The following is a 57,293-nucleotide window of genomic DNA, read 5'->3' as shown; positions in this document are numbered from 1 at the left end:
GCCTCGATGAGGTCGGCCGCCCGCGCGGCCCCGCCCTCCGCCGCCATCTCCCGCCGGGCCCGCTCGCACCGCTCGGCCGTGCGCGGGTCGCCGAGCAGTTCCAGCACCGCCCCGCGCAACGCCTCCGCGTCCGCCGCATCCTTGTCCAGGCGCCGGGCCACCCCCAGCTCCTGAAGCATCCTGGCGTTGGTGAACTGGTCGGCGGCCTGCGGCACCGCAACCATCGGCACTCCGCACGCCAGCCCGTCGTGCGCGCTCGAAGCCCCCGCGTGGGTGATGAACGCGTCGGTCTGTTCCAGCACCCTCAACTGCGGGAACCAGGTGAGCAGTTCGACATTGTCCGGCACCGGGCCGAGCGATTCGGCAGCCACGCTCCTGCCCACCTGGAGCACCACGTGCCACCCCGGCAGATCCCCGAACGCCGCCATGCACTCCCGGTAGAACTCCGGCGCATGGGTGTAGATCGTGCCGAGCGAGATGAGCACCACCCGCTCCGCCCCGGCCGGCCGCTGCCAGTCCCCGTCATGTGAACTCGCCGGGCGGCAGGGCCCGGTGAAGGAGTAGACGGACGGATCCACCAGGTCCGCGTTCGGCTGGAGCGCCCGCGAGATCAGCGCGATGCAGCGCCGGGGCCGCCGCTTGTCCCGCTGCCCGCCGAGCCCCAGCTGGTTGACGGCCAGCCACCGGTCCGCACTGTCCACGCCGCCGACGCCGTTCACGCCGTCCGCGCCCGCCGCCTCGCCGCCGAACCCCTCCCAGGCGACCGCCGTGGGGCTGAGCTGGACGTCCGGCACCTGCCACCGGTCGGCCAGGACCCGTGCCGCATAGGCCACCGGGTCGTACAGGATCAGATCGGGCCGGTCATCCGCATAGGCGCGCTGCAATTGCGGCAGCACCCGCCCGGAATCCGCCAGGAACTGCCGCAGGTGGTCGAGCATTTCCGTCCCCCAGGCGCCGGGTTCGTCACGGGGCGGGAGGGACGATTCGTAAATCCTGGGTTCGGCACCGGTCGCGGCGACGAGTTCGGCGAATTGTTCGGTGATGGAATACGTCACGCGATGGCCCCGGCGGACCAGTTCGCGGATCACCTCGATGTTCGGCTGCACATGGCCGTGGGTTCCCACGCTGAACATCGCTATGTGGGCGGGCCGTCCGGTGGAGAGCGAGGAAGTCATGCGCCGAACAATAGGGATTCCGTACGGCCGCCGCACAGCCGGAAGAAAGGAGAAAGAACCCGGAAATGACGGATGCGTGCCCACCGGAACACCGTGTGATTTCGCACGGGTCCGGGAGCACGCACCACGCCCGGTTCAGATCCCCGCGGCCGCCATCCGGTCGCGCAGGCTCAGCGGACGCATGTCGGTCCACACCTCGTCGATGTGGGCCAGGCACTCCTCGCGGCTGCCCCGCACGCCCTCGGCGTGCCAGCCGTCCGGAAGGGCGCGGTCCGCCCACCAGATCGAGTACTGCTGCTCGTCGTTGACGACCACGGCGTACGCGGCGTCCGTTGCCTCCGCGCCGTCCGTGGCGGTGCTGTCCGTGGCGGTGCTGTCGGTCATGCGTGGGCTCCCGACTCCTCCGCGACGCGCGCCCGGACGGCGTCGACGAGCGCGGAGTGGGTGTCCGCCGTGTGCGCGAGCTCCTCGACGAGTTCGGCGAGCTCACGGAACGTACGCCCGTCGAAGCCCTCCAGCTCTTCGAGCACCTTGATGCCGAGCGCGTTCTCCAGATCGAGCACCACCTGGACCATGGAGAAGGAATCCAGGTCGCGCAGTTCCTCCGGCTCCGGAATGTCGGGCTGTTCCGCACAGATGGTCGCGGCCGTCCGGCGGATGAGCCCGGTGAATTCCTCGATGAATGCAGAGTCGCTGACCGTTTGGGTCTCGTTGTCCGACATTGGTTCTCCGGTCTCCTGATTGGCCGATGCGGTCCGACCGTAACCGCCGCCTCATGGCGGGGGCAACGGAATGGAGACGCCCCGCACGCCCCGGGCAATTCCCTTTCGGGAACGCCGCGAGGGGCCTGCGGGGCGGCGCAAGGAGAAGCGGGGACATCGCGCAGGGAACCCGTCGGCTATGCCGCCCCGTCCGACCGCAGAATGCTCGCCGCCGCGTCGTCGAGCATCGACATCGCCCAGGTCTGCAGGTCCTGTTCGGCGGCCGAGGCGGCCTGGCTCCACCGCACCCGGCGCTCCTGCGGCAGGTTCAGCTGGATGTCCACCCGGGACTCGACCGCGCTGGGCTCCTCGCCCTGGCGCGCCGCCCTGACCCGGGTGCGCAGGAAGCTCTTGGACCAGTTCAGCCGCTCCGCCCGGTCCATCCAGTACTCCTGCTCGTCCTCCGGCAGCCCCGCCAGCTCCGCGTGGTGCTGGAAGCTCAGCGCGGCCCTGCGCCGGCGCGGCGCGTAACGCCGGGCCACCCAGGCGTAGTTGCGCAGCGTCTGGTAGTCGAGCTGGGTCTCCTCCACCGCGCGGCGGTAGCGGTCCGGATAGGTGGAACGGCCGTACGCCAGCCAGTCGCCCAGCCACCAGGAGGTCGAGTCTGCGGCCTGGAAGATCTTGCGGCCGATCTCCTGCCACTCCTCCAGGGGCAGGGCGGGCGGCAACTGGAGGGCGGTGCTCTCCGCGACGGGCTGGTCAGGGCCCTCGGCCGCGGGTAACGCCCGTGCGGCCGGTGCTGCTTCGGTACTCCTCGAAGTGCTGTGCACGTGTCGTGAATCCGACATGCGGTTTCCCCTGTGTATGGAGTGCGGTGTTTCCGGTCTTGCGTCAATGGCCCTGGCGCCGCGTCGGTGGACGGGGCCGGTGGACGGGCCGGTCAAGGAGTGGGTGGTGGCGGGCACCCGGTCAACGGTCCGCCGTTACGGATGATTCCCGTTGTCGAGCCCCCCGGTCCATGCCTTTCGGCGCCCCGCCGTCCCGCCGGCGGGACAGCCGCGGACCGGAACGGGACGCTCCCCCGGCCCCGCCAACTCCGGTTCGGCACACCTCGGTTCACAACCGGGAATCAGTGATCCCGGCCTGCCGGTCCGCCGTGTTAGCTTCCCCGTGATTCGTAATTCGGGGGAGGCGTGAATCGGGACGGGGGTGTGTCATGGAATTCCGAATTCTTGGCAGGGTCGAGGTGCGCCACGAAGGACGGCGCATTCCGCTGTCCGGAGTGAAACAGCGGACCGTACTGGCGGCGCTGCTGCTCGCGCGCGGCGACATGGTTTCCGACCAGAAACTCAGCACGCTGCTCTGGGGCTGGGATCCGCCCGCCACGGTCAACGCCCAGCTCTATTCCCATGTTTCCCGGCTCCGCCGCCTGCTCGGCGACCACGTCTCGATCAGCCGGGTCTCGCCCGGCTACTGCCTCGACGTGGGGGAGGGCACCCTCGACGTCGACGCGTACGAGCGGGTGAACGCGTCGGGCCGCGAAGCCCTCGCCGCGGGTGACGCCGACACCGCGAGCCTGCTGCTGCGCGAGGCCCTCTCCCTCTGGCAGGGCCCGCCGCTCGCCGACGTGACGGAAGAACTCGCCGACGCCGAGGGCCCCCGCCTCACCGAAAGCCGGCTCTCGACATTGGAGAGCCGCATCGACGCCGACCTGGCACGCGGCATGCACCAGCAACTCGTCGCCGAACTCACCGGCCTGGTAAGGGAGTTCCCGCTGCGCGAGCGCATGCGCGGCCAGCTGATGACCGCACTCGCCGGCACCGGCCGCAAGGCCGAGTCGCTGCGCCTCTACCAGCAGGGCCGCAAGATCCTCGTCGAGGAACTCGGCGTCGACCCGGGCGAGGCCCTCAACGCCGTCTACCAGTCCGTGCTCGACGACAGTTTCCGCGCCGCCGAACCCGCGCCCACCGCCCCGGCGCATCCCCAGAGCACCCCCAACACCCCCCTCATGCTGCCCCCGGACATCGCGGACTTCACCGGCATGGAGGAACAACAGGCCCTGATCTACGATGACTTGACCTGGTCCGCCCCCCAGGGAGCGGCCGCCTGGCGGCCCCGGCGCACCGTCATCCTCGGCATGCCCGGCGTCGGCAAGACCGCCCTCGCCGTACGGGTGGCCCACGCCGCCCGCCCGCACTTCCCCGACGGCCAGCTCTACGTACGGCTGAGGGCCCTGGACGGCAGCGTCCGACCGTACGCCGACGTACTCAAGGTGCTGCTGCGCGCGCTCGGCCACACCGAGCGCGAGTTCGCCGACCTCAGCCCCGGCAGGCTGGCCGGTCTGTACCGCGAGTCGATCGCGGGCCGCCGCCTGCTGGTCCTCCTGGACGACGCGGCGGGCGACGCCCAGCTCGCCCCGCTGCTGCCCAACACCCCCCAGTCCGCAGTCCTGGTGACCTCACGGGCGCCCCTGCCCACCCTCGACGGGGCCAGGATCACCGTGCTGGACCCGCTCGGCGACACCGCGTCCATGGAGATGCTCGCGGCCACCGCGGGCCCCTCCCGGATCGCGGGCGCCGAGGAGGCCGCCCGCGCCCTGCTCGGCCACTGCGCCGGACTGCCCCTGGCGATCAGGGTGGTGGGCTCCCGGCTCGCCTGCCGCCCCGACCTGGAACCCGAACTGCTCGCCGAACGCCTCGCGGACGCCTCCCGGCGGCTGGAGGTGCTGCGCTTCGGTGGACTCGACGTCGGCGCCCTGCTGATGTCCGCCCGCCGGGCACTGGGCGGCGAAACGGCCGCCGCACTGGACCGGCTCGCCCTCGTCGACTGCACCGAGATCGACGCGGACAGCGCCGCCGCCGCACTCGTCGTCCCCCGGGCCGAAGCCGAACGGTTGCTGGAATTACTGGTCGACGCCGGAATGCTCCGCATCCGCAAGGGCCGCCGCCGCACCGAACCGGTCTACGCCCTGCACCCCCTGGTCCGGCTCTCCGTCCTGGCCGCCACCGGCATGCCACTGACCTGAGACACCGAATTTCCCACCCCCCACCCACCGAACTCCTGGCAGGGAAAAGGAACATGAAGGTTCTGATCTCCGGCGGCGCCGGCTACATCGGCAGCAGCATCGCCTCGTACTGTCTCGATTCCTCGATCACCCCGGTAATCCTCGACAACCTGGTCACCGGACGGCGCGAATTCACCGAGGGCCGCATCTTCTACCAGGGCGACATCACGGACGGCGCACTCGTCGACCGCATATACCGCGAACACCCCGATATTTCGGCGGTCATCCACTGCGCGGCACTCATCGTCGTCCCCGACTCCGTGAACGACCCGGTCGGCTATTACCGCGCCAATGTCAGCGACACCCTCGCCTTCCTCTCCCACCTCCTGCGCAACGGCTGCGAGCGGCTCGTCTTCAGCTCCTCGGCCTCCGTCTACCGCGCGGGCGACGACTTCACCGTCGACGAGGACTCACCGCTCGACCCGCGCAGCCCCTACGCGCGCTCCAAGGCCATCTGCGAGGACATGCTCCGCGACATCACCGCCGCCACCCCCCTGCGCACCCTGTCCCTGCGCTACTTCAACCCCCTGGGCGCCGACCCGAAGCTGCGCACCGGCACCCAGCGCCCGCGCGCCAGCCAGGTCGTCGGCAAGCTGATCGACGCCCACGAGAGCGGCGAGCCCTTCCGGATCGCGGGCGACGGCTTCCCCACCCGCGACGGCTCCGGCATCCGCGACTACCTCCACGTCTGGGACCTGGCGGCGGCCCACGTCGCGGCCCTGCACCGCTTCGACGACGCACTGGGACCCGAAGGACGCTCGGCCGTCATCAACCTGGGCACCGGCACCGGCACCACCGTCCGCGAACTCCTCGACGCCTTCAACCGGGTCGCCGGCACCCCCGTCGCCGCCGTCGTGGCCGCCCCCCGCCCCGGCGACTCCCCGGGCGCCTTCACCCGTACCGACCGGGCGGCCGAGCTGCTCGGCTGGCGTGCGGAACGCAGCCTCGAAGACGGTCTGCGCGACGCCCTCGCCTGGTCCCGCACCTGGACCGGGCAGCCCGCCAACAGCCCCACCGGCAGCCCGGAAAGCAGCCAGGGAAGCAGCCCGGACAGGCCGGTCGTCAGCCGCCCGACGCCACGATCGTGAAGACCGCCCCCTCCGGGTCCGAGACCACCGCCTGACGCCCGTTGGCCCCCTCGCGCGGCGCCTGCACCACCTGGCCGCCCAGCTCGGTCACCAGCCGGGCCGCCCCGTCGGTGTCCGAGACCTCGAAGTACGTCATCCAGCGGGCGCCCCGGTCACGGGGGAGCGCGTGCCCCACGCCGTGCAGCGAGGCGACCGGCTTCCCGTCGAGCAGCAGGGTGGTGAAGTCGAAGTCGGCGGAGACCACCGCCTCCGCGTCGTAACCGAAGACCGACTGGTAGAACTTGACGATCTCGGACGTCTCCCGGGTCACCAGCTCGTTCCACACCGGAGTGCCCGGCGCCCCTGCACCGGCCGCACCCTGGTGGGCCGCCGCCTGCCAGAGACCGAAGACCGCGCCCGAGGGGTCGGAGACGATCGCCATCCGGCCCGCCTCGCCCGCGTCCAGCGGCCCGACCGCGACCGTGCCGCCGTGACTGAGGACGGCCTGGGCGGTGGCCCCCGCGTCGTCCGTCGCCAGGTACGGCGTCCAGGCGGTGGACAGATGGCGGTCGGGCGGCAGCTGCCCGATCCCGGCCACCTCCGCCCCGTCGAGCAGGGCCCTTACGTACGGGCCGAGTTGTTCCGGCCCGGGACGGAACTCCCAGCCGAACAACGCACCGTAGAACTCCTGGGCGGCGGGCAGCTGATGCACCATCAGGCTCACCCAGCAAGGGGTGCCGGGCATGTGCCGAGCGGCATCCTCGGTCATCGTCGTCTTCTCCTCGGACCATTCGTGGTGGCCGTACAGGATTACGGGGCGTGCACGCCGTTGTGCGGTACGGATTCGTGCCCCGTGCAGATGCTTGCACTCCCCGGCGCGCCGCGCGCCCCGGCCGCGCCGAGCGTCCCGTTTCGACCTCGTTACGAGACGGTCCGCGGTCGGTGGCGACAGGGGCGGGCCGGGCGCTGCGCGAGGATGGCACGCATGGATCCCATCATCTCCGCGAGTGAACTCGCCTGCGAGTCGGCAGGTCCCCGGCCGCCCGTCCTCCTCGACGTCCGCTGGCAGCTCGGCGGCCCGGACCTCCGTCCCGAGTACGAGGCCGGGCACCTGCCCGGCGCGGTCTTCGTCGACCTCGACGCGGAACTCGCAGGTCCGCCGGGTGCGGGCGGCCGGCACCCGCTGCCGGACCCGGCGGCCTTCGGCGCCGTGATGCGCCGCGCCGGAGTCTCGGCGGACACCCCCGTGGTCGTGTACGACGGCGGGCTCGGCTGGGCCGCGGCCCGCGCCTGGTGGCTGCTGCGCTGGACCGGACACGGCGACGTCCGCGTCCTCGACGGCGGCCTCGCCGCCTGGGAGGGCGACCTGACGAGCGACGTACCGTCTCCGAAGGAAGGCGATTTCCGGCCAGTTCCCGGCGGTACGGGACTGCTGGACGCGGACGGGGCCGCCGCACTCGCGCGCGAGGGCCTGCTGCTGGACGCCCGCGCCGCCGAACGCTACCGGGGCGACGTCGAGCCCATCGACCGGGTCGGCGGCCACATCCCCGGCGCCGTATCCGCCCCGACCAGCGAGAACGCCGCCGCCGACGGCCGCTTCAGGTCCGCCCCGGAGCTGGCCGCCCGGTTCGCCGCCCTGGGCGCGGCGGACGCCCCCGCCGTCGGCGTGTACTGCGGCTCCGGCGTCTCCGGCGCCCACCAGGTGCTCGCCCTGGAGATCGCGGGGATCCCGGCAGCGCTGTACGCGGGCTCGTGGTCCCAGTGGTCCTCGGACGAGTCCCGCCCGGTGGCCACCGGACCCGACCCGCAGTAGCCATGGTGACGACGAGGGGCCCGTACGCCAGGCGTACGGGCCCCTCATCACATGTCGCGGGAGCGTCTACTCCTGCTTCTTCCTGCGCGTACCGAAGACGATCTCGTCCCAGCTGGGCACGGCGGCCCGGCGGCCCGGACGCACTCCGTCCGCCTCCGCCTGCCGGTCCGTCGTACCGACCAGCCGGTCCCGGTGACCGGCCACGGCGCGCGGCATCAGTACGTCCGCGTAGGCCGACCCCGCACCGGCCGCCGCGGGCGGCTCCTCGGGCACGGAGTTCTGCTCGTCCACGTCGATCGCCGCAGGGGGCTCCGGCGGTGCGGGCGGAGCAGGACGCTCCGGCACCACCATGTCGCCCCGGAAACTGGGCACCGCCTCCAGCAGGCTGGTCAGCGAATCGCGCTCGCCGCCACCGTCGTCCGCCTCCATCGCGGGCGGCGGCGCGGGCCGCTCGACCGGCCGCTCCAGCTGCCGGTCGAGGGCGCGGTCCAGTGGCCGCTCCAGCGAACGGTCCAGGGCCCGGTCCAGCGGCCGGTCACGCGGCAGCCGCGCGATCCGGGGCACGAACGGGAAGCTGGGCTCCGGCGCCGCGGGGAGGTCGTCGCTCTCGCCGATCAGCGAGCGCGCCTCGTCGTCCACGGCCGCGACCAGCCGGCGCGGCGGGTCGTACGTCCAGCTCGCCGAGTGCGGCTCACCCGCGACCCGGTAGACGAGGAGGACCTCCCAGGTGCCGTCGTCGCGGCGCCAGGAGTCCCAGAGAACGGTCTCCTTGTCGGCGCCGCGCAGCAGCAGCCGCTCCTGCACCGCCTCGCCCAGCTGGGGTCCGGCGTTCTCGCCGGGGCGGCGGACGGGGGTCTTCCGGGCGCGCTCGGCCATGAAGGCGCGCTCGGCGAGCACGGGGCCCTCGAAGCGGCGCACCCGGTCGACCGGGATCCCGGCCATCTGGGCGACCTCTTCGGCCGAGGCTCCTGCTCGTATCCGCGCCTGGATGTCGCGAGGGCGGAGGTGGCTCTCCACCTCGATCTCGATCTGGCCGAGTCTGGCGCGGTCGTTGCGGACGGCGGCACGCAGTCGCTCGTCGATCGGAAGCGTGTACTCCGTGCTGTCCGCAGCCTTCAAAACCAGCCGTGTGCCGTCGTTGCTGACGGCCACGACACGCAGTTCGGGCATGGGGACCTCCCGGGTGGTGCCTGCCGACGTCACGTGCGTCGCTGCTTCCGCTAGTCGAGTGTGGCCTGCCCGGGTGCAGCCTGCCACTACCTTGCCGTGTTGCCCGGCGTGTCGGGCGTTGCGCCCTGGTTCGCCGTTATGGCACGGTGACCTGTTGTCGACGCAAAGTGACCAGTGGTCACCCTGTGTAGCAGGTACCCGTTAATGCCACGGCGCCGCCGGTGCGAGTGCCGTTCGGCCCCCTCCCGAAGGGTCCGGACGCCCATGGGGGAGACCGGATCCAGGGCTCGCCACAGTACTCCATTCGGGCCACATGGGTGGACCGGCGCGCCATCGAAGTTCTCCCCGGGAACGGGAGTTGTCGCGTCTCCGGGGAGTCAACTTCATGAGGCCCCTCCTGCCCCGCCGGGTGGCCCGCGACGCCGCCGGGTGTCCTGATTCACAGAAAGATCAGAAGCGGAACTTTTCGCTCCTCCCAAATGTCTCTTCTGTAGCAAGCGGGAACAGATAGGCAATCAGGGGCTGGAGATGGACAAGAAGCTGGATACCGGTGAAGAAACGACGAAGCGCCGCATCGATCTGAGCGTGGCCCAGGTCGCGGGCAGCGCCGTGGCCGCCGTGATCGCGGCCGTCCTGGCCTCCCAGCTGGGCGTGTACGGAACGGTCATCGGCGCCGGCGTCGTGAGCGTGGTCGCCACCAGCGGCGGAACGATTTTCCAGCACTTCTTCAAGCGCACCGGCGAACAGCTCCGCGAAGTCACGGTCCACGCCAGGCCGAAGGGGAACCAGCCCCACGTCGACAACGAGACGCGGGTGCTGCGGACCGTCGACGTGCCCACCGACCTGGCGGCCGGGCAGCTGCCGGGGGAGGGCGAGTTCACCGAGGCGACCGTGCACGGCAGCCGGATGCGCGGCTGGAAGCGCTCCGCGATCGGCGCCGCGGTGGTGTTCGCGGTGGCGATGGGCGGGATCACCACGTACGAACTGGTCTCGCAGTCGGACCTCAGCGGCGGCCAGGGCACCAGCATCGGCAACTTCGTGCGCGGCGGCGACAAGAAGAAGGACCCGCCCGCCGACGAGCAGCCGGCCGGCACGCCCAGCGGCGACACCTCCGGCAACAGCCGCACCCCCGGCCCCGGCACCGGCAAGCAGAGCCCCGACCCGGGGACCGGCACGGGCGGCGGCAAGCAGACACCGGACCCCGGCCCCACCCGCACCCCCGACCCGGGCAAGTCCGACGGCGGTACGACGGAGGGCGACACGGGCGCCGACCAGGGCGGCGGAACCGGCGACAGCGGCAAGCCCACCCCGCCCCCGACCCCGCAGCCCACACGGGACGGCGGCGCCCAGGGCGGCGACGACGGCAGGACCGCCGAGGGACTCCAGCAGGCCCCGCCGCCGAACGCGGGCACGACTGCCCCGTAACGCCTCGTCACGCACGAGGGGCCCCGCGGCCGCCCAGGACTCCCCGTACCCGGGGAAAGCCCGCCGGACGGCCCGCAGGGCCCCTCGTCGCACGTCCGGGCGGCGAGCGGCCGGTCGCGGGTCCGGCCGGTGCGCGGTCAGTCGCCCAGCACCCTGCGCAGGTAGTCGTTGCCGAACAGCCGGTCCGGGTCGAGCCGGTCGCGCAGCGCCGTGAACTCCCCGAAGCGGGGGTAGGCGGCCGCCAGGTACTCCGCGTCGCGGGTGTGCATCTTGCCCCAGTGCGGACGGCCCCCGTGCGCGGTCATGATGCGCTCGACGGCGGTGAAGTACCCCTGGAACGGCGTGCCCTTGTACATGTGGACCGCGATGTACGTGACGTCCCGGCCCGACGCGGTGGAGAGCGGGATGTCGTCCGCCGGGGCGGTCCGCACCTCCACCGGGAAGCTGATCTTCAGCGGCGAGGCCTCGATCATCGCGCGGACCTCGCGCAGCGCGTCGACGGTGGCCTCGCGCGGGATCGCGTACTCCATCTCCACGAAGCGCACCCGGCGCGGGCTCGTGTAGACCTTGTACGGAATGTCGGTGTAGGTGCGGGCCGACAGGGCGCGGCTGGCCACCTGGGCGATGGCGGGGATGGTGCGCGGCACGGCCCGGCCCAGTGAATTGACCACCTGGAAGAGCCCGTTGGACATCAGCTCGTCCTCGACCCAGCCGGCGATCCTGCCGGGCGGGGCGGCGGGGCCCAGGCTGCGGTTGTTGCGCTTGGTGTTGCAGTTGTCGGTGTGCGGGAACCAGTAGAACTCGAAGTGCTCGTTCTCGGCGACGAGTTCCCGGAAGTCCGTCATGACCCTGCCGAAGGCCATCGGCTCCTCGCGGGCGGTCAGGAAGAAGATCGGCTCCACCGCGAAGGTGATCGCGGTGATGATGCCGAGCGCGCCGAGGCCGATCCGGGCGGCGGCGAAGACCTCCGGGTTCTCCTTCTCCGAGCAGGTGAGGATCCGGCCGTCCGCGGTGATCAGCTCAAGTGCCTTGATCTGCGCGGCGAGCGAGGCCGAGGTGCGGCCGGTGCCGTGCGTGCCGGTGCTGGTGGCGCCGGCCACCGTCTGCTCCATGATGTCGCCCATGTTGGTCAGTGACAGGCCCTCGCGGGCCAGGGCGACGTTGAGGCGCTTGAGCGGAGTGCCCGCCTCCACGGTGACCGTGCCCGCCTCGCGGTCGATCCCGCGGATGCCGGTGAGGAGGTCGGGGCGGATGTGCGTGCCGTCGGTGGCGGCGATGGCGGTGAAGGAGTGGCCGGTGCCGACGGGCTTGAGCTTCAGGCCGTCGGCCGCGGCGGTCCGTACGGTCTCGGCCAGTTCCTCGACGGACGAGGGGCTCACCGCCCGGGCGGGGCGGGCGGTGACGTTGCCGGCCCAGTTATGCCATTTTGGTTGGGTGATGCCCGTTTTCGTGCTGTCGCTCATCGGCGTCGTGCCCTCCCCGAGTCGGTGCCGGCCTGCCCAGCCGGCGGTACCCCAGGAACGCCACCGCGACCGCGACGGCTCCCGACAGGACGGGCACCACGTACGCCGCGTCGGCCCCCATCCCGTCGACCGCCCAGCCTGCGGCGGAGGAGCCGATCGAGATGCCGACGGCGAGCCCGGTGCTGGTCCAGGTCATGCCCTCGGTCAGTTTGGCGCGGGGTACGTGCTGTTCGACGAGAGCCATCGTGGTCACCATCGTCGGTGCGACGGAGAGGCCCGCGACAAAGAGCGCCACGGCCAGAAACGGAAGGTTCCCGGCCAGTTGGAGGGGGATCATACTCACGGCCATCGCACAGACGCCCAGCAGCCACCGCTTCGTGGGCGCCCCCTTGAGGTGCAGCAGTCCGAACACCGCTCCCGCCAGGCAGGAGCCCAGCGCGTACGCCGCCAGCACCAGGCTCGCCATCGCCTTGTGGCCCTGCTCCTCGGCGAAGGCCACGGTCACCACGTCGACCGAGCCGAAGATGGCGCCGGTGGCGACGAAGGTGGCCACCAGCACCTGGAGCCCGCCGGACCTCAGCGCCGAGCTGCCGCCGCCCTCCTGACGCGGGTGCGGGACCGGTTCGGTGGCCTTCTGAGTGGTCAGCCAGAAGACGCCGACGAGCAGGAAGCCGCCCGCGATCAGCGGGCCCGCCTCGGGGAACCAGGCGGTGGACAGACCGATGGAGACGATCGGGCCGAAGATGAAGCACACCTCGTCGGCGATCGACTCCCACGAGTACGCCGTGTGCAGTTCGCGGGGGGATCCCCGGTAGATCGCGGCCCAGCGGGCCCGGACCATCGACCCGACGCTGGGCACCGTGCCCGCGCCCGCCGCGAACACGAAGAGCGTCCAGTCGGGGGCGCCCTGCTGGGCACAGACCAGCAGACCCGCGACGGCGACGGCGGAGACGAGGGTGGCCGGGCGCAGCACCCGGCTCTGCCCGTGCCGGTCGACCAGCCGGGATATCTGGGGGCCGAAGACCGCCGCCGACATCGCGAGGGTCGCGGAGAGCGCGCCCGCCAGCCCGTACCGGCCGGTGAGCTGGGAGATCATGGTGACGATGCCGATGCCCATCATCGACAGGGGCATCCGGCCGAGCAGGCCGGCCGCGGAGAACGCCTTGGTGCCGGGGGCGGCGAATATGGCGCGGTAGGGACTGGACAACTGTGGTTCCGCCGATCAGGCGCGCACATGGGGGTCCGGCGCCAATAACACGTGTAAATGGTTCGTACATGTTACGTGCGGAACCGGCGGGCCGGGAGTGTGATTTCCGCCGGGCCCGGGCGGGGGTGCCGGGGGCCGGTTCGCCGGGGGCGGGTGGCAGGATCGAGTACATGCCTGATCAGCTCGATGCAGTCCCCGACCACGCGCCCGACGCGGCTCCGTACGACGCCCTGCTGCTGCTGTCCTTCGGCGGCCCAGAGGGTCCCGACGACGTGGTTCCGTTCCTGCGGAACGTGACGCACGGCCGGGGCATCCCCGAGGAGCGGCTGAAGGAGGTGGGGCAGCACTACTTCCTGTTCGACGGGATCAGTCCCATCAACGAGCAGAACCGCCGGCTCCTGGACGCCCTGCGCGAGGACTTCGCCGCGCACGGCCTCGGCGGCCTCCCGGTCTACTGGGGCAACCGCAACTGGGCCCCGTACCTGACCGACACCCTGCGGGAGATCACCCGCGACGGCCACCGCCGTATCGCGGTCCTGGCGACCAGCGCGTACGCCTCGTACTCGGGCTGCCGGCAGTACCGGGAGAACCTCGCCGAGTCGATCGCCGCCCTGGAGGCGGAGGGACTGCGTCCGCCGAGGGTCGACAAGCTGAGGCACTACTTCAACCATCCCGGCTTCGTACGCCCGATGGCGGAGGGCGTCCTGAAGTCCCTGGCGCAACTCCCCGAGGCGGTCCGTGCGGGCGCGCACCTCGCCTTCACCACCCACTCCATCCCGACCGCCGCCGCCGACACCTCGGGCCCCGTCGAGAGCCACGGCGAGGGCGGGGCGTACGTCGCCCAGCACCTGGAGGTCGCCCGGCTGATCGCCGACGAGGTGCGCAAGGAGACCGGCGTCGACGACCGCCCCTGGGAGCTGGTCTACCAGTCGCGCTCCGGCGCCCCGCACATCCCGTGGCTGGAGCCGGACATCTGCGACCACCTGGAGTCGCTGCACGGGGCGGGCGCCCCGGCCGTCGTCATGGTCCCGATCGGCTTCGTCTCCGACCACATGGAGGTGCTGTACGACCTGGACACCGAGGCCACCGCCAAGGCCGCCGAGCTGGGGCTGCCGGTCGCCAGGTCGGCGACCGTGGGCGCGGACCCGAGGTTCGCCGCCGCGGTACGGGACCTGCTGGTGGAGCGGGCCGGACGGGAGCGCGGCCGCACCGTGTTCCCCTGCGCGCTGGGCGCACTGGGACCCGGCCACGACGTCTGCCCGGTCGGCTGCTGCCCCTCCCGGACCCCGAAGCCCGCCGCCGCGGGCGCCGACAGCCCGTACGCCTAGGAGAGCAGTGAGCGACGCCCTGGAAGACCTGAAGTCCGAGCTCCTCGCGGTCGCGCTGGAGGCCGCCCGCCGGGCCGGTGAGCTGCTGCGGGACGGGCGGCCCGACGACCTCGGGGTGGCCGCCACCAAGTCCAGCTCCGTCGACGTCGTCACCGAGATGGACATCGCCGCCGAGAAGCTGATCACCGGGCTCCTCGCCGAGCGGCGCCCCGACGACGGCGTCCTGGGCGAGGAGGGCGCCGACACCGAGGGGTCCAGCGGCGTCCGCTGGGTCGTCGACCCGCTCGACGGCACCGTGAACTACCTCTACGGACTGCCCTCCTGGGCGGTCTCCGTCGCCGCCGAGTACCGGGGCGAGACCCTGGTCGGCGTCGTCGAGGCGCCGCTCCGGCGGGAGACGTACCGGGCGGTGCTGGGGCGCGGCGCCTTCTGCGACGGCCCCGAAGGCACCGCACGCAGGCTGGCGGTCCGGCAGCCCGCACCACCGCTGGAGCAGGCACTGATCGGCACCGGCTTCGGCTACCTCGCCGAGCGGCGGGCCCGGCAGGCGGCCATCGCCGGACAGCTCATCCCCGGCTTCCGGGACATCCGGCGCGGCGGCTCAGCGGCCATCGACCTCTGCGACGTGGCCTGCGGCCGGCTGGACGGCTACTACGAGCGGGGCCTCAACCCCTGGGACTACGCGGCGGGCGACCTCATCGCCCGCGAAGCGGGCGCCCTGACGGGCGGCCGCCCGGGCCACCAGCTCTCCACCGACCTGACGATCGCCGCACCCCCCGGCATCTTCGCCCCCCTCCAATCCCTCCTGGAATCCCTGGGCGCCTGGCACGACTGACCCCTCCGGGCCGCCGAATCCACCTGCACGCCCCGCCCCCTTGTACGCCCCCGCTCCCTTGGGCGGCGGGGCCGCCCCGGGGGCGGGACGGGCGGGCAAGGGGGCGGCCCCCGGCGGAGCCGAACCCTTTGGGCCGTGCCACCTCCGCCCCGGTGGGCAGGACGAAGGCCCGCTCCGGCAAGGGGGCGGGCCTTCGGTCGGGCTGGGTGGTCAGGCGGCGGCCACGTCGATCTGTACGCCGTGTTCCGCGGCCAGCCGGTGCAAGTCGTTGAGTTCTTCCTGTTCGACGTCCACAAGGAAGTCGTCGCCTGCCTCACGGGCCCTGGACAGGTCCGACTGGGCATCCTTTATGCGGCTCAGGAGACTGGTGGTGAAAGCGTCCATGTGCGCCCCCTCGTCATGGGTCGGTGGCACGGGGGTGTGCCGAGGGTGTTTCGATCACGCGCACCTTCCCTCTGGGGGACAGAGCGGGCTGTGGCGTGCCACATACAGGGCGTGATCGCGGGTGTTCTGTCGTCCTCCCCATGCCGCACCTCAGGGAAACCTCAACTGCCCCGAGAATCATGGAAGTCCGGCCTCCACAGGGCCGCCCGGGCCGGGCCCGCAGGGCTCCCACAGGCCGTCTTACAGCCGGTTTACGGCTGAAACGGGCAGGATGGTGCACGCAGGAAACCCCTGCGCCGACAACTTCGCACCATCACTGCCCCACGGCAGCCAGAGGAAGGAACCGACGTGCGCGTACTCGTCGTCGAGGACGAGCAGCTGCTCGCCGATGCGGTGGCCACCGGACTGCGCCGGGAGGCCATGGCCGTCGACGTCGTGTACGACGGCGCCGCCGCCCTGGAGCGGATCGGGGTCAACGACTACGACGTGGTCGTCCTGGACCGCGACCTCCCGCTCGTGCACGGCGACGACGTCTGCCGCAAGATCGTCGAGCTGGGCATGCCCACCCGCGTCCTGATGCTGACCGCCTCCGGCGACGTCAGCGACCGCGTGGAGGGCCTGGAGATCGGGGCGGACGACTACCTCCCCAAGCCCTTCGCCTTCACCGAGCTCACCGCCCGGGTGCGCGCACTGGGGCGTCGTACCACCGTCGCGCTCCCTCCCGTACTGGAGCGCTCCGGCATCAAGCTGGACCCCAACCGGCGCGAGGTGTTCCGCGAGGGCCGGGAGATCCAGCTGGCGCCGAAGGAGTTCGCGGTGCTGGAGGTGCTCATGCGCAGCGAGGGCGCCGTGGTCTCCGCCGAGCAGCTCCTGGAGAAGGCCTGGGACGAGAACACCGACCCGTTCACCAACGTCGTACGGGTGACCGTGATGACGCTGCGCCGCAAGCTGGGCGAGCCGCCGGTCATCGTCACGGTGCCCGGCTCCGGCTACCGGATCTGAGGCCGCGGTGAAATCGGCCCCGGCCCCACCGGCCGCACCACCCAAACCCTCCTGGGACCCGCGCCAGAGCGAACCCGCCTTCCCGTGGATCCGCTCGACGATCCGGATACGGCTCACGCTGCTCTACGGCGGCATGTTCCTGATCGCGGGCATCCTGCTGCTGTCGATCATCTACCTGCTGACCGCACAGGCCCTGCGGGACGCCCAGCAGCTCGACTTCAAGGTGGTCGGCCAGCAGGTCCACCTCTCCAGCCTGGCCTGCCCCGACCTGGCCGGCGCCCGGGACAACGAGGAACTCAACGCGGTCCTGCGCTCCTGCCTCAGCGAGACCCGCCAGCAGGCGCTCAACGACCTCCTCAACCGCTCCCTGCTGGCCCTGGTCGGCCTCAGCGTCATCGCCTTCGCCTTCGGGTACGCGATGGCGGGCCGGGTGCTCTCACCGCTCGGCCGGATCACCCGCGCCGCCCGCAGGGTGGCCGGTACGGACCTGTCCCGGCGCATCGAGATGGACGGCCCCGACGACGAGCTGAAGGAGCTCGCCGACACCTTCGACGACATGCTGGACCGGCTGGAGCGCGCCTTCACCGCCCAGCAGCGCTTCGTCGCCAACGCCTCCCACGAGCTGCGCACACCGCTCGCGATCAACCGGACCCTGCTGGAGGTCCACCTCTCGGACCCCGGCGCCCCGGTGGAGCTCCAGCAGCTCGGCAAGACGCTGCTGGCCACCAACGAGCGCAGCGAACAGCTGGTGGAGGGCCTGCTGCTGCTCGCCCGCAGCGACAACCAGATCGTCGAGCGCAAGCCCGTGGACCTGGCCGAGGTCGCCACCCGCGCCCTCGACCAGACCCGGGGCGAGGCACAGGACAAGGGCGTGGAGCTCCGCGGCGAGCAGTCGGCCGCGGTGGTCCAGGGCAACGGCGTCCTGCTGGAACGGATCGCGCTGAACCTCGTTCAGAACGCGGTCCGGTACAACGTGCCGGACACTGGCTGGGTGGAGGTGACCACCAAGGTGGAGCAGGGTCAGGCGGTACTGGTGGTTTCGAACACGGGTCCCGTGGTTCCCGCGTACGAGATCGACAACCTCTTCGAGCCGTTCAGGAGGCTGCGTACCGAGCGAACGGGCAGTGACAAGGGCGTAGGCCTGGGGCTGTCCATCGCACGCAGCGTCGCGAGGGCCCATGGAGGCCGTATCATCGCGGAGCCTCGCGAGGGCGGCGGTCTCGTCATGCGCGTCACGCTGCCGGTGTGAGGTACGGAAAGTACAAAAGGACACCTCGGTGAAGTCGCCGATGTGTTCGCTTTAAGCGGAATTCCGGGGGCGGAAACCCTGGAGTTCCGTGTGTGATCGATCACAAGCCGCACTTTCCGGCCACCTACTCTCCGTGATCATCAACCCACCGCAAAACCGGGAAAAGTCCGGGTTTCCGGGGGGTGGCATCACGGGAAGTACACGGGGTGGCGCTCGGGCAGTGCGACATACGGACCGTGTACGGTCCCGATCGCCATCCAAGACGATCACTCCTCGGAGTGCGTCTGAGGTGTCGATTGAGTAACAGACCTTGATGTGAGGCAAAATCTCCGCCTCAGGTCGGGCACAAGTCCGGCCTCTCACGCGTTACTGCGCTGGAGACACCGCAACCACCCAGAGGGGGAGAGCGACATGGCAACGGATTACGACACCCCACGTAAGACCGATGACGACCTCAACGAGGACAGCATCGAAGAACTCAAGGCACGGCGGAACGACAAGTCCAACACCACCGTCGACGTCGATGAGTTCGAGCAGGCTGAAGGCCTGGAGCTGCCCGGCGCGGACCTTTCCAACGAGGAACTGTCCGTCCGCGTGCTGCCCCGTCAGGCCGACGAGTTCACCTGCATGAGCTGCTTCCTGGTCCACCACCGCAGCCAGCTGGCCCGCGAGAAGAACGGCCAGCCGATCTGCCGCGACTGCGACTAGGACGGGGTCGGCCGTGACTGGCGCGACACCGTTCAGGAAGCGGCCCTTCCGGCGCAAGAAGGCGTCGGAGGCACCACAGGGCGGTACGGGTTCGGCAGACGCCACACAGGCGCCCGACGAGTCCGCCGCCCTCCTGCCGTCCACTTCGCCCACCGGTTCCGAGGATTCCCCCGGAACCCTCGCGAGGCGGGCGGACGGCGAACTGAGTGACGCCGCCGGCGCACATGACGGCGGGCGGGGCCTCGTGGCCCGGCTCGGCGCATCGAAGGGGTCCGTGACCGGGACCCGGCGTCTGGCGGCCCTCAGGCAGGGCGTCCGCAAGAGCACCGAGAGTGCGAAGGCGGGCATCGGTTACCTCGCCGACCGGATCATCGAGAACGCCCCGCGCGTTCCCGTACGGGACCTGGCGACCCTGCGCCGGCAGTTCCCCGGGCTCACCCCCGACCAGCTGGCGGACAAGCTGATCGCGGGTGCCGCCAACGGCACGTCCACCGTGGGCGCGGGCATCGGGGCGGCGGCCATGCTGCCCGTACCGATGGCCATGCCGGCCGAGCTGGCCACCGAGATCACCGGCGTCGCCGCGATCGAGCTCAAGCTCATCGCGGAGCTGCACGAGGTCTACGGGCAGCGCCCGCCGGGCAACCTCAAGCAGCGCACCGTCGCCTACCTCGGCTCCTGGGCCGAGGAGCGCGGCATCGACATCTCCAAGCCGACCACGCTCAACGTGGCCCTCGGCGGGCAGATGAAGCGCGAGCTGCGCCAGCAGATCATGAAGCGCATGGTGCGCAACCTGCCCAACCTGATGCCGTTCATGGTCGGCGCCGCCGTGGGCGCGGTCATGAACCGCCGCGACACCAGGAAACTGGCCGACCGCATCCGCGACGACCTGCGCAGCCGGCAGGTCCCCTGGGACGCACTGCCGGGACTGCCCGAGCTGGACCACGCCAAGGAGCTCAGGGAGCTGGAGGGCCCCACCGGCGACGGCCCCGGAGCGCTCGGCGGCTGACGGCCCGGCGGCCGACCGTACGGCGGCGGGGCGTCCGGGGCGGGCTCATCCGGCGGCGGGCCTGCCCGCCTCCGCCCGTACCGCGGCCAGCGCCTCCGCCAGGGCCCGCGGGTCCCGCGTCGAGAGGTACGCGTACGGCGTCGGGTCCGCCGGGTCCGTGATGCGGACCCGCAGCGCGGTCGGGATGTACGAGCGCAGCAGCATGAAGGCGCGCGGATCGGCCTTGTGGGTCCGCCAGGCGCGGGCCTCCTCGGCATCCAGCACCTCGGCCTCGCCCAGCGCGGACACCGGGATCCGGGCGTCGCCCGCGACCAGCGAACCGGCCACCACCCTGATCCTGGCCGAGCCGTACGAACTCACGGCGACGGCCGACAGCGCGATCCCGCCGATCACCCCGCCCAGCATCGGCAGCGGGCCGACCGGCAGCAGGATCAGCCCGCACGCGATCCCCACCAGCACGGCGATGAACCACCAGGAACGGGGCGCGGTCAGACGTTCTTCGTAAGGCTGCATGCCGTCCAGCTTGGCACGGTGTGCCCCGCCCGGTCCCATGCGGGTGCGGTGCCTTCGCCCTGCAGGGGCGGGCGGGATCTTCCCCGTAGGGGAAACCGCAGTAAGGTCTGCGCCTGTGAGTACTGAGAACCCCCGGGAGGCGACCCCCGGAAGCACGGCCGGCTCCACGGCCCTGACGCCCCCGGCCGAGGCCATAGCCCCCGTCCGGCACCCCGACGCACCGGCCCCGGGAGAGCTTCTCGGCGCGCACTACGAACACTGTTTCGGCTGCGGCGACGGTCAGGCGCACGGGCTGCACCTCCAGGCACGGGCCGGCGAGGGCGTCCGCGTCAGCGCCGAATTCACCGTCCAGGCGGCCCACCAGGGAGCCCCCGGGCTCGCCCACGGCGGCGTACTGGCGACGGCACTGGACGAGACGCTCGGCTCGCTGAACTGGCTGCTGCGGGTGATCGCGGTGACGGGGCGGCTGGAGACCGACTTCGTACGTCCCGTACCCGTGGGCACCGTGCTGCACCTCGACGCCGAGGTCACCGCCGTGCACGGACGCAAGATCTACTCCACGGCGACCGGACGGATCGGCGGCCCGGACGGGCCCGTCGCGGTCCGCGCGGACGCCCTCTTCATCGAAGTCAAGGTCGACCACTTCATCGACAACGGCCGCCCGGAGGAGATCCGGGCAGCCATGGCCGACCCCGACCAGGCCAGGCGCGCCCGCGCCTTCGAGGTGAACCCATGAGCCGCAACCCCGTCGACGTACTCATCCGCCGGGTGGACCCCGACGTACCGCTGCCGTCGTACGGTCACCCCGGTGACGCCGGGGCCGATCTGGTCACCACCGAGGCCTGCGAGCTCGCCCCCGGCGAGCGGGCGGTGCTGCCGACCGGCGTCTCCCTCGCGCTGCCCGACGGATACGCCGCCTTCGTGCACCCGCGATCGGGTCTCGCCGCCCGCTGTGGTCTGGCCCTCGTGAATGCCCCGGGAACGGTGGACGCCGGGTACCGTGGGGAGATCAAGGTGATCGTGGTCAATCTGGACCCGCGCGAGAGCGTGCGGTTCGAGCGTTTCGACCGGATTGCCCAACTGGTCGTCCAGCAGGTCGAGAAGGTGCGCTTCCACGAGGTCGCGGAACTTCCCGGCTCGGCACGGGCCGAAGGGGGCTTCGGGTCCACCGGCGGCCACGCCGCGGTGGGCGGCCCCGAGGGTGCTCCGGTGAACGGCGCGACGGTTGGCCCGGATGACTCAACGGGTGGGAACTCATACGCTTCGGTCGTTATCGACCGGGAAGGACAGTGACGTGTTCGGACGTCGCAAGAAGAGCGAATCCGCCGAGGACGAGGCGGGCGTGACCGAGCAGGTCGCCGACGAGGTACAGGCCGACGAGGACGGCGACGGCGAGGTGCGCAGGGTGAACCTGCCGCCGGCGCCGCGCCCCGACGGACCCTGGGACGTCTCCGAGGTCTCCGAGCCCGGCCAGGACCGGGTCGACCTGGGCGGCATCTTCGTGCCCGGTGTCGACGGCATGGAGCTGCGGGTGGAGGTCGCGGGAGACGCGATCGTCGCCGCCACGGTCGTCCTGCGCGACAGCGCCATCCAGCTGCAGGCCTTCGCGGCGCCGAAGAAGGAAGGCATCTGGGGCGAGGTCCGCGAGGAGATCGCCACCGGCATCACCTCGCAGGGCGGTGTCATCGACGAGGTCGAGGGGCCGCTCGGCTGGGAGCTGCGCGCCCAGGTCCCCGTACAGCTGCCGGACGGCAACAGCGGTGTGCAGCTGGTGCGTTTCGTCGGCGTGGACGGGCCCCGCTGGTTCCTGCGCGGAGTGATCTCCGGCCAGGGCGCGGTGCAGCCGGAGGCCGCGGGCGTACTGGAGCAGATCTTCCTGGACACCGTGGTCGTACGGGGCGAGGGGCCGATGGCGCCGCGCGACCCGATCGTCCTCAAGCTGCCCGACGACGCCCAGATGGTCGCCGAGGGCGTCCAGCAGGAGGAGCAGGCGGAGTCCCGCTTCTCCGGCGGCATGGGGCAGTTGCAGCGCGGCCCGGAGATCACCGAGGTGCGCTGAGCACTTCTCGGTGCCTGTAGTTACGCGGCCGGTGGCCCGCACCCCTTCGGGGGTGCGGGCCACCGGCCGTTGTGCTGCGTGCGGCGGGCCGGGTGCGGTGCGCTGCATGTGGTGCGCTGCGTGCGGAGGGGCCAATTCCGTTGCAGTGGGCGGGAGTTGGTGCGCGCCGGGCCGTTGCTCCGGGCTCGGAGTGGCTCCCATACTGTGGCGGACCGCTCGGGGGAGGAACGGTTCGTGAGTGGATTTCGCAGGTCCGGGCGCAAGGGCGCGCCCGTCCTCGCGCCCGTCCTGGTGCGCTGGGGGCGCCACCACGCCCTGGTGCTGTGCGCGGCGGCGCTCGCGGTACTGCTCGCCGCGACCGTGCTCGCCGCGCTGGCCGCCCTCACCGAGCAGGCCGTCGAGGGCGGTGCGCGGCAGCGGCTCGCCACCGACCGGAGCGCGGTGCTCACGGTGCTGGGCGACCACGCCAGGACGGGCGGCGGTGCGCCGACGGCCGACCAGCGGCGGACGGACGCGGCGGTACGGGCCGCGGTGGACCGGACCTTCGGCGACGTCCGGCACCGGACCAGGGCGGCGCTGCGGGCGCCCTCGGCGTTCGCGTCCGAGTTCGGCGTGGTCGACCCGGGCGGCCGGGAGCGGCGCGACCTCACGGTGGCGGTGGTCTCCGTGGAAGGAGACGGCGGCCCGGCCGCGGGCGGCGGGGCCGGGGACGCGCGGCTGGTCGAAGGACGGTGGCCCGAGGCGGCCGGGGCGGCCCGGGCGGCCGGTGGCCGGCTGGAATGCGCGTTGCCCGCGGGGCTCGCGGTGCGGCTGGGAGTGCGGCCCGGGGGAGACTTCGCCCTGGTCGTCGCCGAAGGACGGCGCGTCCAGGCGCGGATGACCGGCACCTACGACAGCGGCGCGGGCAACCCCGCCCTGTGGCGCGGCGTCACCGGGTCCTTCGGGTCCCCGGACCGGCTGGTGGCCGTCCCGCGCGCCTCCTTCCTCGCCGAGCCGCAGCTCGCGGACCACGCCAAGGACCTGTGGCTGGCGGTGCCCGAGGCCGGTGCCGTCCGGCTCGGCGACGTGGAACCGCTCGGCGAACGGCTGCGCCGGTTCGTCGGCAGCGACACCGCCCTGTCGGTGTTCGGCGGCACCGCGCCGCCCAAGGACGTACAGCTCAAGGTCGACGACACGCTGGCCGGTGCGCTGAGTCAGCTGGAGACGCCGATCGCCGTCTCCCGGGCCGGGCTCTACGTCCCCGCCAGCCTGCTCGCCGCGCTGGCCGCGGGCGTCCTGGTCCTCACCGCCAGACAGCTCGCCGAGCACCGGCGCCCCGAACTCGCCCTGCTCGCCGCGCGCGGCGCGGGCACTCCCCGGATCGCCGGTTCCGCCGTCGCGCACTGGATCGCCGTCGCCGTGCCCGCCGGACTCGCCGCCCCCTTCCTGGCCGGCCCGCTGCTGACCGGGCTCGCCGGGGCCGGGCTGGTCCCCGGCGGCGTACCCGAATCGGCGCTGCTGCCGCTCGGCTGGTCGCTCGCCCTGCTCGCCGTGCTGGTGCACGGGGCGGCGATGCTGGCACCCGCGCTGCGGGCAGCGGGGGACCGGGAGGCCGCCATGCGGCTGCGGCGCAGGCTGGGCCGCTTCTCCGGGGTGCAGCGGGTGGGCACCGATCTGGTGCTCGCCGCGGTCGCCGTGCTGGGGTGGCTCCAGCTGCGGCAGTACCGTACGCCCGTCGTCGACGGCGGCGGGGTCGACCCCGTCCTGGTCCTCGCACCTGTCACCATGACCTGCGCGGCGGCCCTGCTCGCCCTGCGGCTGCTGCCGCTCGCCGCCCGGATCACCGAACCGCTCGCCCGGCGCGGCCGGGGGCTGGTCCTGCCGCTCGGCGGCTGGCAGGTGGGACGCCGGGCCTCGGGGCACGCGGGGCCCACCCTGGTGGTGGCGCTCGCCCTGGCAGTGGGCGCCCTCAGCAGCACCTCGCTGGCCATGCTGGAGCGCGGCGACCGCGACCAGGCCGCCTTCGCGGTCGGCTCCGACCTGAGCATCGTGCCCGACCACACCTCCGGAGTGCCGTCGGGGCAGCGGTACGCGAAGTACTCCGCCCTGCCCGGGGCGTACGCGGCCTCGCCGGTCTTCGAGACCTCGGCCACCTACGGCCGGGAGCCGATGGGCATCACCTCCCTCAACACCGCCACAGGCCCGGTGCCCACGCTCCGCGAGGACCTCGCCGACCGGCCGCTCGGCGAACTGCTCGCCCCGCTCGGCAAGGACGTCCCCCTCCAGGGAACGGCCCTGGACCCGGTGCCGGCAGGGACCGGCGGAAGCGGCCCGCAGGGCGGACTGCCGGTGCGGGTGCGGCTGACCGCCGACGGGCCTGGGACGCCCGCCCCGGTGATCATGACGGTCGTCCTCCAGGACGCCGACGGACTCTCGCACCCCGGCAAGATCCTGCTGATGCCCGACAGGTCCGGGGCGGGGCAGGCACGGACGGTCTCGCTGCCGCTCCCCGTCCGGCCGGACCGGCAGCGTCCGGTACGTGTCGTCCAGCTCGGCCTGAGCATGGAGCGGGAGACCGTGCAGCGCACCTACCGGCTGACCGTCGACCGGGTGCCGGGACTCGCCGTCCACCCCCCGTGGTACGACCCGGAGTACGGCAAGGGCGACCCCCGCGACGCGGCGGGCTGCCCCGCCCCGCCCGGGGGCGCGGGCGGAGGGGGCGGCGGCGTCAGGGTGATGCCCGCCGGACCCGTGCTGTGCTCCGACACCCCGCGTGCCGGGAGCCTGCTGGACGGGGTGGTGCGGGGCCCGCAGGTGTCCGGCCAGTTCCCCAAGTGGCGGGCCGCCTGGGTGCCGAGGCCGCAGGGCCGGGCACTGCCGCCGCTGCCGGTGCTGGCCACCGGACCCTTCCTGGAGACGGCGCGGGCCGGGGTGGGCGACACCGTCGTGGTCAACCTGCTCGGCGAGCGCCCGCTGCGCGTGCGGATCACCGGCCGGATCGCCGGGGTGCCCGGCACCGACCGCGCCGTGCCGCGCCTGCTGGCCGACTCCCGCGCGCTCGCCGCCCGGCTCGTCTCCTCCGGCCGGCCGCCCGAGCGCGAACGGGCCTGGTGGGTGGCGGTGCGCGGCGGCGTACCGGACGCCGCGATGACCGCCGTACAGCAGCACGGGTACGGGACCGCGACGGACGTCGCACAGGTACGGCGGGAGCTGTCCGCCGACCCGCTGAGGGAGGGCGCGCGCGGGGCGCTCACTCTGTGCCTGATCCTCGCGCCCGCCTTCGCGGTGGTGGCGTTCACCCTGCACACCGCGCTCAACGCCCGCGCCCGGCAACGCGAGTTCGCCCTGCTGCGGGCGCTCGGGGTGCGGCGCGGACAGCTCGCCGCGTACCTGTGGACCGAGCAGCTGTGCATCGCCGCCGTGGCGGCCCTGCTCGGCACCGTCCTGGGCACCGCGCTCGCCTCCGTGATCATGCCGCTGGTCACCGTGGACGGGAACGGCAGCCCGGTCTTCCCGTGGCTGGTGACCGAGGTGCCCTGGGGGCGGGTGGGGCTGACCGTCGCCGCGACGACCGCGCTGATCTGCGTGGTGGTGACCGTGGCGGCACGCTTCCTGGCGCGGACGGACCTGGCGCGGGTGCTGCGAGCGGGGGAGGACCGATGAGTACGGGGGAGAACACGGCGGCAGGGCAGGTGGGGGAAGGGCGGGTACGGGCAGGGCGGGTACGGGAGCTGCTGCGCGCGGCGCCCCTGCGGCGGGCCGGGGCCGAGGCGCCGCTGCTGGGCTGTCTCGCGGTGCTGACCGCGCTGCTCGCCCTGGTCGCGGCGGTGGGCCCGGCGGTGGTCGACCGGCTCGCCGGGAAGGCGCTGGCCGACCGTACCGAACAGGCCCAGGAGGCCTCCCCGGCCATCCAGTTCAGCAGCGTCTTCGGGCCGACGGAGACCGAGGGCCCGTTCGACGGCGCGCTCGCCGGGGACCTGGAAGTGGCCGGGAACCTCATCGAGGGCTCCGCCCCTCCGGCGCTCGCCCAGCACGTCGTCCACGCCTCCACCCGGGTCGAGATCAACGCGGGCGCCGCCCGGACCCCCGGCGGCGAGGGCCGGTTCCAGCTGTTCCTGGCCGACGACGCCCCGAAGCCCGGCGCCTACGCACAGGGACGGCCCCCGTCCGCCACCCGCACCGAACTGGAGATCGCCGTCTCCACCCGCACCCGCGACGCGCTCTCGCTGCGCCTGGGGCAACGGCTCGACCTGATCCCCGCGCCCGACAGCAGACAGGCCGCGGGCAAGGGCGTGCTGGTCGGCTTCTTCCGTCCCGAGGACACCGCCCTCCAGCGCGAGGTGCCGGTGCTCGCCACGCCCCTGACCGCGCCCGGTGCCGGTTCCGCCAGGACCTGGCAGGTGGCCGGGATCGTCGGCGCCGCCGCCGTCGAGCAGCTCCAGTGGGACAACGACCTTGACATGCTCGCCATCTGGCGGATGCGGCTGCGCCTGGACGCGGAGTCCGCCACTTCGTTCGCCACCCCCGAGGGCCGCTCGCTGCTGCGCCGGAGCGTCTCGCAGTTCGACGAGAACGCGCCGGTCCAGTTCTGCGGGAGCTTCCTCCACGGCTCGGGCGGCTTCGGCTGCGCGGTCGGGGCGCACCGGGCGGCCACCCTCGTGACCACGGGCGAACTCCTGCGGATCCTCGACGAGTTCGACAAGGACTGGTCCCGGGTGCGGGTCATGATCGCCTTCGCGCCGGTCTCGCTGTACTGCGTGGGCCTGGCCGCCTGCGTGGCCGCGGCCCTGCTCGCGCTGCGCCGGCGGCTGCCCGACGACCGGCTGCGGCGGGCCCGGGGCGCCTCCGCCACCCGGCTGGCCTTCGCCGCCGCCGTACGGACCGCACCCGTGGTGCTGCTCGGCTGGGCCTTCGGGGTGCTGACCGCGCGGTGGTACGGGCCCGGGGGCGGCGCACCGCCCGACAACCGGACCGCCCTGGGCGTCGCCGTCGGCGTCTGGCTGGTGCTGCCCGTGCTCACCTGGCACGCGCTGCGCGACGGCGCGCTGCACGCGCCCGCGCGCACCCGCGTGCGGCGGGCCAGGAGCGCCGCGCTGCGCCGCCTCACCGTGGAGGCGACGCTGCTGCTGCTCACCGGGGCCGGGGTGTACTCGCTGCACGCGCGCGGAGTGGTGGCGGAGCCCGACCTCCAGATGGCCGCCGTACCCGCCCTCCTCGGGGTCTGCGCGGTCATCGTGCTGGCCCGCTGCTATCCGCCGCCAGTACGGGCCGCCGCCCGCTGGGCCGCGCGCGGGCGGGGCGTGGTGGCGATGGTCGCGCTGTCCCGGGCGGCGAAGGACGCCCCGTCCCGGGTACTGGCCCTGCTCGTCCTGGTCACCACCCTGGCCACCGCCGTCTTCGCCGGACTCGTCGCGCAGACCCTCACCGAGGGGCGGCTGGACACCGCGCGCAGACTGGCGGGCGCGGACGCCTCGTACACCGCGGAGCGGCTGGACGCGCGGACCGTGAGCAAGCTGTCCGCGACCGCCGGAGTGCGGCACCGCACCACTCTCGAACTCCGTACCGCCGAGCTCACGGACGCCAGTAGCGGAGCCAATCACGGCTCCGTCGACCTGATCTCCGCGGACGGCGCGGCACTGCGCGCCGCGGCCCCGGGCTCGGCCGTCGGACGGGCGCTGGCCGGGCTCCGTACCAAGAGCGGCGGTACGGACATACCGGTGCTCGCCGGACCCGGGCTGCGACAGGGCGGCGTCTACACGGCCCGGGTGCGCGGCAACGACGTCCGCGTCGAGGTGGTGGGCCCGCTGCCGTCGGACGTGGCGAGGGACGACGCGATCGGGCCGGTGCGCGACACGTCCCGGGCGCCGGTGCTGCTGACGGACAGGGCGGCGCTGGGCAAGCCGGACGTGCCGGCCGGGAAGCCGGGCGAGTCCACCGTCAAGATGGCGTCGCTGCTGCTGTACGGGCCGGACATCGACCGGGCCGCACTGCGCGCACTGGTGCCCAGGGCCGCCGCCACGTCCGCCATCGGCAAGCTGCGCATCCTCGCCGACGAACGGGCCGCCGTCGCCGACGACGGAGTGGTGGCGGCGCTGACCACGGCGTACCGGCTGTGCACCGTACTTACTGTGCTGCTGGCGCTCTTCGCGCTCGTACTCGATCTGCTGCTGTCCGCGCCGGAACGCGGGCGCACCGCCGCCCGGTTGCGGACCATGGGCCTGGGCGACCGGGCCACCGGCGCCCTGCACCTGCTGCAACTGCTGCCCCTGGTGCTGGCCGCCGCGATCGGCGGCAGCGCGCTGGGACTGCTGCTGCCCGGCCTGCTCGGCCCCGCCCTCGACCTGCGTGGCTTCACCGGGGGCCCGGACGTGCCCGAACCGCGCGCGGACTACCGGGGGACGGCCGTACTCGGCGCCGGATTCCTGCTGCTGGTCGCCGCGGCCGTCGCCGTGGAGACCGCCATGGCCCGGCGCCGCAGGCTGGGCGCCGTACTGCGACTGGGAGAACAGAGATGACCGGTACGAGCGGTACGGACAGTGGGCTCGCCGCGCTGGAGGAGCGCGTGCGGGCCGCCCGGGAGCCCGTCGCCGACGAGGGCCTGATCGTCTGCGACAACGTCGTACGCGTCTACCGCACCGAGGACGTCGAGGTGCAGGCTCTCCAGGGACTCGACCTGGTGGTCGACGAGGGGGAGTGCGTGGCGCTGGTCGGGGCCTCCGGATCCGGCAAGTCCACCCTCCTGTCGATCCTCTCGGGCCTCGACCTGCCGACCGCGGGACGGGCCAGGGTCGCCGGACACGACCTGCTGGCCATGGGGCGCGGCGAACGCCTCGGCTACCGCCGCCGCACCGTCGGCTTCGTCTGGCAGCAGACCGGCCGCAACCTGCTGCCGTACCTGACCGCCCTGGAGAACGTCACGCTGCCGATGAAGTACGCGCGCGTGCCGCGCCGCGAGCGGGCCACGCGCGCGGGGGAGCTCCTGGACGCCCTCGGCGTCGGGTACTGCCGGCACCGCAGGCCGCAGCAGATGTCGGGCGGCGAGCAGCAGCGCGTCGCGGTCGCCGTCGCGAGCGCGAACAGCCCGCGCGTGCTGTTCGCCGACGAGCCGACCGGCGAACTCGACACCGCCGGCGGCACCGAGGTCTTCGCCGCACTGCGCCGCGCCAACGAGGAACTCGGCATGACCGTCCTGGTGGTGACCCACGACCCGCTGGTCTCCGACCAGGTCCGGCGCACCGTACGGATCAGGGACGGCCGCACGGCCACCGAGACGCTGCGCGCCGCGGGCGACCCGGGTGGCGAGGAGTTCGCCGTACTGGACCGGGTCGGCAGGCTCCAGCTGCCGCGCGAGCACATCGAGCGGTACGGGCTGCGCGGCCGGGTTCGGCTCAGCGCGGAGAGCGACCACGTCGGGGTGTGGGCGGACACCGACAGGGCCGGGGCGGACGACCGGACCGGATGATCGTCCCGCAGGCTGATGCCGGTTGTCGGAGCCATGGGCAACACTGGGCCCAGGGACAGCACAGGGGTACGAGTGGGGGAGCGGACAATGGCCGACAGCACGGGTACGGCGGCGAGTTCGGGCGCGGGCACCGCCACGATGCCCGGGGAGGCGCCCATGGTGGAGGTGCGGGACCTGCACCGCTCCTTCGGCAGCGGAGCGGCCGCCGTGCACGCCCTGCGGGGGGTCTCCTTCGAGGTGCCGCGCGGTGAACTCGTCGCGCTCAAGGGCCGGTCCGGCTCGGGCAAGACCACCCTGCTCAACCTGGTCGGCGGGCTCGACCGCCCGGACGACGGCAGCGTCACCGTCGACGGCACCGCGATCGGCGGCCTCGACGAGAACGGGCTGCTGGAGCTGCGGCGGGACCGGATCGGGTTCGTCTTCCAGTCCTTCGGGCTGATACCCATCCTCAGCGCCGCCGAGAACGTCGGGGTGCCGCTGCGGCTGCGCAAGGCCGACCCGAAGGAGCGCGAGGAGCGGGTCGCCCTGCTGCTCGGCCTCGTCGGGCTCGCGGACCACGCGACGCAGCGGCCCGGGGAGCTGTCCGGCGGACAGCAGCAGCGGGTGGCCATCGCCAGGGCCCTGGCCAACCGGCCCGCCCTGCTGATCGCGGACGAGCCCACCGGACAGCTGGACGCGGAGACGGGACTCGCGGTGATGGAGCTCCTGCGGGCGGTGGTGCGCAGCGAGGGCGTGACGGCCCTGGTCGCCACGCACGACGCACAGCTGCTGGGGCTGGCGGACCGGGTGCTGGAGCTGCGGGACGGCCGGATCGTCGACGCGGACACCGAAGCGGACACCGACGCGGACACCGAAGCGAACGCGGATGCGGTGGCGGCCCAGGGAGCGCCCGACGGCGGCTGAGGAGCCGCCCGACGGCAGCCGACCAGGCCCCGGCGGGCCCCCGCGCGGCATCAGAATCGTGTCAAGGCGGGCCCGCCCACCTGTGACATGTCCGTAATGTCTGAATCGCTGGACGTAAGGTCGACAGCAGCGCACACAGGCTGCCTGTGTCCACGTGAAAGACAATGAGGCCATGGGACGCGGGACACGAGGAACACTCCGGATCTACCTCGGCGCGGCACCGGGCGTCGGCAAGACCTACGCCATGCTCTCCGAGGCCCACCGCCGGGTCGAGCGCGGCACCGACTGCGTGGTCGCCTTCGTCGAGCACCACGGCCGCCCGCGCACCGAGGTCATGCTGCACGGCCTCGAAGAGGTGCCCAGGCGGGAGATCCCGTACCGGGGCACCACCTTCACCGAGATGGACGTGGACGCGGTCCTGGAGCGCGCCCCCGCCGTCGCCCTCGTCGACGAGCTCCCGCACACCAACGTCCCCGGCTCCCGGCACGCCAAGCGCTGGCAGGACGTCGAGCTGCTGCTCCAGGCCGGCATCGACGTCATATCCACGGTCAACATCCAGCACCTGGAGTCGCTCGGCGACGTCGTCGAGTCGATAACCGGGGTGCGCCAGCGCGAGACCGTCCCCGACGAGGTCGTCCGCCGTGCCGACCAGATCGAACTGGTCGACATGTCGCCGCAGGCGCTGCGCCGCCGGATGGCGCACGGCAACATCTACAAGCCCGACAAGATCGACGCCTCGCTGTCGAACTACTTCCGCCCCGGCAACCTCACCGCCCTGCGCGAGCTGGCCCTCCTGTGGGTGGCCGACCGGGTCGACGAGTACCTCCAGCAGTACCGGGGCGAGCACAACATCCGCTCCACCTGGCAGGCCCGCGAGCGCATCGTCGTCGGCCTCACCGGCGGCCCCGAGGGCCGCACCCTGATACGCCGCGCCTCCCGGATGGCCGCCAAGGGCTCCGGCAGCGAGATCCTCGCCGTGTACGTCGCCCGCAGCGACGGCCTGACCTCCGCGTCCCCCAAGGAGCTCGCCGTCCAGCGCACCCTCGTCGAGGACCTGGGCGGCACCTTCCACCACGTCATAGGGGACGACGTACCGAGCTCCCTGCTGGAGTTCGCCCGGGGCGTCAACGCCACCCAGATCGTCCTCGGCTCCAGCCGCCGCAAGACCTGGCAGTACATGTTCGGCCCCGGCGTCGGCCAGACCGTCGCCCGCGACTCCGGGCCCGACCTGGACGTCCACATCGTCACCCACGACGAGGTCGCCAAGGGCCGGGGCCTCCCGGTCGCCCGGGGCGCCCGCCTCGGCACCTCCCGGATCCTGGCCGGCTGGCTGGTCGGCGTGCTGGGCCCCGTACTGCTGACGCTGCTCCTGCTCAGCATCAACAACGTTCCCGGCCTCGCCAACGACGTCCTGCTCTACCTCTTCCTCACCGTCCTCGCCGCCCTGCTCGGGGGTCTGTGGCCCGCCCTGGCCGCAGCGGCGGCGGGCTCGATGCTGCTCAACTTCTTCTTCACCCCGCCCACCCGCACCCTCACCATCGACGACCCCAAGAACATCGTCGCCATCGTGATCTTCTTCGCGGTCGGCGTCTCCGTCGCCTCCGTCGTCGACCTGGCCGCCCGCCGCACCCACCAGGCCGCCCGGCTGCGCGCCGAGTCCGAGATCCTGTCCTTCCTCGCGGGCAGCGTGCTGCGCGGCGAGACCACCCTCGACGCCCTCCTGGAACGGGTCCGGGAGACCTTCGCCATGGAGTCCGTCGCCCTCCTGGAGCGCGTCAGCGACGTCGACCCCTGGACCTGCGCGGGCAGCGTGGGCCCCGCTCCCGCCGAGCGCCCCGAGGACGCCGAGGTGGACATGCCCGTCGGCGACCACATGGCGCTCGCCCTGTCCGGCCGCGTGCTGCCCGCGGAGGACCGCCGGGTGCTGGCGGCCTTCGCCGCCCAGGCCGCCGTCGTACTCGACCGGGAACGCCTCGTCGGCCAGGCCGAGGAGGCCCGCAGGCTCGCCGAGGGCAACAAGATCCGCACCTCCCTGCTCGCCGCCGTCAGCCACGACCTGCGCACCCCCCTCGCCTCCATCAAGGCCGCCGTCACCTCCCTGCGGTCCGACGACGTGTCCTGGTCCGAGGCGGACGAGGCGGAACTGCTGGCCGGCATCGAGGAGGGCGCCGACCGGCTCGACCACCTCGTCGGCAACCTCCTCGACATGTCCCGCCTCCAGACCGGCACCGTCACCCCGCTGATCCGCGAGACCGACCTCGACGAGGTCATCCCGATGGCACTGGTCGGCGTCCCCGACGACAGCGTGGAGCTGGACATCCCCGAGACCCTGCCGATGGTGGCCGTCGACCGGGGCCTGCTGGAGCGCGCCGCCGCCAACCTCGTCGAGAACGCCGTCAAGTACAGCCCCGAGAACATCCCCGTGGCGGTCTCCGCGAGCGCCCTCGACGACCGCGTCGAGGTCCGGATAGCCGACCGCGGCCCCGGCGTCCCCGACGACAGCAAGGAACGCATCTTCGCGCCCTTCCAGCGGTACGGGGACGTCCCGCGCGGCGCCGGGGTCGGCCTCGGCCTCGCGGTCGCCCGGGGATTCGTCGAGGCGATGGGCGGCACGCTCACCGCCGAGGACACCCCCGGCGGCGGCATGACGATGGTCGTCACCCTCAAGGTCGCGCCGGGACAGACCCCGGTGAGCGCCGACTTCTCGGCCCAGGTGCTCTCATGAGCCCCCGGCCCGCAACACCCACACCGACAGCAGTGAGGAAGGTCCCCATGACCCGGGTGCTCGTGGTCGACGACGAGCCGCAGATCGTGCGCGCCCTCGTGATCAACCTGAAGGCGCGCAAGTACGAGGTGGACGCGGCGGCCGACGGCGCCTCCGCCCTCCAGCTCGCCGCCGCCCGCCACCCCGACGTGGTGGTGCTCGACCTCGGCCTGCCCGACATGGACGGGGTGGACGTCATCAAGGGGCTGCGCGGCTGGACCCGCGTACCGATCCTGGTGCTCTCCGCCCGGCACACCTCCGACGAGAAGGTCGAGGCGCTCGACGCGGGCGCCGACGACTACGTCACCAAGCCCTTCGGCATGGACGAACTCCTCGCCCGGCTGCGCGCGGCCGTCCGCAGGGCCGAACCGGTCGGCGGCGGCGAGGAGGGCGACGTACTCATCGAGACCGAGGGCTTCGCCGTCGACCTCGCCGCGAAGAAGGTGCACCGCGAGGGCCGCGACGTACGGCTCACCCCCACCGAGTGGCACCTCCTGGAGGTGCTGGTGCGCAACACGGGACGCCTGGTCAGCCAGAAGCAGCTGCTCCAGGAGGTGTGGGGCCCCTCGTACGGCACCGAGACCAACTACCTCCGGGTCTACATGGCCCAGCTCCGCCGCAAGCTGGAGACGGACCCCGCCCACCCGAGGCACTTCATCACCGAGCCGGGCATGGGGTACCGCTTCGAGCGCTAGGGCGGGGGCGAGGGGGCCGGGGCCGGGGTGGTGCCGGGCCCGTCGCGACAACGTACCGAGGTCGTGACTACGGCCGGTGACCCCGTCGGCCCTCTCCCCGGTACGCTTCGTGTATGAGTGCCGTACCTCGACCCGACAAGCCGACCGGGCGGTTCCGCCGGATGCTCGACCGCCTGTCCAGCTCACAGGAGGACCTGCACTCCGCCGAGCTCCAGGAGGACACCCAGTCCGCCGGCTGCACCCCCATATCCGCCTGCGACGACAGGCAGATCGTCAAGGTGACCGGTACGTTGCGCACGGTCACCCTGCGCCCGCGTGCCGGAGTGCCGGCCCTGGAGGCCGAGCTGTTCGACGGCACGGCACCCCTCGACGTCGTCTGGCTCGGCCGCCGCTCCATCGTGGGCATCGAACCCGGCCGCAAGCTCATCGCGACCGGCCGGATCTCCATGAGCCACGGCCGCCGGGTGCTCTTCAACCCCAAATACGAACTCCGACCGCTCGGACAGGAGTAGCCGGTGACGTCTTACGACAAGCCGACCGCCACCCCCCACCAGGGCTCCCAGCAGGACCCCCACCAGAGCCCCCGGCAGGACGCCGCCCCCGCCCCCGGACACGTGGTGCCCGAGGGCGCGCCGCCCCAGGACCCCGCCGCCAAGGCGGTCACCGAGGCCGCGCTCTTCGAGGCGTTCGGCGGTGTGCGCGGCATGGTCGAGACCGTGCTGCCCGGCCTGCTCTTCGTGACCATCTTCACGATCAACAAGGACCTGCACATCTCGGCGATCGCGGCCCTCGGGGTCTCGCTCCTGCTGGTCCTGGTCCGGCTGGTCCGCCGGGACACCATGAAGCACGCCTTCAGCGGCGTCTTCGGCGTGGCCTTCGGCGTCGTCTTCGCGATGATGACGGGCAACGCCAAGGACTTCATGCTGCCCGGCATGCTCTACACCCTCGGCCTGTCCCTCGCGTACCTGATCAGCGCGATGGCCGGAGTGCCCCTGATCGGCCTGATCCTGGGCCCGGTCTTCAAGGAGAACCTCTCCTGGCGCACCCGTAACCCCGGCCGCAAGAAGGCATACACGAAGGCCAGTTACGCCTGGGGCCTGATCCTGTTCACCAAGTGCGCGATCCTCTTCCCGCTGTACTGGTGGGCCGACACCACCAAGTTCGGCTGGGTGGTCGTGGCGCTCAAGATCCCGCCGTTCCTGCTGGCGGTCTGGCTGACCTGGGTCTTCCTCGCCAAGGCACCCGCGCCCATCGACGTGTTCGCGGAGATGGAGGCCGAGGAGAAGGCCGAGAAGGAGCGCAAGGCGGCGGCGACTGCGGCCCGGCGCAACGAGGCCTGACCGGCCCACCGGTCGCACGTACACCGGTCGCACGTACGAGGGAGGGGCCCGCACCATTTCCGGTGCGGGCCCCTCCCTCGTACGTCACCCGGCTCAGCTCTTCGGCATGTCCTCACGGCGTACCGACAGCAGGTCCTCCAGCTGCTCCTCGCGCGCCTGCGCCGCCACGAACAACAGCTCGTCGCCCGGCTCCAGGGTCTCCTCCGGAGTCGGCGTCAGTACGCGCGTACCGCGGATGATCGTGACCAGCGAGGTGTCCACCGGCCACTCCACGTCGCCGACCTGCGTGCCCGCCAGCGCGGACTCGGGCGGCAGGGTCAGCTCGACCAGGTTGGCGTCGCCGTGGCTGAAGCGCATCAGCCGTACGAGATCACCGACGCTCACCGCCTCCTCGACCAGCGCCGACATCAGCCGCGGCGTGGACACCGCGACGTCGACGCCCCAGGACTCGTTGAACAGCCACTCGTTCTTCGGGTTGTTGACGCGGGCCACCACCCTCGGCACCCCGTACTCGGTCTTGGCGAGCAGGGAGACGACCAGGTTGACCTTGTCGTCGCCGGTCGCCGCGATCACGACGTTGCAGCGCTGCAGCGCCGCCTCGTCCAGCGAAGTGATCTCGCAGGCATCGGCGAGCAGCCACTCCGCCGTCGGCACCCGCTCCACCGAGATGGCGGTCGGCGCCTTGTCGATCAGGAGCACCTCGTGCCCGTTCTCCAGGAGCTCGCCCGCGATGGAACGCCCCACCGCGCCCGCTCCGGCAATCGCGACCCTCATCAGTGACCTTCCTCGGGACCCAGCGAACAGGCCGCCTCGACCTTCGCGATCTCGTGCGTGTGCATCATCACGTGGACGAGGTCGCCCTCCTGCAGCACCGTCTGCGAGGTCGGCAGAACCGCTTCGCCCAGCCGGGTGAGGAACGCGACACGCACGCCCGTCTCCTCCTGCAGCTTGCTGATCTTGTGACCGATCCAGGACGGCGCGATGTGCACCTCCGCGAGCTGCACACCCCCGCTCGGGTCACGCCACAGCGGCTCCGCGCCCGAGGGCAGCAGCCGGCGCAGCATCTGGTCGGCGGTCCAGCGGACCGTGGCGACCGTGGGGATGCCCAGGCGCTGGTACACCTCGGCACGGCGGGGGTCGTAGATACGGGCGGCGACGTGCTCGATGCCGTACATCTCGCGGGCCACCCGGGCCGCGATGATGTTCGAGTTGTCCCCGCTGCTGACGGCGGCGAACGCCCCGGCTTCCTCGATACCCGCCTCGCGGAGGGTGTCCTGATCGAATCCGACCCCGGTGACCCTGCGGCCGCCGAATCCGGATCCCAGTCGGCGGAAGGCCGTGGGGTCCTGGTCGATCACTGCGACCGTGTGCCCCTGCTGCTCCAGGGTCTGCGCGAGAGCGGCTCCCACTCGCCCGCAGCCCATGATGACGACGTGCACGTCCGTCCTTCCGTCCTTCCGGCCGTTAAGAGTCCATCAAGAGTTTTCGTTCACTTTTTGTCGGACTCACAAGAGTCTCAGACCGCCGCCCAAGCTACACACGCACGGTGGTCCGCGGGGACCCCCGGTCAGAGAGCACTTCGCGGTGGTCCGGGCCATCCCGGCGACGTCCCGGGAGATTCCGTGGCGGCCGGGGGTGGTGGATGAGCCACGCGCGTTCGACCGCTTACGATCCTCTGCGTGTCCAAACTGACCGACGTGCCCAAACGGATCCTGATCGGCCGGGCCCTGCGCAGCGACAAGCTGGGAGAAACGCTCCTCCCCAAGCGCATCGCACTTCCCGTCTTCGCCTCCGACCCGCTCTCCTCCGTCGCCTACGCGCCCGGAGAAGTCCTGCTCGTACTCTCCATCGCGGGCGTCTCGGCGTACCACTTCAGCCCGTGGATCGCACTCGCGGTCGTCGTCCTGATGTTCACCGTCGTCGCCTCCTACCGGCAGAACGTGCACGCCTACCCGAGCGGCGGCGGCGACTACGAGGTCGCCAACACCAACCTCGGCCCGAAGGCCGGACTCACCGTCGCCAGCGCCCTGCTGGTCGACTACGTCCTGACCGTCGCCGTGTCGATCTCTTCGGGCATCGAGAACCTCGGCTCAGCCATCCCCTTCGTCGTCGAGCACAAGGTGCTCTGCGCGGTGGCCGTGATCCTCCTGCTCACCGTGCTCAACCTGCGCGGCATGAAGGAGTCGGGGAAGCTCTTCGCCATCCCGACGTACGTCTTCGTCGCGGGCGTCTTCATCATGCTCGCCTGGGGCGCCTACCGGTCGCTGACCGGCGACGACATGGCCGCCCCCACCGCCGACCTGGAGATCAAGCCCGAACACCCGGGCCTGGCCGGCTTCGCCCTGGTCTTCCTCCTCCTGCGCGCCTTCTCCTCCGGCTGCGCCGCCCTCACCGGCGTCGAGGCGATCTCCAACGGCGTCCCCGCCTTTCGCAAGCCGAAGTCGAAGAACGCCGCCACCACACTGGCCCTGATGGGCACCCTGGCCGTCGTGATGTTCTGCGGCATCATCGCGCTCGCCATGAACACCGGCGTCAAGATGGCCGAGAAACCGGCCGTCGACCTGATCCGCGACGGAGTCCCGGTCGGTGACTCCTACGTCCAGAACCCGGTGATCTCCCAGGTCGCCGCCGCCGTCTTCGGCGAGGGCACCTTCTTCTTCGTCCTGCTCGCCGCGGCGACGGCCCTCGTCCTGTTCCTGGCCGCCAACACCGCGTACAACGGCTTCCCGCTCCTCGGCTCGATCCTCGCCCAGGACCGCTACCTGCCCCGCCAGCTGCACACCCGCGGCGACCGCCTCGCCTTCTCCAACGGCATCGTGCTCCTGGCCGGCGCCGCCGTCCTCCTGGTCGTCCTCTACGGCGCCGACTCCACCAAGCTCATCCAGCTCTACATCGTCGGCGTCTTCGTGTCCTTCACCCTGAGCCAGATCGGCATGGTCCGGCACTGGAACCGCCACCTGAAGACCACCAAGGACCAGGCCAAGCGCCGCCGGATGTACCGCTCGCGGGCGATCAACACCTTCGGCGCCTTCTTCACCGGCCTCGTCCTGGTCGTCGTCCTGGCCACCAAGTTCACCCACGGCGCCTGGGTCGCCCTGCTCGGCATGGTGATCTTCTACGGAACGATGTCGGCGATCCGCAAGCACTACGACCGCGTGGCCGACGAGATCTCCGCCGCCGAAGGCCCCTCCGACGACAGCCTGCGCCCCTCCCGGGTGCACTCGATCGTCCTGGTCTCCAAGGTCCACAAGCCCACCCTCCGCGCCCTCGCCTACGCCAAGCTCATGCGCAGCGACCGCCTGGAGGCCCTCTCCATCAGCGTGGACCCGGCCGAGACGAAGGCCCTGCGCGACGAGTGGGAACGCCGGGGCATCAACGTCCCGCTCAAGATCCTCGACTCCCCCTACCGGGAGATCACCCGCCCGATCATCGAGTACGTGAAGGGCCTGCGCCGCGAGAGCCCGCGCGACGTCGTCTCCGTCTACATCCCCGAGTACGTCGTCGGCCACTGGTACGAACACCTCCTCCACAACCAGTCCGCCCTGCGCCTCAAGGGCCGGCTGCTCTTCACGCCGGGTGTGATGGTCACCTCCGTCCCCTACCAGCTCGAATCCTCCGAAGCGGCCAAGAAGCGCGCCAAGAAGCGGGCGGACTGGAATGCGCCGGGTGCGGTACGGCGGGGCCCGGTGGACCGGCGCCCCAAGGAGACCTCGAAGAACTGACCGCGCACCTGCCTGGCACCGGCACTGGCACCGGTCAGGCTTGCCTTGGTCGGGCGGCCGGACAACACCCACGTAGACTGGTGGGCTGTTGTCCGGCCGTTCCCTTTGATCGATCCCTTGGAGTACCCCGCCATGCAGTCACAGCCCAAGGAATCGTCGAAGGCAGCCCCGGAGGAGCCGAAGGACGCCAAGCCCAAGGTCTCCCTCGTCGGTACGGAGTACGAGGTCGAGGTCGGCCCCGTCGCCCACGGCGGCCACTGCATCGCCCGCACGGCCGAGGGCCAGGTCCTCTTCGTGCGCCACACCCTCCCCGGCGAGCGGATCATCGCCCGCGTCACCGACGGCGACGAGGGCGCCCGCTTCCTGCGCGCCGACGCGGTGACGATCCTCGACCCCTCCAAGGACCGCGTCGAGGCCCCCTGCCCCTTCTCAGGCCCCGGCAAGTGCGGCGGCTGCGACTGGCAGCACGCCAAGCCCGGCGCCCAGCGCCGCCTCAAGGGCGAGGTCGTCGCCGAACAACTCCTCCGCCTCGCGGGCCTCACCCCCGAGGAAGCGGGCTGGGACGGCACCGTCATGCCCGCCGAGGGTGACAAGCTCCCGGCCGGCCAGGTCCCGCAGTGGCGCACCCGCGTCCAGTACGCCATCGACGCCGACGGCAACGCGGGCCTGCGCAAGCACCGCTCCCACGACGTCCAGCCGATCGACCACTGCCTGATCGCCTCGCCCGGCGTCTCCGAACTCGGCATCGAAAAGCGCACCTGGGAAGCCATGGCCTCGGTAGAAGCCATCGCCGCCACCGGCTCCAGCGACCGCCAGGTCATCCTCACCCCCACCCCCGGCGGCCGCCTCCCCCTCGTCGAACTCGACAAGCCGACCTCGGTCCTGCGCGTCCACGAGAAGGACGGCAGCGTCCACAAGGTCCACGGCCGCGCCTTCGTCCGCGAGCGCGCCGACGGCCGCACCTACCGCGTCGGCATGGGCGGCTTCTGGCAGATCCACCCCCAGGCCGCTGACACCCTGATGCGCGCGGTCATGCAGGGCCTCATGCCCCGCAAGGGCGAAACCGCCCTCGACCTCTACTGCGGCGTGGGCCTCTTCGCGGGCTCGGTCGCCGAACGCGTGGGCGACCAGGGCGCCGTCCTCGGCATCGAGTCCGGCAAGCGCGCGGTCGAGGACGCCCGCCACAACCTCGCCTCGATGCCCAATGTCCGCATCGAACAGGGCAAGGTCGAATCGGTCCTCCCGCGCACGGGCATCACCGAAACCGACCTGATCGTCCTGGACCCGCCCCGCGCGGGCGCCGGCAAGCAGACGGTCAAACACCTCTCCACCCTCGGCGCCCGCCGCATCGCCTACGTGGCCTGCGACCCGGCGGCCCTGGCCCGCGACCTCGCCTACTTCAAGGACGGCGGCTACAAGGTCCGCACCCTGCGCGTCTTCGACCTCTTCCCGATGACCCACCACGTGGAGTGCGTCGCGATCCTTGAGCCTGCGGGAAAGGGGCTCTGACCTGCAGTTTTGGTCGGTGCGCATGATGCGCGTTATGTGCGCTACGGGCGCATTCTTGACGCTCATTTGACGCTCGGAGAGGTGTTCTGACGCTCATTTGACGCTCGTCCTGATGGAGTGTCAGGCCACTCTTCGCCCTGTTCAAGCACTGCTCTTGGCGGTCTGCGAGCGTCCGAGCAGTGCGGATGATGGAGTTCGGGGGGCCATTGGGGGCTTGCCGAGGCGCTTCAGCTCCTGCTTGTTGAGGGTTGTCTCTGCGGGCACGGCGACCCTGGAGAAACCCGCGCCGTTGTTCGGCGGCGACCCATGGGGAGAAGGGATGCTGCGTCCATGGAGCTGTTGACTGCTGATCAGGTCCGCGCACTGGTGGTTGCCGCCGTTGCAGATCCGGAGATGGATCTTGCGGCTCCTCTCGCGCTCTCGCTGATGGCACGTGAGGGGCTGCCTGTGACGATCTTGTCGTCGCTTCGACATGCGGACTACCATCCCGGCGGTGGTGAGCATGCGGGCAGCCTGACCTATTTCAAGGGAGGCCAGATCCTCACTGTGCCCTTGTCGCAGGAGTCCGAGCTCCTTCTCGCGGCATACCTCGAATAGACCCGGGATGGTCACACGGTGCATACCGGCATGTCCGGCTGCACCACGCTTCGGTCACTACGACATGGGTGACCTGGAGTGTGGCTGCGCACCGAGCGGGATGTGGAGCGTTTCCAGGGCTCGCTTTATGTGGGCTACGCCTCGGCGGAACCCTCTGTACGGGCAGTCGGTCCAGGGATTATTCGGGTGGGGGTGCGTGGTTCTGGGGCGTGCCTTTCGACGAACGGGCGAGGAGTGGCGGTGGATTGTTAATGGTGCCCAGGATTGCCGGTTTGGCTAATCGGCAATCCCGGTCTATGTTTCGCCCTCGCGCCCTATGGCGAACGCGTTCATGCCGCCCGTTTCAGCGGTGCTGCGACCCGAAGTAGCCGAGGCGGTGCCGAAGCTGGTCGACCGTTCCTTTATCCAGCGGAGGCCGTAGTGAGGCTGCGACCCAAAGTCGCAGAGGCAGAGATCATCGTCGCGTACGCCATGTACCTGCGGGACAAGCCGTAGTGGTGTTGCAACGTGAAGTTGCAGAGGCCGGCCCGAACTGGTGGTCGGCAACGTGTCGATGGTGCCGCCGTAGTGGTGCTGCGACCCGAAGTCGCAGAGACAGGGGACGGGCGTAGCGCTCGTTGACCAGGACGGCATCGCCGTAGTGGTGCTGCGACGTCGAGTCGCAGAGGCAGCGGACGCCCGCACCTGGAAGATCGAGCGGATTACGGAGCCGTAGTGGTGCTGCGACGCGCGGTCGCAGAGGCCGGGCGTAGACCACGCAGCCAGTGTTGCCGGCGAGCGGGTCGTAGCCGCGCAGCGACCCAGTGGCGGTGGCGGTTCCGGCGGGGCTGCCAGGCTCGCGAAGCGACCGCGCCGTAGTGGTGCTGCGACCCGAAGTCGCAGAGGCAGCCTTTCCCGGCCGCGCCGAGGTTCCCCGACAGGGGCCGCAGTGGTGCTGCGACGTTGAATCGCAGAGACAGACGTCCCGAAGGGGCACAAGTTCCCGGCGCTGAAGCTGCCGTAGCGGTGCTGCGACGTCGAGTCGCAGAGACGGTGTGGATCGTCCTCCAAGCGACGGAGATCCTGGCGGGGCCGTAGTGGTGCTGCGACGCAAAGTCGCAGAGACAGCACATCCAGCCGTAACTTTCCGGGTCGACGTCGAAGCCGTAGTGGTGCTGCCACACGAGGTCGCAGAGGCAGACTCCTGGTCGCCTGGGGTGAACAGCGCCTCGGGGCCGTAGTGGTGCCGCGACGTAAGATCGCGGAGGCAGTGGAGGGTCCGGCAAACGCTGCGTGATCCGGGCGAGAGCTGTAGTAATGCTTCGAAGCCGAATCGCGTAGACATCTGCTTGAAGGGTTCGACGCGACCAAGGGGGTCGACCCGTAGTGGTGCTGTGACACGTGGAGTCGCAGAGGTAGGACCGCGCCGATCAGGGTGTAGAGCACCAGTGGGGTGCCGTAGTGGTGCTGCGCGTCGAGTTGCAGGGCGGGTCGCTGCCGGTCGACAGAGCCATGCGTGCCTGGTCGCCGTAGTGGTGCTGTGACCCGAAGTCGCAGAGGCAGCGTACGGCCCGGGTGATGATCTCGTCGCGGTTCCCGCCGCCGTAGTGGTGCTCCGACTCGAAGTCGCAGAGGCTGGCCGAACGTAGAATCTTCTGAAGGTCCCAGTCGGTGCCGTAGGGATGCTGTGACGCGAAGAGGCAGGACGGGCCGACCGCGCTCTCCTCACGCGCCGGTTGACAAAGCCGCGGTGGTGCTGCGACCCGGAGGCGCAGGGAGGCGGCCTTGGCGGCACGGCGGATGAGGACGGGGCCGCCGTAGTAGTGCTGCGAGTCGAACTCGCAGAGGCGGTATGGACGCGGTGATGCCGACATGGGTGGGATATGCGCCGAAGTGGTGCTGCGGCCTGAAGTCGCAGAGGCAGTCGATCGGGGCGGCCGGCGCGTGCCAGGTCATGAAGGCCCCGAAGCGGTGCTGCGACCTGAAGCCGCAGAGAGAGCTTCAACGCCTCGGTCAGTACGTTCGCGGTGACGGTGCCGTAGTGGTGCTGCGACGCTGGTCGCAGTGGCAGGGCCGCTCGCCTTGGCCTTGTGCGATTTTGTGCGATGCGCCGCAGTGGTGTTGTGACGTCGGGTCGCAGAGGCGGCGCGGCTGAAGTCGGCGGCGAGGGTTTCGACGGCGAGCCCGTAATGGTGCGGCGACATGATGTCACAGAGACAGAGCATCGTCAGTCCTTCCGCGTCGGCCGCCCAAAAGCCGTAGTGGTGTTGCGACCCGACGTCGCAGAGGCACGGTTGAGTTCTCATCGCCGTGCGTTGCGAAGGTCATGCCGCGGTGGTGCTGCGACTCCGAGTCGCAGAGGCAGTCGCGGTTGCCCTGGTGCAGTTGGAATTCGGCGAATTGCCGTAGTGGCGCTGCGTTGTGATATCGCAGAAGCAGTGCCGCCACACAGGCGCACTGTGCCGCCCGTCTCGATACCGTAGTGGTGCTGCGATTTGGATTCGCAGAAGCGGCTCAGGCGACCCTGGTGAAGATTGCCGACAACGCACAGCCGTAGTGGCGCTGCGGCCCGAGGCCGCAGAGGCAGAGCGCCGGATCAGCTCCGTGTCACAAGTCGCGGCGTAGCCGTGGTGGTGCTGCGATCCGAAGTCGCAGTGCCAGTCTTCGCCGACACTCCGGTAGCCGTCCATGCGGTAGCCGTAGTGGTGCTGCGACCCGAAGTCGCAGAGGCAGGGCTTGAAGTCCATCCGGAAGCCGGGGTGCTCGGAGTCGTAGTGGTGCTGCGACCCGAAGTCGCAGAGGCAGCGCCGGGACCGGTGCGGTGACCTGGGTGCGGAGGAAGCCGTAGTGGTGCTGCGACCCGAAGTCGCAGAGGCAGTCCCGGCGGGCAGCTCTATGTGGATCTGCGCAGCTACGCCGTAGTGGTGCTGCGACCCGAAGTCGCAGAGGCAGACGCGGCGCGGTACCAGACGCGGGCGAGCGACATGCTGCCGTAGTGGTGCTGCGACCCGAAGTCGCAGAGGCAGCTGGTCGGGGCGGTCCGGGCGGTCCATCCGGAACCCGCCGTAGTGGTGCTGCGACCCGAAGTCGCAGAGGCAGGTTCGCCGCCTGGTTCCGCGCGAGGACCAGGCGGGGCCGTAGTGGTGCTGCGACCCGAAGTCGCAGAGGCAGGATGAGGCGGTCGGCGGGTACTTCCGCAACAACGGGCCGTAGTGGTGCTGCGACCCGAAGTCGCAGAGGCCGGGCCTCGGTGAGGTGGTGGTCGCACTCGGGGCAGGTGCCGTAGTGGTGCTGCGACCCGAAGTCGCAGAGGCAGCCCATGCGAGAGGGTCGCAGTCGTTCGGGGAGACGGTGCCGTAGTGGTGCTGCGACCCGAAGTCGCAGAGGCAGCTTGCGGCCTGAAGGAGCAAATGATGTTCGGGAAGAAGCCGTAGTGGTGCTGCGACCCGAAGTCGCAGAGGCAGAGGACACCACACCTCCGGTGGCCGCTCCCAGCGCCGCCGTAGTGGTGCTGCGACCCGAAGTCGCAGAGGCAGCCTGTTTGACGTGCGGTGACTTCGGAGGGTGATCGGTGCGGCAAAGTCAGGCAGTTGGCATTTCAGTTATTTCGGGCTTTTTGCTTCGGTGCGGTTCGGTGTGTTGTGGCGTGCTTGGGGTTCCGAAGCGGGTGGTTCACAGGGGGTGGCGTTGTCCGGGTTGGAGGGGGCCGTCGCCCTTGGGGAGGCGGGTGCGGGGTGCGGTATAGAGCGCGGTGATTCCCAGGTTGTGGAGTTTCGCAGGATCAGGGCGGGCGGCGGACAGGAGGGGGTGTTCGAGGAGTGCTGTCAGGGCGGTGGTGGTGAGTGGGGGGTGCCAGGTGGGCCAGGTGAAGGCGTTCTTGGTGGTGTTCCAGCTGGTGGCGCGGGGGCGGTTGCCGTTGCCGATGAGGCGGAAGGTGAGGAAGCTGTGGAGGGCGAGCCAGGTGGCTCCGGGGACGCCTTGTTGGGTGGGTTTGCTGTGGCTGACCATGTGGGCGTCGCCGGTGGAGTGGTGGTCGAGGTTGGCGCCGGCGTAGCCCTCGACGCGCTGCCAGCGAGTGAGCGCGGCGTGGAGGTGGGCCGGGTCTTCTGTGCAGAATTGCGCGGCCTTGGTCCAGTTGTTGGGGAGGGTCATTTTGCTGGTGTGGCCGAAGTACGGAGTGGTGCGGGTGTAGAGGCCGCCTGCGTCGTCGGTCTCTGTCGCGAGGGTGTTGACCAGGGCGGTGAACCAGCGGGCGCGGTTGTCGCCGTGGTCGCGCTCGGCCTTTGCGTAGGTACGGAGCTTGTGGAGGGCTTCGCCGATAGGCATTTGAAGCGGTTCGTAGGGGCCGCCCGGGGTGCGGGGCTGGTTGAGGATGCCCGGAGCGACGGTGAGCGGGTCGGCGTCCGGGGTGTCGGGGAGTTGGGTGGCGAGGAGGTCGGCGAGGGTGGTGTGGGTGTAGGGGGTGTGGGTGTGCAGGAGTGCGGGGGCGTCGGGGCCGGACCAGGAGAGGCGGGGGGCCTGGTCGAGGAGGTGGGTGGTGAGGTGGAGGGTGCCGAGGGCGGCGAGGAAGCCGAGTGGTGAGCTGCCGTAGAGGGCGGGGAGTTCGAGGGTGTGGCGGGGGTGGGTCATCTCAGGTGCCTTCTTCGGAGCAGGCCATGTCGGCGAGGCGGAGGACGGCTTCGAGCAGGGCCAGTCCCCAGGGCCCGTAGGTGTGGTTGAGGGCGTGGAAGCGGTCGGGGCCGTTCCAGTCGGTTCCCATGTGAGCGCTGTTGACGGTGACCTGCTGCTGGTCGGGCATCGTGCAGGTGACGTCCTGCGGCTGCGGGTCGGGTACCGGGGGCAGGAATGGCCGCGCGTGGCCGTGGTGGGCGGCGACGAGGTGGACCAGGAGGTCCTTGTCGGTCCCGTAGGGGTGGGTGGGGTCGGTGGTGAGCCAGGTGGTGACGGCGAGAGCGCTGAGGGCTTCGTGGCGCATCTCGGTATTCCACTGGGCCAGTCGTGCTGCGCGTCGGCGGGCGGTGTGGTCGGCGGGGTCCATGCCGGACTTGGCCAGGGGCTCGTGGAGGGATTCGGCGAGGAGGCGGTCGCCGGCGCACAGCATGCACTGGAATCGAATATGGGACTTCCCGCAGTCGTGGGCGTGACCGGCGGTGTGCAGGGTGTCGATGAGCTCAGTGGGCAGGTCCAGGGCGGTGGCGAACGCGGCGGCCCGCTCGGCGACGGCGCGGCTGTGCTGGGACAGGGGAACGGGCCGGGTCAGGGAGCTTGCGTCGGCGCTCTCGTCGCCGATGCCCGCGCTGTGTTCGGGTTGTCCGGCTGGGGGGTGCGGGGGGATGAGCAGGAGACGGTGGGGGGAGTGGGGGTCGAGGATGACGTGTCCGCGGGTGGTGGTCCGGCCGGTGGGGGAGGCCGACCAGTCCTGGACGGCGCGCAGTTCAGCGAGGCGGATGCGAGGGAGATCGGTGTACGGGCCGCCGGGGTGTGCGTTGAGGTGGCGCAGGAGGGTGTCCAGGAGGGCGCCCAGGAGGAGGGTCGGGTCGTCCTCACCGGCCGTCAGCTGCTTCACGGTCTTGGTGATTGCGGTGTCCAGGACCGCTTGCAGGTCGGCGTCGCCGTCGGCGAGGACGGTGAGCACCGCCGGGTCGAGGCGGGTCACGGCGGTGCCGGTGAGCGAGGTGTCGGTGGGCGTGGTGCGGGTGGGCGGGAAGTCGCCGAGGTCGGCGACGGGCTTGCTGCGGGTGCCGGTCCATCCGTAGGGGTCGTGTCCGCCGTAGGAGCTGGGCAGGACCACGGTGCTGCCGGGCCGGATGCCGTCGGGTGTGGTGACCTCCACCCACCGCTCCTCGGCTTCGTCCAGGCGCATGACCGGCACCATCGCCGCCGGGCGCTTCTGTTTGGCGGGGGCAGGTTCGGTGTGCGGGGTGCCTTCGAGGTCGCTGGTGTCGTCGCCCGTGGGCGGGGCCTGAGTGAGGAAGCGGCGCAGCAGGGTGGCGGGCAGGGCGACGGTTTCGCCGGGGTGCGGGGGCAGTTGCTGCAGGCGAAGGGCCCACCGCTCGAAGTCGGGGGACTCGTTGGTGCAGGGCAGGTCGGCCCGCCAGAACACCTGGACGTCCTCGGGCGAGGTGTCGAGGCCGTGCAGGTACGGGGCGGGGTCCTGATCGGGGACTGGGGCAGGGCCGGTGCGGGTCCATGCGTCCAGGAGGGTGCGGTGCAGGATGGGAACCCACGGGGCCGGGGTGTTCAGCAGGCTGGTGTCCACCCCGTCCAGGAGGACAGGCAGGGTGACCGGGTTGACCAGCAGCCCGTGGGGCAGCCGCTGCGCCAGGTCGGCCGGGTCCAGCCCGCTGACCGGCAGGGCGGGGGTGTGCGTGGTGAGCCAGTCCCAGGTGCGGGCGGCGGCGTCGCCGTAGACGGGGATCGGCATACGGCCCGATCCGTCGGCTGCGCGCAGGACGATCGCGGGGGCGAGAGTGTGCTCACCGGTGCGGTCCAGGCGGCCCAGGCGCTGCACGAGCGCGGCCTGCGAGGCATTCTCGGTGATCAGGGCGGCGAAGGACACGTCGAGGCCGACCTCGACGGTCTGGGTGGCCACCACGACCAGCGGCTTGCCCCGGCCCGGTGCCACCCCGGCAAGGAGTTCCTTGAGAGCCTTCTCGGCGAGCAGACGCTCGCGGTCCAGGGCCCGGGAGCGGCCGACCAGCAGCACTACCTCGATGTCCTCGCGTTGGGACAGCAGTTGGTGGGTGGCGCGGGCGGTGCGGATCGTGTTCGCGACGACCACGGCCACCGGCCGCTCCAGGACCGGCAGCAGCACGTCGAGGGCCAGGACGGCACTGGTGGCGAAGGCGGTGGCCGGATCCTTCGCGGTGCCCACCGCATCCAGGCAGGTGATCCGGCGCGGAGCATTCAGCCGCCGGCCCGCGACGACGTGGTTGCGATCGTCGTCGGTGATGCGGTGCCGGGGGCGTTCGGGGGCGGTGGAGGCGGTGGCGGAGAGGCTGACGATCTGCACCGCCCGGTGGGTGAACGCTGGGTGGGCGGCGGTGTGCTGGTAGGCGGCGCAGTCGGCGGCGGTGACCAGCAGCGGCAGCGCGAGGTGTGCCTCGTCCACGGCCACCAGTGCGTCCATGCCGCACAGGGCGGCATCGATGGGCCGCATGCGGGGGCTGGTGTGGTAGCCGCGGAAGAGCAGTCGGCTGCCGTACTGGTCGACGGTGGAGGTGATGACGGCCGGTTGTGCGGGGGAGGAGAGCCAGCGCGACGCCCAGTCGACACCCCCGCGCATCCGCACCACCTTCAACGCCCGTCCCTGTCCGCCGAGTTCAGCCAGCGCCCGGCCGACGCGATGGGCGATGGTGCCCTCGGGGGCGTTGTCGAGGGCTGTGGCCTGGGTGCGGGCGTGGTGGTATGCCTGGTCGACGACCAGGCGCCGGTCCACGACGAAGAACAACCGTAGCGGGACCGTACGGTCGTGGCCGTTGAGGTGCTGCCAGGCCAGCAGGAACGCCCACACGTCGATCACGGTGGTCTTACCCAGCCCGGTAGGGATGTCCAAGTCCAGCCAACGTCCCTCCTCTACGACCTTCTTGAGGTAGTCGCTCTGCCAGGGGAAGGGCCAGTGGCCGTGCACTTCGTGGATGAAGGCGGGGAAGTCCTTCAGGCTGAGACTCATGAGCAGCGCCTGTCGTCCGTGTCGGTGGGCAGGCACAGGCCCAGCCCGTAGTTCCTCTTGCTTCCCAGCAGCACCGGTCCGGCCACCGGCTCGGCGAACCGCAGCCGCACATGCCGGACGGGCAGCAGACGTTCAGTCGCCTTGCGCCGTGCCGCTTGCCGCGTGAACGACGGAGCACCCGGCACGTATGCGCCCGTACGCAGGACTTCGATGCCCTGGGGCTCGGGCAGCCCGGCCCGTTGGCAACTGGCGGCAACGGACTCCTCGATCTCGCGCCCGTTGCGCCGGGGGAAGTAGTCCAGCACCATCGGTAGCGCCGTGGACCACTGCCGCGACGGGCGCATCCACCGCTGCGGTTGCACCGAGGCCACGGCGTCGGTGCGGGTAGCCCCCTCGCCGACGTAGGACAGCTCCAACGGCTCGCCCAGTGCCGGCACCTGGAGTGTGCGCAGTCCGCCGCCAGCCCGCAGGAGAACCGACAGCACGGCCTTCCGGTGTGCCGGGTCCAGGTCGCGGGGCAGGGCCACGCCCACGCCGCGCAGCCGCCCGTCGGCGTGCCGGTGCCCGACGAAGGGCAACCCGACGAACGCACATACTCCCCGCTCGTCCCCGGGTTCCTTGTGCCCGTGCACGGCGACCATCGCGTCGACGTCATGACCGGCCTCTTCCAGCAGGTCACACACCCGGCCTCGCAGAGCACCGGTCACCTTGAGCGTCAGCTGGGCAGTCAACGAGCCTCTGGGCTCGAACGCGAACGACACTAGATCCGCGAACGGCCCCTCCACCAACCCCGGTTCCTCCGCGGGCTGGGCTCCGCGCAGCACGTACGGGTGCGGGCGGGCCTGCTGGAAGGCGTTCTCCCCCTCCGCGTGGGCCCACCGCAGCCGCTCCAGCATCCCCGGGTACGGAGCACGCAGCGACTGCACCCCGACCGCGGTGTCATCGCCGGCGGGCTCCCAGACCTGCCACGGCCCGCCCTGCGAGCCGTCTTCCTCGGCGGGTGCGGTGGTGGTGTGCAGCAGGGCCTGCCCGGTGGCACGCCCGAGGTAGGGCACCGACCGGGCGAGCGACTCCAGCACCGCCGCCACCCCGGCCGGCGGCGTGGTGGGCCACTCGAACACGACGACCGGCTTGGCCAGCGCGCGTTGCCGCCACACGCGTGTCTGCCCGCCCGCCGTACGGCCCGGCAGCGACCCGTGGCTGGGCTTCGCGGCCACGGCGTTCGTCGGCACCCACGCGCTGCGCGGGATCTGTGCCTCCGCAGACTGCTCCGGCACCCGCACCACCGGGGCGGGCTGCTGCTCCAGCCACTGCAACGCCGCGTCGTGCAACGGATCCTGGGGGTCGGCCACCGACACCAGCGCGCAGAACACCCGGTAGGGGTGCGGCGGCCATTCCGCCCGGCTGCGATCCAGCGTCGAGGCTTGATAGGAGGAATCCAGCAGATGGACGGTTGTATGAAACGGCATGACGTCACTCGCTCTCTGCCGCGCCGGCCCCGTTGAACGCGTACGACCTGTCGATGGCCTGCTGCAGACTCGCGTTCGGCTTCACCACCACCGGCTCCTCGGCCCACTCCACGCCTGCGGACTGGGCCTGCTTGAGGGCGTAGGCGAACAGCGCGAGCGCCTGCTCCGGGGTGCTCAGCTCCAGCGCTTCCTGCGACGGACGCCCGGCGGTACCGCGCTGCACCCACTGCATCTGCTCCGAGACGAGCACGAGGTCGCACCCCGAGCGCAGGCGCAGTGCCGGCGCGGCGAACGCCAGCCGGTCGCCCAACAGCGCGATCGACGCCAGCAGGGCTCGTGCAGCCGCCGTGTACGGGGCGTCCGCGCTCCCGAAGCGGAGCGTCGCGAACTGGGCCAGCGAGACCGTCGCCGTCCGGTGCACGGCCTGCACCGATACCCCGCCCAGCCCCTCGGTCGGCGGGATCATGCCGTGTCCCAGCTCGGACATTTTTGCCGTCGTTGCTCCCTTGGGCGCTTTGGCCCCCTCGATCGGCGACCAGCCCCCCTCAGCGACCTGCACGATGTCTCCGGGCAGGTTCAGCGCGTCGAACCGGCCCGCGGCCCGGACACCCTTCAGAGGGGCCACACCGAACATGTACGAGGTGTAGGCCCGCGCGATCTTCGTCTGGATCCGGCGCCTGCGGTGCGAGTCCCATGCTCCGAACACCAGGTCGGTGGGCGCCTTCCGCAGAAAGGCACTCAGATCGCCCGCGTTCGCCTGCCGCAGCGCCAGCCCCGTCTCGGTGTCGTCGAACTTCGTGCCCGCCGCGTCCTCGGAGTCCCGGAAGTAGGCATCGCGCGAACGGTGCGGGGCGTCCAAATTCGTCATCCGCACGGTCACGCCCTGCGACTCGGTGGCCATCAACAGGTGCGGCAGGTGCAGCGAGCCGTCACGTAGGGCCTCTGCCAGGGCGAGCTCGCACCGGTTGGCCTGCGACTGCGGCTGGTCCAGGGCCACCACCTCCACCCTCTCGCCGTTCACGTACCGCGGTTCGACGAGGTACACGGCGGCGTCGCTCGCTTTGACCTTCGTCGTCGGCGGGAAGACCTTGTCCCCGGGCCCCCCGATCGGCTCGTACTCCGCGCAGATCCTGATCGCCCCGTCCTCGGACCGCAGGGTCACGGCGTCCAGCAGCCGGTCGTAGATCATCTCTTGCACGTCAAGTCCTCCCAGTGGCACACGGACATCAGGCGCACCCCCTGCTGGCCGAAGCGGCAGGTCAGGGCTGTGCGATGGCGCCATGGAAGCAGCGGCAAGCGGTGGCCACAATGACCAAATTTCGACTGAGAAGTCGGACTGTCAGTGGTGCTCGGTAAGCTGTCCGCCTTTCCCGGAGCAGGAAAGACAGCAGGCCCACCATCTGCGGCCCATCAGGTCGGACGCCAACTGTGCTTAGCAGCAGGAACTACGGTGCAAACACACGATGTTGACGCCGCGATGCATCCGAAGGGCGCGTGCTTCGGCCGCTCAGGCAAGCTTTGGGAGCGGAGGTGGCGTTCGCTAGCCCGGGCGAGTGGTGATCGTCTGCTGACGGCGAACAACCTATGAGGGAGGGAACGGGCCAACCGCGTGTCGGTGCTGCGGCGATACGCACCGGACCGAGACCAGAGTGCGATGTGCTACGGGTTAGGGCGCGTTCTTCAGAACGCCCGCCGAGGCCATCGGAGGTGGCCTCGCTGCGGACCCGCCTCGACGCGTAACGATCGTGGTCGAGCCGGTACCTGGGCCCGATGATCTCCCTAGACGGGCGTTAGTGGGGAACAACGGCTCGCTCCGCCCGACAAGTGCCCCCGCAGGGGCGAGGCTGTCGACGCACAGCTGGTGGACGCAGCCCTCCCGCCCTCTGAGAGCCCGCTGTTGCGGCTGGGGCTTGGTACGTTCTGGCGGTATGACGCTACGTTCGGTGGATTTGCGCAAGGAGCCCCTAGAGGCCGTACTGGAGCGTGCGGAGCGCATGCTGGGGGTACGGCTCGATCGCGAGGCCGCGGTGCGTAAGCGGCGGTCGGTGGGGGCGCGTACGGATCGTGAGACGTGGGTGCGTATCGAGCGGCGCGGGCTCGACCGGATCGGGATGCACGGCGGGGACGGAACGGTGTCGGCGGAGGCCCTGCACGGGATCGCGAAGCCAGCCTGGTTCGCTGGCGTCGCGTGGCGCGACGTGGCGGATCCGGTGTTGTGGCGCGCGGACGAGACGGAACTTCTGCCGGGCGCACCAGCGGGCAGCGCCATCATCGCGAAGGACCCAGGTGTGTCCGACGGGTGGTGGGCTTCGCTGAATGCCTCCCTGGACGCGCTGTCCGCGCAGCGCACGAATCGGATCGCGACACCGGACACCGAAACGCTGACGCAGGGCCTGGTTTCGGAGACGATCCACAGTGTCTTTTCCGGGGTCGATACGACGGTGGCTGACTGGCGGTGTGCCCATGCCGATCTCAACTGGGCGAACGTGACGGTGCCGGTGTTCTGCCTGTTCGACTGGGAGGACTGGGGCATGGCCCCGAGCGGCCTGGACGCGGCAATTCTGTGGGGGGCTTCCCTCGGCGTCCCAGGTCTGGCGGAGCGTGTCCGCAGCGAGCGGCGCAGCGACCTGGCTGGCCGGGACGGCAAGCTGATGATGCTCTTCGTCGCGGCGAAGATCCTTGGCCCGTACGCCGATCCCGAGGACCCCCGCCTGGCGCCCGCGCGGAAGACGGCCGAGCAGCTGGTGGAGGAGCTTCAGGCGCGCTGACGTGCCGTGAGGAGCTGCCGGTACTCCCGGACGACCTGGTCGTCGATGTCGTATGCCAACGCTTTGGTCAGCTGCCGCAGATGCTCGACGTTGTTGGTGCCGACGGCGACGGCGTCGACCCGTGGCAGGCCGTAGGAGGTGCGGAACGCGGCCTGCACCTTCGTTGCTGGCGAGGAGTCCCGCAGGAAGATCCGCGGATCGAAGCGCTCCCACAGCGCCTGGGCGGTGTTTCCGGCGAAGGGGCTCATGCCCCACACCCGTACCGGACTCCACCGCGTCACCAGGGCCTCGGCCGCTTCCAGGACCTCGATGCCGACGAGCAGTCCCGCCCGGACCATGAGGACATCAGGGCGCGGTACGTCGAAGTCGACGAGCGGGCGCGGGTCCCAGGTGGAGACGCCCCAGGAACGGCAGAGCCCCGCCCGTACTGTGCCGGCCAGGGTGGCGCATGCCTGTGCCAGCGCTGCGGCGTCGCACGCGGAGTGCTCCGGGTTGTGGAGGAACACCACGTCCGGCTCCCGGCCGAGATCCTTGACCGTCTGCTCGACAGCGGTGCGCAGCCGGGCCGGATCCAGGCTGTGTCCCTCGGGGAAGAACCCGACCTTGGTGGACAGGGAAATCTCCGGCAGCAGGTCACCGGCCGTTGTCCTGAGCGTTTCGTGGGAGCAGTGGCGGAGGTAGTTCGACGCGGTGTCGAGGTGTGTCACGCCGAGGTCGAGGGCTCCTTCGAGTAGGTCACGGGCGTGACCAGACCGGTGTAGCCCGAGGACGAGGTCTCCGTCAGCGGTTCGCACAGCCCCTCCGTGATCAGCAGGGTGGCCAGGGTGGTGACGTCCTCGGGTGCGCCGTCGAGGTGGACCGGGTGGCCCGACAGGAGGGTGCGCAGGCCCGGTTCGGCGCGCTCGTGGAAGGTCAGCCGCTTGGCGCCGCCGCAGACCTGCACCGTTTCGTCCGAGCGGACGAGGGAGGGCGCGAACTCGGTGACGGCCGCGACGGCTTCCGGTCGGCCGAGGGCCGCCACGTGCGGCATGTGGCGTGCGGGCGGGGTAGCGGCCCGCAGTTCGTCCAGGTATTGCTCGGGGCTGTAATTGGCGGCCAGGGCTGCGAGCTTGTCCGCCAGCACCTCGTGTGGGGGGCCTTCCGGGCTCTCCAGGTTGTGGCGGAAGGTCTCGTCCGCGCGTGCGGCGTCGGAGAGGAAGTTGGCCCAGGTGATCCCGGTACGCCGGGTGAATCCGAAGGTCACGTGCAGGGAGTGGCCGCTGCTGCTGGAACCCAGGCGGGAGGCGGTGTGCCAGAAGCCGCGGGGGATGTGCATGACGTCCCCGGCCCGCAGGGTGCCCTTCCACAGCACGTCTTCAGAGGGCGTGCGGTTGCGTTCCGCGTCGCGGTACATCGGCACCGTCCGGGACGGGCCGCGCACCTCCCACGACTTCTCGCCCGAGACCTGCACCGCGATCACCTCGTGATCATCCCAGTGCAAGTGGAACCCGTCGGTTTCCCCGACCGCCAGGTACGCGTTCGCAGACGTCAGTTCGCCCGACCACCAGCCCAGGGCCCGGCAGGCGACTTCCAGCGTCGGGTCGAAGGAGTCCACGTGGTCCAGGACCACGGTGCCCCCCTCGTTGAGGATTCGTCCGAGGGCGGCCATGTCGGCCTGGCTCACTGCCTGCCTGCGCCGGTTGACGCTGGTCGACAGGAACGCGGACGGGTGTACTTCGTCGCCCTGGGCGTAGCAGCGCAGCTGCGGGTTGGCCAGATGGCGCCGCCTGATCAGGTCCAGCAGCCTGTGCGGGGTCAGCAGCCGGGCGGGCAGTTCCGGGTCCGTGAGACGGCCGCGCGCGAACGCGGTCCCCGCGGAACCCGGCCCGTCCCAGCCGAGGGCCTTCTCGATGTGGGTGACGAGCCGGTGCTCCATGAGCGGCCCTACTCCTTCGGGAGGTTCAGGTCGCGGTTATCGCCGTCGTCGCCTGCACTGTTCTGCGAGCTGGTCACGTCGGACCGCTCGGCCTCACTGCGGTCGTGAGCGGTCGCCAGCTCCTCCACGGCGATCAGAAGCGCGGGGCTGGTCCCCGCCTGCGGGGAAGTCCTATCTGCCATCGTTCTCTCCCTTCGGCCTCGCCCGGCAGGCTCCGGGCGAAGGGTCTGAGTAAACCCGCGTCCTGGGCACGGCAGTAGAGCGATATTCAGACGCGCGTACGATTCTGCGGCGCCCCCTACAGGGGCTTGCCTGCTGGGCCGCCGCCCCACGGATCGCTCGCGCCGGGACCAACCGGCAGACCGTCCCAGGACCCCAGGTGTCAGGTGCCTTCCGGGCTGCGGTCGAGGATCACGAAGCCGGTGTTGTCCAACTCCCGTTGCTGTACTTCCTCCGCGATGACGTTGGCGGCGCGGAAGGCGAGCCAGGCCCGAATCGCCACGCCAGACGCCGTGTGGGAGGCGTGGTCGCTCGCGGCCTCCCAGCAGCCGGCGGAGACTTCCCGGATCCCGTCGCGGACGAGGACGGGCAGCCCGCGCTCGGCCGCGAGCGGGCCGGCGGTGAGTTCCGTGCGCAGGTGGGTGGAGGCGTACAGGATATCGATCTTCTCGTCCGGGAGGGCGGGAAGGAGCGCTTCGGCCGGCTTCCGGCCCAGCTGAGTCAAACCAGGGCCTGAAAAGGGTGGTGTGCATGGTGTAGGCGACGGTGAGCGTTCTGGGATGCACCTGCCCGGTGTCAGTGCCTCCCCATACGATCCTGCCTGACTGATGAGGGAGGGGCGGAGATGGCTGCTGTCGATCTCGAAGTGCTGCGCCGGGGTCGTGGAGACCAGGTCCTGTGGGTGTGGATCATGACATTGCTGGCGAACCAGCGTCGATGTGTGTACTGCAACGACGCGCAGTCCGAGACCCTGGAACATGAAGAGCCTCTGGCGGGCCTTCATGGCAGAGACGTGTGGTGGAACATCGTGCCCGCCTGCGATGCCTGCAACGGGGCGAAGAGCAAGAAGAGCGCCACGAGGTGGAAGGTTGAGATGGAGAGGGCTTACCAATTCCCCGGCGCAGGCTTTACGAAGCCCCGGCTGCCTCTGGAGGTCGTCCTCGGCATTCGCGAGCGAGTGGAGAACGTGCAGCGAGAAATACAAGACCCCGCTCGACGCCAGTGGTTCAAGCACCACTATGCCCGTGAGCGTACGCCCCGTCTCCGGCGTGACAAACACCTCGAAGTCCAGCGTTGTGCAGACGAGTTGGCAAGCTATCGGTATCTGCCATGGACCTCAGAGGAGGTGGGGACTGAGTCAGATCTCTACTGCATGAGGGCGCTGTGCTGCGGCCACCAACGCAGGGGAGTCACCTTGGAATTTGTCACGCTGAAAACATCCGATCGTGAGGACTTGACGCGCATGGCCTATGAGAAGGGTCTGTTCATCGGCGATCTGATCGGCTCATTGTTGGCATCGGGTATCAGAGAGTGGCGCGAGAGCGGGACGGCGCCTCGCTACGAAGACGGCGGCCGTTGAGGCCAGCGACACCGGGGGGCATAGGCTACATCCAGGCGGTTCAGCGCAGTGGTGGTAGGGCTTCCCGGAACCCATACCTCTTCTCGCTCGGCAGCGAGGCGTACTCCTGCGATCGGTGAGGCCCTCGTCCGCGACACTGCCAACTTGAGAGCCGAAGGCGCTTCCGGCTCCTGGGAGCCGACGCTGCTGAGCGAATGTTCGCGGAAAGCCTGGCCCGCACCCAACGAGGATCCGGCGCTCTACGAGCCGCATAGCGCGAGGTCGCCCCGTCCGAACACAAGGGTCGGCTCGCCAACATTCTTATTGCCGCCGCCGTGCTGGACGAGATGACCATCGAGCGTGAAGAGAAGCACGACAGTGCTGCTCAGTGTCTGTCTCCTGGACGCGGTCGTCCGTGCCGGAGCCCGGACTTGACCGGAGAACGGCCGGGGCCGCCACCCCCAGCCGGACTAACCGGTAAAGGGCCCCTGACCAGGCGTTTTGTAGTCGAGGCAGGTATCCGTGATTCGCGTGTGGACCGGCCTCTACCTGGGTGTTTCTGCCTGTTCCTGCCTGCTACTGGTCACGCGCTGGTCATGTGACCATCCGTCTGGCTTGTAGCCGGGAAGCGGTGCAGGGAACGAGGTGTCGACGCTGATGCTAGTCGTCGGCATCACATGACGAAACGAGGCTCGGGGCACCCCGCAAAAGGGGAGGAGACCCATTTCTTTCTGCCCCCCTCTCTCTTCTTTCGCCTTCTCCTAAACCTGTTGTGGTGTTTTCTGAACCCCC

General features: G+C 71.2%; 46 protein-coding genes, 1 pseudogene and 1 CRISPR repeat array (1 of these 48 cut by a window edge). Of the genes and pseudogenes, 26 read left to right on the top strand and 21 right to left on the bottom strand.

Annotated elements, in window-relative coordinates; translation table 11 throughout:
* From ACZ5PB_RS05590 to ACZ5PB_RS05575, 4 genes are all read right to left on the bottom strand, one after another.
* Nucleotides 1-1,175 carry the 5' portion of a macrolide family glycosyltransferase gene (locus tag ACZ5PB_RS05590; RefSeq protein ID WP_468688003.1) on the bottom strand. Its footprint begins 58 nt before the window's first position, so the window shows 1,175 of its 1,233 coding nt (coding positions 1-1,175); its start codon is at nt 1,173-1,175; its stop codon lies off the left edge, out of view.
* A 135-nt stretch (nt 1,176-1,310) separates the two neighbouring features.
* Nucleotides 1,311-1,559, bottom strand: a complete 249-nt coding sequence (locus ACZ5PB_RS05585; protein ID WP_468688001.1) for an MbtH family protein — start codon at nt 1,557-1,559, stop codon at nt 1,311-1,313.
* Nucleotides 1,556-1,897, bottom strand: a complete 342-nt coding sequence (locus ACZ5PB_RS05580; RefSeq protein WP_468687999.1) for a hypothetical protein — start codon at nt 1,895-1,897, stop codon at nt 1,556-1,558. Before ACZ5PB_RS05580 ends, ACZ5PB_RS05585 begins: the two co-directional genes overlap by 4 nt.
* Before the next feature lie 176 nt (nt 1,898-2,073).
* Nucleotides 2,074-2,724, bottom strand: coding sequence for an LmbU family transcriptional regulator (locus tag ACZ5PB_RS05575; RefSeq protein WP_468687997.1), 651 nt, complete (start codon nt 2,722-2,724; stop codon nt 2,074-2,076).
* A 368-nt stretch (nt 2,725-3,092) separates the two neighbouring features.
* Here ACZ5PB_RS05575 and ACZ5PB_RS05570 point away from each other — a divergent pair, with 368 nt between their 5' ends.
* Both ACZ5PB_RS05570 and galE read left to right on the top strand, forming a co-directional pair.
* Nucleotides 3,093-4,901 carry an AfsR/SARP family transcriptional regulator gene (locus ACZ5PB_RS05570; protein ID WP_468687995.1) on the top strand — a complete coding sequence of 603 codons (1,809 nt, stop codon included), beginning with the start codon at nt 3,093-3,095 and terminating at the stop codon, nt 4,899-4,901.
* A gap of 53 nt (nt 4,902-4,954) precedes the next feature.
* Nucleotides 4,955-6,028, top strand: coding sequence for a UDP-glucose 4-epimerase GalE (gene galE, locus ACZ5PB_RS05565; RefSeq protein ID WP_468687993.1), 1,074 nt, complete (start codon nt 4,955-4,957; stop codon nt 6,026-6,028).
* Here galE and ACZ5PB_RS05560 read toward each other — a convergent pair.
* Nucleotides 6,003-6,776, bottom strand: coding sequence for a VOC family protein (locus ACZ5PB_RS05560; RefSeq protein WP_468687992.1), 774 nt, complete (start codon nt 6,774-6,776; stop codon nt 6,003-6,005). The genes galE and ACZ5PB_RS05560 overlap by 26 nt on opposite strands.
* A 216-nt stretch (nt 6,777-6,992) precedes the next feature.
* Between ACZ5PB_RS05560 and ACZ5PB_RS05555 the strand changes: the two genes are divergently transcribed.
* Complete coding sequence (locus ACZ5PB_RS05555) at nt 6,993-7,820, top strand: sulfurtransferase (RefSeq protein ID WP_468687990.1); 828 nt, start codon at nt 6,993-6,995, stop codon at nt 7,818-7,820.
* A gap of 66 nt (nt 7,821-7,886) precedes the next feature.
* Here ACZ5PB_RS05555 and sepH read toward each other — a convergent pair whose 3' ends face one another.
* Nucleotides 7,887-8,990, bottom strand: coding sequence for a septation protein SepH (gene sepH / locus ACZ5PB_RS05550; protein ID WP_468687988.1), 1,104 nt, complete (start codon nt 8,988-8,990; stop codon nt 7,887-7,889).
* A 528-nt stretch (nt 8,991-9,518) separates the two neighbouring features.
* On the opposite strand from sepH, the gene ACZ5PB_RS05545 reads away from it, so the two are divergent.
* Entirely contained in the window at nt 9,519-10,415 is an 897-nt protein-coding gene (locus ACZ5PB_RS05545) for a hypothetical protein (RefSeq protein ID WP_468687986.1), read from the top strand.
* 137 nt (nt 10,416-10,552) lie between these two features.
* Here the strand turns inward: ACZ5PB_RS05545 and ACZ5PB_RS05540 are convergent, their stop codons facing one another.
* On the bottom strand, nt 10,553-11,878 hold the full coding sequence (locus ACZ5PB_RS05540; protein WP_468687985.1) for a D-arabinono-1,4-lactone oxidase: 1,326 nt from the start codon (nt 11,876-11,878) through the stop codon (nt 10,553-10,555).
* Nucleotides 11,832-13,085, bottom strand: coding sequence for an MFS transporter (locus ACZ5PB_RS05535; protein ID WP_468687983.1), 1,254 nt, complete (start codon nt 13,083-13,085; stop codon nt 11,832-11,834). The genes ACZ5PB_RS05540 and ACZ5PB_RS05535 overlap by 47 nt, the downstream gene beginning before the upstream one ends.
* Before the next feature lie 170 nt (nt 13,086-13,255).
* On the opposite strand from ACZ5PB_RS05535, the gene ACZ5PB_RS05530 reads away from it, so the two are divergent.
* Together ACZ5PB_RS05530 and ACZ5PB_RS05525 are read left to right on the top strand one after the other, a co-directional pair.
* Nucleotides 13,256-14,413, top strand: a complete 1,158-nt coding sequence (locus ACZ5PB_RS05530) for a ferrochelatase (protein WP_468687981.1) — start codon at nt 13,256-13,258, stop codon at nt 14,411-14,413.
* A gap of 7 nt (nt 14,414-14,420) precedes the next feature.
* Nucleotides 14,421-15,248, top strand: a complete 828-nt coding sequence (locus tag ACZ5PB_RS05525) for an inositol monophosphatase family protein (protein WP_468687979.1) — start codon at nt 14,421-14,423, stop codon at nt 15,246-15,248.
* A gap of 210 nt (nt 15,249-15,458) precedes the next feature.
* Here the strand turns inward: ACZ5PB_RS05525 and ACZ5PB_RS05520 are convergent, their stop codons facing one another.
* Nucleotides 15,459-15,632, bottom strand: coding sequence for a hypothetical protein (locus ACZ5PB_RS05520; protein ID WP_468687978.1), 174 nt, complete (start codon nt 15,630-15,632; stop codon nt 15,459-15,461).
* Nucleotides 15,633-15,980: 348 nt separating this feature from the next.
* Between ACZ5PB_RS05520 and ACZ5PB_RS05515 the strand changes: the two genes are divergently transcribed.
* The 4 genes from ACZ5PB_RS05515 to ACZ5PB_RS05500 all read left to right on the top strand — a co-directional run bounded on the left by ACZ5PB_RS05515 (nt 15,981) and on the right by ACZ5PB_RS05500 (nt 19,597).
* Entirely contained in the window at nt 15,981-16,634 is a 654-nt protein-coding gene (locus tag ACZ5PB_RS05515; RefSeq protein ID WP_362424780.1) for a response regulator transcription factor, read from the top strand.
* Nucleotides 16,635-16,641: 7 nt separating this feature from the next.
* Nucleotides 16,642-17,883, top strand: a complete 1,242-nt coding sequence (locus ACZ5PB_RS05510; RefSeq protein WP_468687977.1) for a sensor histidine kinase — start codon at nt 16,642-16,644, stop codon at nt 17,881-17,883.
* 411 nt (nt 17,884-18,294) lie between these two features.
* Entirely contained in the window at nt 18,295-18,591 is a 297-nt protein-coding gene (locus tag ACZ5PB_RS05505; RefSeq protein WP_185026814.1) for a DUF4193 domain-containing protein, read from the top strand.
* Between the two features lie 13 nt (nt 18,592-18,604).
* Nucleotides 18,605-19,597 (top strand): hypothetical protein, encoded by a 993-nt coding sequence (locus tag ACZ5PB_RS05500; RefSeq protein ID WP_468687976.1) that lies wholly within the window; start codon nt 18,605-18,607, stop codon nt 19,595-19,597.
* A gap of 45 nt (nt 19,598-19,642) precedes the next feature.
* On the opposite strand, the gene ACZ5PB_RS05495 is transcribed toward ACZ5PB_RS05500, so the two are convergent.
* Nucleotides 19,643-20,110 (bottom strand): DUF3093 domain-containing protein, encoded by a 468-nt coding sequence (locus ACZ5PB_RS05495; protein WP_468687975.1) that lies wholly within the window; start codon nt 20,108-20,110, stop codon nt 19,643-19,645.
* 193 nt (nt 20,111-20,303) lie between these two features.
* Here ACZ5PB_RS05495 and ACZ5PB_RS05490 point away from each other — a divergent pair, with 193 nt between their 5' ends.
* The 11 genes and pseudogenes from ACZ5PB_RS05490 to ACZ5PB_RS05440 all read left to right on the top strand — a co-directional run bounded on the left by ACZ5PB_RS05490 (nt 20,304) and on the right by ACZ5PB_RS05440 (nt 35,312).
* Nucleotides 20,304-20,846, top strand: a complete 543-nt coding sequence (locus ACZ5PB_RS05490) for a PaaI family thioesterase (protein WP_468688292.1) — start codon at nt 20,304-20,306, stop codon at nt 20,844-20,846.
* Nucleotides 20,843-21,403 carry a dUTP diphosphatase gene (gene dut, locus ACZ5PB_RS05485; RefSeq protein WP_468687973.1) on the top strand — a complete coding sequence of 187 codons (561 nt, stop codon included), beginning with the start codon at nt 20,843-20,845 and terminating at the stop codon, nt 21,401-21,403. Before ACZ5PB_RS05490 ends, dut begins: the two co-directional genes overlap by 4 nt.
* Before the next feature lies 1 nt (nt 21,404).
* Nucleotides 21,405-22,169, top strand: coding sequence for a DUF3710 domain-containing protein (locus ACZ5PB_RS05480; RefSeq protein ID WP_468687972.1), 765 nt, complete (start codon nt 21,405-21,407; stop codon nt 22,167-22,169).
* A 234-nt stretch (nt 22,170-22,403) separates the two neighbouring features.
* Nucleotides 22,404-25,811 carry an ABC transporter permease gene (locus ACZ5PB_RS05475; RefSeq protein WP_468687971.1) on the top strand — a complete coding sequence of 1,136 codons (3,408 nt, stop codon included), beginning with the start codon at nt 22,404-22,406 and terminating at the stop codon, nt 25,809-25,811.
* Nucleotides 25,808-28,663 carry an FtsX-like permease family protein gene (locus ACZ5PB_RS05470; RefSeq protein WP_468687969.1) on the top strand — a complete coding sequence of 952 codons (2,856 nt, stop codon included), beginning with the start codon at nt 25,808-25,810 and terminating at the stop codon, nt 28,661-28,663. The genes ACZ5PB_RS05475 and ACZ5PB_RS05470 overlap by 4 nt, the downstream gene beginning before the upstream one ends.
* Nucleotides 28,660-29,610: an ABC transporter ATP-binding protein gene (locus ACZ5PB_RS05465; RefSeq protein WP_468687967.1), complete on the top strand. Its 951-nt coding sequence runs from the start codon at nt 28,660-28,662 to the stop codon at nt 29,608-29,610. Before ACZ5PB_RS05470 ends, ACZ5PB_RS05465 begins: the two co-directional genes overlap by 4 nt.
* 138 nt (nt 29,611-29,748) lie before the next feature.
* Nucleotides 29,749-30,429 (top strand): annotated as a pseudogene (locus ACZ5PB_RS05460) (ABC transporter ATP-binding protein); the annotation flags it as partial.
* Between the two features lie 256 nt (nt 30,430-30,685).
* Nucleotides 30,686-33,238 carry a DUF4118 domain-containing protein gene (locus ACZ5PB_RS05455; RefSeq protein ID WP_468687966.1) on the top strand — a complete coding sequence of 851 codons (2,553 nt, stop codon included), beginning with the start codon at nt 30,686-30,688 and terminating at the stop codon, nt 33,236-33,238.
* A gap of 47 nt (nt 33,239-33,285) precedes the next feature.
* Complete coding sequence (locus ACZ5PB_RS05450; protein ID WP_468687964.1) at nt 33,286-33,972, top strand: response regulator; 687 nt, start codon at nt 33,286-33,288, stop codon at nt 33,970-33,972.
* A 113-nt stretch (nt 33,973-34,085) separates the two neighbouring features.
* Nucleotides 34,086-34,484: an OB-fold nucleic acid binding domain-containing protein gene (locus ACZ5PB_RS05445; protein WP_468687962.1), complete on the top strand. Its 399-nt coding sequence runs from the start codon at nt 34,086-34,088 to the stop codon at nt 34,482-34,484.
* A gap of 3 nt (nt 34,485-34,487) precedes the next feature.
* Entirely contained in the window at nt 34,488-35,312 is an 825-nt protein-coding gene (locus tag ACZ5PB_RS05440) for a DUF3159 domain-containing protein (RefSeq protein WP_468687960.1), read from the top strand.
* 93 nt (nt 35,313-35,405) lie between these two features.
* On the opposite strand, the gene ACZ5PB_RS05435 is transcribed toward ACZ5PB_RS05440, so the two are convergent.
* Both ACZ5PB_RS05435 and ACZ5PB_RS05430 read right to left on the bottom strand, forming a co-directional pair.
* Complete coding sequence (locus tag ACZ5PB_RS05435; protein ID WP_468687958.1) at nt 35,406-36,086, bottom strand: potassium channel family protein; 681 nt, start codon at nt 36,084-36,086, stop codon at nt 35,406-35,408.
* A complete protein-coding gene (locus tag ACZ5PB_RS05430; RefSeq protein ID WP_468687957.1) occupies nt 36,086-36,751 on the bottom strand; it encodes a potassium channel family protein in 666 nt (221 codons plus the stop codon). The genes ACZ5PB_RS05435 and ACZ5PB_RS05430 overlap by 1 nt, the downstream gene beginning before the upstream one ends.
* A 240-nt stretch (nt 36,752-36,991) precedes the next feature.
* Here ACZ5PB_RS05430 and ACZ5PB_RS05425 point away from each other — a divergent pair, with 240 nt between their 5' ends.
* The 3 genes from ACZ5PB_RS05425 to ACZ5PB_RS05415 all read left to right on the top strand — a co-directional run bounded on the left by ACZ5PB_RS05425 (nt 36,992) and on the right by ACZ5PB_RS05415 (nt 41,140).
* Nucleotides 36,992-39,034, top strand: a complete 2,043-nt coding sequence (locus tag ACZ5PB_RS05425; protein ID WP_468687956.1) for an APC family permease — start codon at nt 36,992-36,994, stop codon at nt 39,032-39,034.
* Between the two features lie 132 nt (nt 39,035-39,166).
* Entirely contained in the window at nt 39,167-40,543 is a 1,377-nt protein-coding gene (locus tag ACZ5PB_RS05420) for a class I SAM-dependent RNA methyltransferase (protein ID WP_468687955.1), read from the top strand.
* A gap of 330 nt (nt 40,544-40,873) precedes the next feature.
* Nucleotides 40,874-41,140, top strand: a complete 267-nt coding sequence (locus tag ACZ5PB_RS05415; RefSeq protein WP_468687954.1) for a hypothetical protein — start codon at nt 40,874-40,876, stop codon at nt 41,138-41,140.
* A 1,409-nt stretch (nt 41,141-42,549) separates the two neighbouring features.
* On the opposite strand, the gene ACZ5PB_RS05410 is transcribed toward ACZ5PB_RS05415, so the two are convergent.
* The 5 genes from ACZ5PB_RS05410 to cas7g all read right to left on the bottom strand — a co-directional run bounded on the left by ACZ5PB_RS05410 (nt 42,550) and on the right by cas7g (nt 51,449).
* Nucleotides 42,550-42,993 (bottom strand): hypothetical protein, encoded by a 444-nt coding sequence (locus tag ACZ5PB_RS05410; protein WP_468687953.1) that lies wholly within the window; start codon nt 42,991-42,993, stop codon nt 42,550-42,552.
* Nucleotides 42,994-43,669: 676 nt separating this feature from the next.
* Nucleotides 43,670-44,655: a CRISPR direct-repeat array (repeat unit 37 nt; unit sequence GCCGTAGTGGTGCTGCGACCCGAAGTCGCAGAGGCAG).
* A gap of 136 nt (nt 44,656-44,791) precedes the next feature.
* Nucleotides 44,792-45,748 carry a type I-G CRISPR-associated protein, Cas3-extension family gene (locus tag ACZ5PB_RS05405; protein ID WP_468687952.1) on the bottom strand — a complete coding sequence of 319 codons (957 nt, stop codon included), beginning with the start codon at nt 45,746-45,748 and terminating at the stop codon, nt 44,792-44,794.
* A 1-nt stretch (nt 45,749) separates the two neighbouring features.
* Nucleotides 45,750-48,791: a type I-G CRISPR-associated helicase/endonuclease Cas3g gene (gene cas3g / locus ACZ5PB_RS05400; RefSeq protein ID WP_468687951.1), complete on the bottom strand. Its 3,042-nt coding sequence runs from the start codon at nt 48,789-48,791 to the stop codon at nt 45,750-45,752.
* On the bottom strand, nt 48,788-50,260 hold the full coding sequence (csb2, locus tag ACZ5PB_RS05395) for a type I-G CRISPR-associated protein Csb2 (protein ID WP_468687950.1): 1,473 nt from the start codon (nt 50,258-50,260) through the stop codon (nt 48,788-48,790). The genes cas3g and csb2 overlap by 4 nt, the downstream gene beginning before the upstream one ends.
* 4 nt (nt 50,261-50,264) lie before the next feature.
* Nucleotides 50,265-51,449, bottom strand: a complete 1,185-nt coding sequence (gene cas7g, locus ACZ5PB_RS05390; protein ID WP_468688290.1) for a type I-G CRISPR-associated RAMP protein Csb1/Cas7g — start codon at nt 51,447-51,449, stop codon at nt 50,265-50,267.
* 739 nt (nt 51,450-52,188) lie between these two features.
* Here cas7g and ACZ5PB_RS05385 point away from each other — a divergent pair.
* The gene (locus ACZ5PB_RS05385) at nt 52,189-53,028 is read left to right on the top strand and encodes a hypothetical protein (RefSeq protein ID WP_468687949.1); all 840 of its coding nucleotides are present in this window, start codon (nt 52,189-52,191) and stop codon (nt 53,026-53,028) included.
* On the opposite strand, the gene ACZ5PB_RS05380 is transcribed toward ACZ5PB_RS05385, so the two are convergent.
* The 4 genes from ACZ5PB_RS05380 to ACZ5PB_RS05365 form a co-directional block, all read right to left on the bottom strand.
* Complete coding sequence (locus ACZ5PB_RS05380; RefSeq protein ID WP_468687948.1) at nt 53,016-53,735, bottom strand: aldo/keto reductase; 720 nt, start codon at nt 53,733-53,735, stop codon at nt 53,016-53,018. The two genes, ACZ5PB_RS05385 and ACZ5PB_RS05380, sit on opposite strands and share 13 nt — an antisense overlap.
* Nucleotides 53,732-54,943, bottom strand: a complete 1,212-nt coding sequence (locus ACZ5PB_RS05375; RefSeq protein WP_468687947.1) for a JmjC domain-containing protein — start codon at nt 54,941-54,943, stop codon at nt 53,732-53,734. Before ACZ5PB_RS05375 ends, ACZ5PB_RS05380 begins: the two co-directional genes overlap by 4 nt.
* 8 nt (nt 54,944-54,951) lie before the next feature.
* Nucleotides 54,952-55,125 carry a hypothetical protein gene (locus ACZ5PB_RS05370; RefSeq protein ID WP_468687946.1) on the bottom strand — a complete coding sequence of 58 codons (174 nt, stop codon included), beginning with the start codon at nt 55,123-55,125 and terminating at the stop codon, nt 54,952-54,954.
* A 200-nt stretch (nt 55,126-55,325) separates the two neighbouring features.
* On the bottom strand, nt 55,326-55,667 hold the full coding sequence (locus ACZ5PB_RS05365) for a histidine phosphatase family protein (RefSeq protein ID WP_468687945.1): 342 nt from the start codon (nt 55,665-55,667) through the stop codon (nt 55,326-55,328).
* A gap of 120 nt (nt 55,668-55,787) precedes the next feature.
* Here ACZ5PB_RS05365 and ACZ5PB_RS05360 point away from each other — a divergent pair, with 120 nt between their 5' ends.
* Nucleotides 55,788-56,522 (top strand): HNH endonuclease, encoded by a 735-nt coding sequence (locus ACZ5PB_RS05360; RefSeq protein ID WP_468687944.1) that lies wholly within the window; start codon nt 55,788-55,790, stop codon nt 56,520-56,522.
* Nucleotides 56,523-57,293 lie beyond the last annotated feature (771 nt).

The sequence above is a fragment of the Streptomyces sp. NPDC032721 genome, from assembly GCF_055579625.1.
Note: the sequence above shows the minus strand (reverse complement) of the source record. Positions and strands in the feature narration are given on the sequence as shown.

Bases quoted from the DNA above. Each gene is read 5' to 3' on its own strand.
- ACZ5PB_RS05585 (WP_468688001.1), bottom strand. From the start codon at position 1,559: ATGACCGACAGCACCGCCACGGACAGCACCGCCACGGACGGCGCGGAG.
- ACZ5PB_RS05580 (WP_468687999.1), bottom strand. From the start codon at position 1,897: ATGTCGGACAACGAGACCCAAACGGTCAGCGACTCTGCATTCATCGAG.
- ACZ5PB_RS05575 (WP_468687997.1), bottom strand. From the start codon at position 2,724: ATGTCGGATTCACGACACGTGCACAGCACTTCGAGGAGTACCGAAGCA.
- ACZ5PB_RS05570 (WP_468687995.1), top strand. From the start codon at position 3,093: ATGGAATTCCGAATTCTTGGCAGGGTCGAGGTGCGCCACGAAGGACGG.
- galE (WP_468687993.1), top strand. From the start codon at position 4,955: ATGAAGGTTCTGATCTCCGGCGGCGCCGGCTACATCGGCAGCAGCATC.
- ACZ5PB_RS05560 (WP_468687992.1), bottom strand. From the start codon at position 6,776: ATGACCGAGGATGCCGCTCGGCACATGCCCGGCACCCCTTGCTGGGTG.
- ACZ5PB_RS05555 (WP_468687990.1), top strand. From the start codon at position 6,993: ATGGATCCCATCATCTCCGCGAGTGAACTCGCCTGCGAGTCGGCAGGT.
- sepH (WP_468687988.1), bottom strand. From the start codon at position 8,990: ATGCCCGAACTGCGTGTCGTGGCCGTCAGCAACGACGGCACACGGCTG.
- ACZ5PB_RS05545 (WP_468687986.1), top strand. From the start codon at position 9,519: ATGGACAAGAAGCTGGATACCGGTGAAGAAACGACGAAGCGCCGCATC.
- ACZ5PB_RS05540 (WP_468687985.1), bottom strand. From the start codon at position 11,878: ATGAGCGACAGCACGAAAACGGGCATCACCCAACCAAAATGGCATAAC.
- ACZ5PB_RS05530 (WP_468687981.1), top strand. From the start codon at position 13,256: ATGCCTGATCAGCTCGATGCAGTCCCCGACCACGCGCCCGACGCGGCT.
- ACZ5PB_RS05520 (WP_468687978.1), bottom strand. From the start codon at position 15,632: ATGGACGCTTTCACCACCAGTCTCCTGAGCCGCATAAAGGATGCCCAG.
- ACZ5PB_RS05505 (WP_185026814.1), top strand. From the start codon at position 18,295: ATGGCAACGGATTACGACACCCCACGTAAGACCGATGACGACCTCAAC.
- ACZ5PB_RS05495 (WP_468687975.1), bottom strand. From the start codon at position 20,110: ATGCAGCCTTACGAAGAACGTCTGACCGCGCCCCGTTCCTGGTGGTTC.
- dut (WP_468687973.1), top strand. From the start codon at position 20,843: ATGAGCCGCAACCCCGTCGACGTACTCATCCGCCGGGTGGACCCCGAC.
- ACZ5PB_RS05470 (WP_468687969.1), top strand. From the start codon at position 25,808: ATGAGTACGGGGGAGAACACGGCGGCAGGGCAGGTGGGGGAAGGGCGG.
- ACZ5PB_RS05465 (WP_468687967.1), top strand. From the start codon at position 28,660: ATGACCGGTACGAGCGGTACGGACAGTGGGCTCGCCGCGCTGGAGGAG.
- ACZ5PB_RS05455 (WP_468687966.1), top strand. From the start codon at position 30,686: ATGGGACGCGGGACACGAGGAACACTCCGGATCTACCTCGGCGCGGCA.
- ACZ5PB_RS05450 (WP_468687964.1), top strand. From the start codon at position 33,286: ATGACCCGGGTGCTCGTGGTCGACGACGAGCCGCAGATCGTGCGCGCC.
- ACZ5PB_RS05445 (WP_468687962.1), top strand. From the start codon at position 34,086: ATGAGTGCCGTACCTCGACCCGACAAGCCGACCGGGCGGTTCCGCCGG.
- ACZ5PB_RS05435 (WP_468687958.1), bottom strand. From the start codon at position 36,086: ATGAGGGTCGCGATTGCCGGAGCGGGCGCGGTGGGGCGTTCCATCGCG.
- ACZ5PB_RS05420 (WP_468687955.1), top strand. From the start codon at position 39,167: ATGCAGTCACAGCCCAAGGAATCGTCGAAGGCAGCCCCGGAGGAGCCG.
- ACZ5PB_RS05415 (WP_468687954.1), top strand. From the start codon at position 40,874: ATGGAGCTGTTGACTGCTGATCAGGTCCGCGCACTGGTGGTTGCCGCC.
- ACZ5PB_RS05410 (WP_468687953.1), bottom strand. From the start codon at position 42,993: ATGTCGGCATCACCGCGTCCATACCGCCTCTGCGAGTTCGACTCGCAG.
- ACZ5PB_RS05405 (WP_468687952.1), bottom strand. From the start codon at position 45,748: ATGACCCACCCCCGCCACACCCTCGAACTCCCCGCCCTCTACGGCAGC.
- cas3g (WP_468687951.1), bottom strand. From the start codon at position 48,791: ATGAGTCTCAGCCTGAAGGACTTCCCCGCCTTCATCCACGAAGTGCAC.
- csb2 (WP_468687950.1), bottom strand. From the start codon at position 50,260: ATGCCGTTTCATACAACCGTCCATCTGCTGGATTCCTCCTATCAAGCC.
- cas7g (WP_468688290.1), bottom strand. From the start codon at position 51,449: ATGATCTACGACCGGCTGCTGGACGCCGTGACCCTGCGGTCCGAGGAC.
- ACZ5PB_RS05385 (WP_468687949.1), top strand. From the start codon at position 52,189: ATGACGCTACGTTCGGTGGATTTGCGCAAGGAGCCCCTAGAGGCCGTA.
- ACZ5PB_RS05375 (WP_468687947.1), bottom strand. From the start codon at position 54,943: ATGGAGCACCGGCTCGTCACCCACATCGAGAAGGCCCTCGGCTGGGAC.
- ACZ5PB_RS05370 (WP_468687946.1), bottom strand. From the start codon at position 55,125: ATGGCAGATAGGACTTCCCCGCAGGCGGGGACCAGCCCCGCGCTTCTG.
- ACZ5PB_RS05360 (WP_468687944.1), top strand. From the start codon at position 55,788: ATGGCTGCTGTCGATCTCGAAGTGCTGCGCCGGGGTCGTGGAGACCAG.